This is a genomic window from Halomonas ramblicola, assembly GCF_030409215.1.
Lineage (GTDB): Bacteria > Pseudomonadota > Gammaproteobacteria > Pseudomonadales > Halomonadaceae > Halomonas > Halomonas ramblicola.
In genome coordinates this window covers 1-56,617 of record NZ_JAUFPL010000032.1, presented here as the reverse complement: position 1 = coordinate 56,617, position 56,617 = coordinate 1, and the positions used below count along the sequence as shown (strand labels likewise).

At 69.1% G+C, this 56,617-nt stretch carries 51 protein-coding genes and 2 tRNA genes (1 of these 53 cut by a window edge); 29 read left to right on the top strand and 24 right to left on the bottom strand.

What is annotated here, in order from left to right; all coding sequences use genetic code 11:
• The 3 genes from dnaK to QWY80_RS14310 all read left to right on the top strand — a co-directional run.
• On the top strand, positions 1-43 hold the final stretch of the coding sequence (gene dnaK / locus QWY80_RS14320) for a molecular chaperone DnaK (protein WP_290232780.1). Its footprint begins 1,892 nt before the window's first position; 43 of the gene's 1,935 nt are visible here — the last part of the coding sequence; its start codon lies off the left edge, out of view; it ends in the stop codon at positions 41-43.
• 91 nt (positions 44-134) lie between these two features.
• Complete coding sequence (gene dnaJ / locus QWY80_RS14315) at positions 135-1,280, top strand: molecular chaperone DnaJ (RefSeq protein ID WP_290232776.1); 1,146 nt, start codon at positions 135-137, stop codon at positions 1,278-1,280.
• Positions 1,281-1,627: 347 nt separating this feature from the next.
• Entirely contained in the window at positions 1,628-2,527 is a 900-nt protein-coding gene (locus QWY80_RS14310; RefSeq protein ID WP_290232772.1) for a DMT family transporter, read from the top strand.
• Here the strand turns inward: QWY80_RS14310 and QWY80_RS14305 are convergent.
• The 4 genes from QWY80_RS14305 to corA form a co-directional block, all read right to left on the bottom strand.
• The gene (locus QWY80_RS14305) at positions 2,505-3,254 is read right to left on the bottom strand and encodes an ABC transporter ATP-binding protein (RefSeq protein ID WP_290232768.1); all 750 of its coding nucleotides are present in this window, start codon (positions 3,252-3,254) and stop codon (positions 2,505-2,507) included. The genes QWY80_RS14310 and QWY80_RS14305 overlap by 23 nt on opposite strands.
• Positions 3,248-4,315 carry a FecCD family ABC transporter permease gene (locus QWY80_RS14300; protein ID WP_290232766.1) on the bottom strand — a complete coding sequence of 356 codons (1,068 nt, stop codon included), beginning with the start codon at positions 4,313-4,315 and terminating at the stop codon, positions 3,248-3,250. The genes QWY80_RS14305 and QWY80_RS14300 overlap by 7 nt, the downstream gene beginning before the upstream one ends.
• Positions 4,305-5,432, bottom strand: coding sequence for an ABC transporter substrate-binding protein (locus tag QWY80_RS14295; RefSeq protein WP_290232764.1), 1,128 nt, complete (start codon positions 5,430-5,432; stop codon positions 4,305-4,307). The genes QWY80_RS14300 and QWY80_RS14295 overlap by 11 nt, the downstream gene beginning before the upstream one ends.
• Positions 5,433-5,711: 279 nt before the next feature.
• The gene (corA, locus tag QWY80_RS14290) at positions 5,712-6,677 is read right to left on the bottom strand and encodes a magnesium/cobalt transporter CorA (protein ID WP_290232761.1); all 966 of its coding nucleotides are present in this window, start codon (positions 6,675-6,677) and stop codon (positions 5,712-5,714) included.
• Between the two features lie 185 nt (positions 6,678-6,862).
• On the opposite strand from corA, the gene QWY80_RS14285 reads away from it, so the two are divergent.
• Positions 6,863-7,141 carry a DUF2218 domain-containing protein gene (locus QWY80_RS14285; protein ID WP_290232758.1) on the top strand — a complete coding sequence of 93 codons (279 nt, stop codon included), beginning with the start codon at positions 6,863-6,865 and terminating at the stop codon, positions 7,139-7,141.
• A complete protein-coding gene (locus QWY80_RS14280) occupies positions 7,138-8,058 on the top strand; it encodes an EamA family transporter (protein WP_290232754.1) in 921 nt (306 codons plus the stop codon). The genes QWY80_RS14285 and QWY80_RS14280 overlap by 4 nt, the downstream gene beginning before the upstream one ends.
• Here the strand turns inward: QWY80_RS14280 and QWY80_RS14275 are convergent.
• Positions 8,049-9,992 (bottom strand): Clp1/GlmU family protein, encoded by a 1,944-nt coding sequence (locus QWY80_RS14275; protein ID WP_290232751.1) that lies wholly within the window; start codon positions 9,990-9,992, stop codon positions 8,049-8,051. The two genes, QWY80_RS14280 and QWY80_RS14275, sit on opposite strands and share 10 nt — an antisense overlap.
• A gap of 132 nt (positions 9,993-10,124) precedes the next feature.
• Here QWY80_RS14275 and dapB point away from each other — a divergent pair, with 132 nt between their 5' ends.
• The 4 genes from dapB (at position 10,125) to greA (ending at position 16,068) form a co-directional block, all read left to right on the top strand.
• The gene (gene dapB, locus QWY80_RS14270; RefSeq protein ID WP_290232749.1) at positions 10,125-10,928 is read left to right on the top strand and encodes a 4-hydroxy-tetrahydrodipicolinate reductase; all 804 of its coding nucleotides are present in this window, start codon (positions 10,125-10,127) and stop codon (positions 10,926-10,928) included.
• A gap of 227 nt (positions 10,929-11,155) precedes the next feature.
• Positions 11,156-12,304 carry a glutamine-hydrolyzing carbamoyl-phosphate synthase small subunit gene (carA, locus tag QWY80_RS14265; protein ID WP_290232747.1) on the top strand — a complete coding sequence of 383 codons (1,149 nt, stop codon included), beginning with the start codon at positions 11,156-11,158 and terminating at the stop codon, positions 12,302-12,304.
• 60 nt (positions 12,305-12,364) lie between these two features.
• Positions 12,365-15,595, top strand: coding sequence for a carbamoyl-phosphate synthase large subunit (gene carB / locus QWY80_RS14260; RefSeq protein ID WP_290232745.1), 3,231 nt, complete (start codon positions 12,365-12,367; stop codon positions 15,593-15,595).
• Positions 15,592-16,068, top strand: a complete 477-nt coding sequence (gene greA / locus QWY80_RS14255; protein WP_290232742.1) for a transcription elongation factor GreA — start codon at positions 15,592-15,594, stop codon at positions 16,066-16,068. Before carB ends, greA begins: the two co-directional genes overlap by 4 nt.
• Before the next feature lie 104 nt (positions 16,069-16,172).
• Here greA and yhbY read toward each other — a convergent pair whose 3' ends face one another.
• Positions 16,173-16,499 carry a ribosome assembly RNA-binding protein YhbY gene (gene yhbY, locus QWY80_RS14250; RefSeq protein ID WP_290232740.1) on the bottom strand — a complete coding sequence of 109 codons (327 nt, stop codon included), beginning with the start codon at positions 16,497-16,499 and terminating at the stop codon, positions 16,173-16,175.
• A gap of 111 nt (positions 16,500-16,610) precedes the next feature.
• On the opposite strand from yhbY, the gene rlmE reads away from it, so the two are divergent.
• From rlmE to pnp, 15 genes are all read left to right on the top strand, one after another.
• Entirely contained in the window at positions 16,611-17,282 is a 672-nt protein-coding gene (gene rlmE, locus QWY80_RS14245; protein ID WP_290232736.1) for a 23S rRNA (uridine(2552)-2'-O)-methyltransferase RlmE, read from the top strand.
• Positions 17,283-17,463: 181 nt separating this feature from the next.
• Positions 17,464-19,449 (top strand): ATP-dependent zinc metalloprotease FtsH, encoded by a 1,986-nt coding sequence (gene ftsH, locus QWY80_RS14240; RefSeq protein WP_290232734.1) that lies wholly within the window; start codon positions 17,464-17,466, stop codon positions 19,447-19,449.
• 86 nt (positions 19,450-19,535) lie between these two features.
• Positions 19,536-20,387 (top strand): dihydropteroate synthase, encoded by an 852-nt coding sequence (gene folP / locus QWY80_RS14235; RefSeq protein WP_290232732.1) that lies wholly within the window; start codon positions 19,536-19,538, stop codon positions 20,385-20,387.
• 2 nt (positions 20,388-20,389) lie between these two features.
• Positions 20,390-21,745 carry a phosphoglucosamine mutase gene (glmM, locus tag QWY80_RS14230; RefSeq protein ID WP_290232730.1) on the top strand — a complete coding sequence of 452 codons (1,356 nt, stop codon included), beginning with the start codon at positions 20,390-20,392 and terminating at the stop codon, positions 21,743-21,745.
• 66 nt (positions 21,746-21,811) lie between these two features.
• Entirely contained in the window at positions 21,812-22,561 is a 750-nt protein-coding gene (gene tpiA / locus QWY80_RS14225) for a triose-phosphate isomerase (protein WP_290232728.1), read from the top strand.
• Between the two features lie 4 nt (positions 22,562-22,565).
• The gene (gene secG / locus QWY80_RS14220; protein WP_290232726.1) at positions 22,566-22,934 is read left to right on the top strand and encodes a preprotein translocase subunit SecG; all 369 of its coding nucleotides are present in this window, start codon (positions 22,566-22,568) and stop codon (positions 22,932-22,934) included.
• Positions 22,935-22,963: 29 nt separating this feature from the next.
• Positions 22,964-23,050 (top strand) — tRNA-Leu (locus QWY80_RS14215).
• 123 nt (positions 23,051-23,173) lie between these two features.
• Positions 23,174-23,250 (top strand) — tRNA-Met (locus tag QWY80_RS14210).
• 234 nt (positions 23,251-23,484) lie between these two features.
• Positions 23,485-23,946, top strand: a complete 462-nt coding sequence (gene rimP, locus QWY80_RS14205) for a ribosome maturation factor RimP (protein ID WP_290232724.1) — start codon at positions 23,485-23,487, stop codon at positions 23,944-23,946.
• A gap of 66 nt (positions 23,947-24,012) precedes the next feature.
• Complete coding sequence (nusA, locus tag QWY80_RS14200; protein WP_290232722.1) at positions 24,013-25,503, top strand: transcription termination factor NusA; 1,491 nt, start codon at positions 24,013-24,015, stop codon at positions 25,501-25,503.
• An 87-nt stretch (positions 25,504-25,590) separates the two neighbouring features.
• Positions 25,591-28,134: a translation initiation factor IF-2 gene (gene infB, locus QWY80_RS14195; RefSeq protein WP_290232721.1), complete on the top strand. Its 2,544-nt coding sequence runs from the start codon at positions 25,591-25,593 to the stop codon at positions 28,132-28,134.
• Positions 28,135-28,153: 19 nt separating this feature from the next.
• Entirely contained in the window at positions 28,154-28,576 is a 423-nt protein-coding gene (gene rbfA / locus QWY80_RS14190) for a 30S ribosome-binding factor RbfA (protein ID WP_290232718.1), read from the top strand.
• Positions 28,576-29,493 (top strand): tRNA pseudouridine(55) synthase TruB, encoded by a 918-nt coding sequence (gene truB, locus QWY80_RS14185; protein WP_290232715.1) that lies wholly within the window; start codon positions 28,576-28,578, stop codon positions 29,491-29,493. Before rbfA ends, truB begins: the two co-directional genes overlap by 1 nt.
• A gap of 96 nt (positions 29,494-29,589) precedes the next feature.
• The gene (rpsO, locus tag QWY80_RS14180; RefSeq protein ID WP_290232714.1) at positions 29,590-29,859 is read left to right on the top strand and encodes a 30S ribosomal protein S15; all 270 of its coding nucleotides are present in this window, start codon (positions 29,590-29,592) and stop codon (positions 29,857-29,859) included.
• A 196-nt stretch (positions 29,860-30,055) separates the two neighbouring features.
• Complete coding sequence (pnp, locus tag QWY80_RS14175; protein ID WP_290232712.1) at positions 30,056-32,188, top strand: polyribonucleotide nucleotidyltransferase; 2,133 nt, start codon at positions 30,056-30,058, stop codon at positions 32,186-32,188.
• Between the two features lie 93 nt (positions 32,189-32,281).
• Here pnp and QWY80_RS14170 read toward each other — a convergent pair whose 3' ends face one another.
• The 11 genes from QWY80_RS14170 to dksA form a co-directional block, all read right to left on the bottom strand.
• Positions 32,282-33,463, bottom strand: coding sequence for an acetyl-CoA C-acetyltransferase (locus QWY80_RS14170; protein WP_290232710.1), 1,182 nt, complete (start codon positions 33,461-33,463; stop codon positions 32,282-32,284).
• A gap of 246 nt (positions 33,464-33,709) precedes the next feature.
• Positions 33,710-34,090, bottom strand: coding sequence for an aspartate 1-decarboxylase (gene panD / locus QWY80_RS14165; protein ID WP_290232708.1), 381 nt, complete (start codon positions 34,088-34,090; stop codon positions 33,710-33,712).
• Between the two features lie 31 nt (positions 34,091-34,121).
• Positions 34,122-34,970, bottom strand: coding sequence for a pantoate--beta-alanine ligase (gene panC, locus QWY80_RS14160; RefSeq protein ID WP_290232706.1), 849 nt, complete (start codon positions 34,968-34,970; stop codon positions 34,122-34,124).
• 18 nt (positions 34,971-34,988) lie between these two features.
• Complete coding sequence (panB, locus tag QWY80_RS14155) at positions 34,989-35,780, bottom strand: 3-methyl-2-oxobutanoate hydroxymethyltransferase (protein WP_290232703.1); 792 nt, start codon at positions 35,778-35,780, stop codon at positions 34,989-34,991.
• A gap of 104 nt (positions 35,781-35,884) precedes the next feature.
• A complete protein-coding gene (folK, locus tag QWY80_RS14150) occupies positions 35,885-36,391 on the bottom strand; it encodes a 2-amino-4-hydroxy-6-hydroxymethyldihydropteridine diphosphokinase (protein ID WP_290232700.1) in 507 nt (168 codons plus the stop codon).
• On the bottom strand, positions 36,388-37,788 hold the full coding sequence (gene pcnB / locus QWY80_RS14145; protein ID WP_290232697.1) for a polynucleotide adenylyltransferase PcnB: 1,401 nt from the start codon (positions 37,786-37,788) through the stop codon (positions 36,388-36,390). The genes folK and pcnB overlap by 4 nt, the downstream gene beginning before the upstream one ends.
• 880 nt (positions 37,789-38,668) lie before the next feature.
• On the bottom strand, positions 38,669-40,060 hold the full coding sequence (locus QWY80_RS14140) for a sigma-54-dependent transcriptional regulator (protein WP_290232694.1): 1,392 nt from the start codon (positions 40,058-40,060) through the stop codon (positions 38,669-38,671).
• A complete protein-coding gene (locus QWY80_RS14135; RefSeq protein ID WP_290232691.1) occupies positions 40,057-42,996 on the bottom strand; it encodes an ATP-binding protein in 2,940 nt (979 codons plus the stop codon). Before QWY80_RS14135 ends, QWY80_RS14140 begins: the two co-directional genes overlap by 4 nt.
• Complete coding sequence (locus QWY80_RS14130) at positions 42,986-43,162, bottom strand: hypothetical protein (RefSeq protein WP_290232688.1); 177 nt, start codon at positions 43,160-43,162, stop codon at positions 42,986-42,988. The genes QWY80_RS14135 and QWY80_RS14130 overlap by 11 nt, the downstream gene beginning before the upstream one ends.
• Positions 43,163-43,176: 14 nt before the next feature.
• The gene (gene gluQRS, locus QWY80_RS14125) at positions 43,177-44,064 is read right to left on the bottom strand and encodes a tRNA glutamyl-Q(34) synthetase GluQRS (protein WP_290232684.1); all 888 of its coding nucleotides are present in this window, start codon (positions 44,062-44,064) and stop codon (positions 43,177-43,179) included.
• Positions 44,065-44,155: 91 nt separating this feature from the next.
• Positions 44,156-44,593 carry an RNA polymerase-binding protein DksA gene (gene dksA / locus QWY80_RS14120; protein ID WP_290232681.1) on the bottom strand — a complete coding sequence of 146 codons (438 nt, stop codon included), beginning with the start codon at positions 44,591-44,593 and terminating at the stop codon, positions 44,156-44,158.
• Positions 44,594-44,814: 221 nt separating this feature from the next.
• Between dksA and QWY80_RS14115 the strand changes: the two genes are divergently transcribed.
• Together QWY80_RS14115 and sfsA are read left to right on the top strand one after the other, a co-directional pair.
• Positions 44,815-45,975, top strand: coding sequence for a pyridoxal phosphate-dependent aminotransferase (locus tag QWY80_RS14115; protein WP_290232677.1), 1,161 nt, complete (start codon positions 44,815-44,817; stop codon positions 45,973-45,975).
• Between the two features lie 11 nt (positions 45,976-45,986).
• A complete protein-coding gene (gene sfsA, locus QWY80_RS14110; RefSeq protein ID WP_290232672.1) occupies positions 45,987-46,748 on the top strand; it encodes a DNA/RNA nuclease SfsA in 762 nt (253 codons plus the stop codon).
• 10 nt (positions 46,749-46,758) lie between these two features.
• On the opposite strand, the gene QWY80_RS14105 is transcribed toward sfsA, so the two are convergent.
• The 6 genes from QWY80_RS14105 to QWY80_RS14080 form a co-directional block, all read right to left on the bottom strand.
• Positions 46,759-47,208, bottom strand: a complete 450-nt coding sequence (locus tag QWY80_RS14105) for a DUF4426 domain-containing protein (RefSeq protein ID WP_290232668.1) — start codon at positions 47,206-47,208, stop codon at positions 46,759-46,761.
• 26 nt (positions 47,209-47,234) lie between these two features.
• Positions 47,235-47,828, bottom strand: a complete 594-nt coding sequence (metW, locus tag QWY80_RS14100) for a methionine biosynthesis protein MetW (protein WP_290234152.1) — start codon at positions 47,826-47,828, stop codon at positions 47,235-47,237.
• A complete protein-coding gene (metX, locus tag QWY80_RS14095; RefSeq protein ID WP_290232665.1) occupies positions 47,828-48,985 on the bottom strand; it encodes a homoserine O-succinyltransferase MetX in 1,158 nt (385 codons plus the stop codon). Before metX ends, metW begins: the two co-directional genes overlap by 1 nt.
• 100 nt (positions 48,986-49,085) lie before the next feature.
• Positions 49,086-49,679, bottom strand: coding sequence for a YggT family protein (locus QWY80_RS14090; RefSeq protein WP_290232662.1), 594 nt, complete (start codon positions 49,677-49,679; stop codon positions 49,086-49,088).
• Between the two features lie 47 nt (positions 49,680-49,726).
• Positions 49,727-50,551: a pyrroline-5-carboxylate reductase gene (gene proC, locus QWY80_RS14085; RefSeq protein ID WP_290232659.1), complete on the bottom strand. Its 825-nt coding sequence runs from the start codon at positions 50,549-50,551 to the stop codon at positions 49,727-49,729.
• 72 nt (positions 50,552-50,623) lie between these two features.
• Positions 50,624-51,331 carry a YggS family pyridoxal phosphate-dependent enzyme gene (locus tag QWY80_RS14080; RefSeq protein WP_290232656.1) on the bottom strand — a complete coding sequence of 236 codons (708 nt, stop codon included), beginning with the start codon at positions 51,329-51,331 and terminating at the stop codon, positions 50,624-50,626.
• Between the two features lie 62 nt (positions 51,332-51,393).
• Here QWY80_RS14080 and QWY80_RS14075 point away from each other — a divergent pair, with 62 nt between their 5' ends.
• Positions 51,394-52,422, top strand: coding sequence for a type IV pilus twitching motility protein PilT (locus QWY80_RS14075; protein ID WP_290232653.1), 1,029 nt, complete (start codon positions 51,394-51,396; stop codon positions 52,420-52,422).
• Positions 52,423-52,446: 24 nt separating this feature from the next.
• Complete coding sequence (locus QWY80_RS14070) at positions 52,447-53,589, top strand: PilT/PilU family type 4a pilus ATPase (RefSeq protein ID WP_290232650.1); 1,143 nt, start codon at positions 52,447-52,449, stop codon at positions 53,587-53,589.
• 6 nt (positions 53,590-53,595) lie between these two features.
• Here the strand turns inward: QWY80_RS14070 and QWY80_RS14065 are convergent, their stop codons facing one another.
• Entirely contained in the window at positions 53,596-54,726 is a 1,131-nt protein-coding gene (locus QWY80_RS14065) for an anhydro-N-acetylmuramic acid kinase (protein ID WP_290234149.1), read from the bottom strand.
• Positions 54,727-54,836: 110 nt separating this feature from the next.
• Between QWY80_RS14065 and tyrS the strand changes: the two genes are divergently transcribed.
• Positions 54,837-56,036, top strand: coding sequence for a tyrosine--tRNA ligase (gene tyrS, locus QWY80_RS14060; protein ID WP_290232648.1), 1,200 nt, complete (start codon positions 54,837-54,839; stop codon positions 56,034-56,036).
• Positions 56,037-56,617 lie beyond the last annotated feature (581 nt).

Below are 56,617 nucleotides of genomic sequence, written 5' to 3'. Positions count from 1 at the left end.
CGCCGAGTACGAAGAAGTCAACGACGACCAGAAGAAGCAGTAAACCACGCATCTAAACCACGGATGACGCCAGCGCGGGGGGACGACTCCCGCGTTGGTGTTTCCGCGGTACCGCGACGGAGGCGGACAGATCCATGTCCAAACGTGACTATTACGAGGTGCTGGGCCTGGAGCGCGGGGCCGACCAGAAAGAGGTCAAGAAGGCCTACCGACGCCTCGCCCAGAAGTACCACCCCGACCGCAACCCCGAAGACGACACCGCGGCGGAGCGCTTCCGCGAGATCTCCGAGGCCTACGAGGTGCTCTCCGACAGCGAGAAGCGTGCCGCCTACGACCAGTTCGGTCATGCCGGCGTCGACGGCCAGGCCGGCGGCTTCGGCGGTGGCGGTTTCGGCGGTGCCGGGGCCGGCGGCTTCAGCGACATCTTCGGCGATGTGTTCGGCGACATCTTCGGCGGCGGGGGCGGCCGGCGTCACCCCAATGCCCCGGCCCGCGGCAGCGACCTGCGCTACAACCTCGAGCTCGACCTCGAGGATGCCGTGACCGGCACCACCGTCGACATCCGCGTGCCGCGTCACGTGGAGTGCGAGCGTTGCGACGGCGACGGCGCCGAGCCGGGGTCCAGCAAGGAGACCTGCCCGACCTGTGCCGGCCACGGCCAGGTGCGCATGCAGCAGGGCTTCTTCGCCGTGCAGCAGACCTGCCCCACCTGCCACGGCAGCGGCCAGCACATCAAGGTGCCGTGCCACAAGTGCAACGGCGAGGGCCGGGTGCGCGAGACCCGCACCCTGTCGGTGAAGATCCCCGCCGGCGTCGACACCGGCGACCGCATCCGCCTCAACGGCGAGGGCGAGGCCGGGATCAATGGCGGGCCGCCCGGCGACCTCTACGTGCAGGTGGCCATGAAGCCGCACCCCATCTTCCAGCGCGAGGGTCGCCACCTGCAGTGCGAGGTGCCGATCAACTTCGCCGACGCCGCCCTGGGCGGCGAGCTGGAGGTGCCGACCCTGGACGGCCGGGTCAAGCTCAAGATCCCGCCGGAGACCCAGACCGGCAAGCTGTTCCGCCTGCGCGGCAAGGGCGTCAAGCCGGTGCGCGGCGGCGCCCCGGGCGACCTGCTGTGCAAGGTGGTGGTCGAGACCCCGGTCAAGCTCAACGAGGAGCAGAAGGACCTGCTGCGCCAGCTCCAGGAGAGTCTCGGCGAGGGCAACAGCCACTCGCCGCGCAAGACCAGCTTCTTCGACGGCGTGAAGAAGTTCTTCGAGGACATGAAGCCGTAGCGCGCGACCGCCTCGCACGACGCGGATGGGGCCCCGGTATCGCCAGATGCCGGGGCCCCGGCGTGTCCGGGGTCAGTCCTGCAACTGCCCCATGGGGAACCTTGCCAGGGTGATGGCGATGACTCCGACCCGATCGCTGTCTGGGCATATCCATAGCCATAGGCCGTAGGTTCCAATTTGGAACGTGCTGCGACTGGGCGTATCAGGAAATGTTGATGATCCGGCTGATCGAACACTTCGTGCTGCTGAAATGACCGGCAGTCACCGTTCGGGTCCTGCCGATGGCTTTCGATGCGCGATGGGGTGAGAATGCTCCCTTTTCTCTCGGACCCATAGCGATGGTGTTCATGGACGATTCCACCGATAGGCCGCTGGCCGGCATCACGCTCCGACTGCTGTCGGGCATCCTCTTTACCGCGATGCTGGTGTGCGTCAAGGCGGTGAGCACGGCGGTGCCGCTGGGGCAGACCGTGTTCTTCCGTTCGGCCTTCGCGCTGCTGCCCATCGTGGCGTTCATGGCCTGGCGGCGGGAGTTTCCCCGGGCCCTGGCCACGCGGCGGCCCGCGGGGCACCTGCTGCGCTCGGGCCTCGGCGCGGCGGCGATGTTCGCCTCCTTCGCCGCCGTGGCCCGGCTGCCGGTGGCCGAGGCGACGCTGCTGGCGCAGCTGGCCCCGGTGGCCATGGCGGTGGGCGGCGTGCTGCTGCTGGGGGAACGCTTCACCCTGCATCGGGTTGCGGCCCTGGCCCTGGTGCTGGGCGGCGTGGCGGCCCTGGTGGTGCCCGATCTGGGCGCCGGGCAGCAGGAAGGGCACGCCTCGGGGTATGCGCTGGGCATCCTCGCCGCCGTGCTGACGGCGGGCGCACTGGTGACGGTGAGGCGCATCTCGCGCACCGAGACGCCGGCCTCCATCGCCTTCTACTTCGTGCTGGTCACGACCCTGGCGGGGCTGGCCACCCTGCCCCTGGGCTGGGCGGCCGTGTCGGGGCCGACGCTGGCGCTGCTGATCCTGGCCGGGCTGTTCGGCGGGGCGGCGCATATCTGCATGACCCTGGCGCTGCGCTATGCGGAGGTCTCGCGCCTGGCGCCCTTCGAATACGTGGCGCTGATCTGGCCGGTGCTGGCCGACCTGGCGATCTTCGGGCTGGCGCCCTCCGCTGGCTTCCTGCTGGCCCTGCCCCTGGTGCTGGGGGGCGCGGGCCTGGCGGCGCTCGAGGGCCGGCGGGTCAGATGGCCTCTTCGACGATGAGTTGGGGCCATCCCTTGGAGCAGGCCTCGATGCGCGACTCCACCCGATAGACCCGCCGCAGCAGCTCGGGGGTGACCACCTGGTCCGTGGGGCCGCAGGCGATCAGCCGGCCGCCCTCCAGCACCATCGCCTGGTCGGTGAAGCGCAGGGCGTGGCCCAGGTCATGCAGCGCCACCAGGATCAGCATCTGGCGCTCCCGGGCCAGCCGCCTCAGCACCGTCAGCAGGCCGATCTGGCGGTGGAGGTCCAGCGCCGAGGTGGGCTCGTCGAGCATCAGGATCTCGGGCTCCTGCACCAGCGCCTGGGCGGCGCTCACCAGCTGGCGCTGACCGCCGCTCAGGTCGCCGATATCGCGCTCGCCCAGGGCCGCGATCCCCAGCTCCGCCAGGGCGCTGTCGACCCGGGCCAGGTCCTCGGCGGCGACCTTGAGGGCGCGGCCCTGCATGCGCGCCAGCAGCACCGACTCGTAGACCGTCAGCACCGCCTTGGCGCCGGTCTCCTGGGGCATGTAGGCCACCGGGCGCTCGGCGGTGGCGCCGTCGATCAGGACCTCCCCCTTGCCCTTGAGCAGGCCGAGGATGCGCCGGAAGAGGGTGGACTTGCCCGCGGCATTGGGGCCCAGCAGCGCCACGACCTGGCCGCCCTCGAGGCTCGGGGTGGTGATCTCGGTGAGGATCGGCTGGCGGCCGTAGCGCGCCGAGAGGCGGTCGAGTCGCAGGGTTACCATGAGGCCTTCTTGTGGCTGAGGACGAGGAACAGGAAGAAGGGGATGCCCACCAGGGAGGTGATGATCCCGATGGGGATGATGGTGCCGGGGATGATGACCTTCGACAGCACCGAGCCGACGGAGAGAATCAGGGCCCCGCACAGCGCCGCGCCCGGCAGGAAGAAGCGCTGATCCTCGCCCAGCAGCAGGCGGGCGATATGCGGCCCCACCAGGCCGATGAAGCCGATGGTGCCGACGAAGGCCACGGCGATGGCCGCCAGCAGGGAGACCAGCACCAGCACCTCGAGGCGCAGGGCGCGCGGTTTCACGCCCAGGCTCTCGGCCTTGGCGTCGCCCAGGCGCATGGCGGTGAGGGCCCAGCCGTGGCGCGCCAGCAGCGGCAACACCGCCGCCAGGACGCCCGCCGCGATCCACAGCTTGGGCCAGGTCGCCTTGGTCAGGCTGCCGAGGGTCCAGAACACCACCGCGGCCACCGCCTGCTGGCTGGCGAAGAACTGGATCAGCGCCATCAGTGAGTTGAAGATGAACACCATGGCGATGCCCAGCAGCACGATGGTCTCGATGGTGACCCCGCGCCTCAGGCTCAGCGCGTGGATCAGGAAGGCGGTGACCATGGCCATGGCGAAGGCGTTGATCGGCACCACGTACTCGATGGCGGCGGGGATGATCGCCACCCCGAAGGCCAGCGCCAGGGCGGCGCCGAAGCTCGCCCCGGCGGAGATGCCCAAGGTGAAGGGGCTGGCCAGGGGGTTGCTGAGGATGGTCTGCATCTGGGCGCCGGCCACCGACAGGCTGGCGCCTACCACCAGGGCCATCAGCGCCACCGGCATGCGGATCTCCCAGAGGATCACCCGCACCTGCTGGCTGACGGCGTCGGGGGTGATCAGGCCGGCGATCACCTCGCCCAGGCCGAAGCGGGCGGGGCCCAGGGCGAGGTCGACGCACAGGCTGAGACTCAGCGCCAGCACCAGCGCGGCGAGGATCAACTGCCGCCGGATCACCAGGGCGCGATAGAAATCGCGCCCCTGGGGGGTATCGGCGGCGATCGTCTCAGTGGTCATGCAGCGACACCCAGTAGCCCGGCGCATAGTTCACCGGCAGGAAGCGCTCGTGCAGCTCCTGCATGGTGGCCTCGGGGTCGAGCTCGGCGAACAGTTCCGGATGGAACCACTTGGCCAGCTGCTGCACGGCCACGAAGTAGTAGGGGCTGTTGTAGAACTGGTGCCAGATGGCGTGGAAGTCGCCGCTCTCCACGGCCGCGATGCCGGTCATGGCGGTGCGCTCGGTCAGCGCCTCCAGCTTGGCCCGCGCGGCCGCCGGGTCGGCGCCGGGGCCCACGCCGACCCAGTCGCCGCCGGGCACGTAGGCATCCCAGTTGCCCCCGGTGACCACCACCTGCTCGGGGTCGGCGGCGAGGATCTGCTCCGGGTTCAGCGAGCCGAAGGTGTTGGGGATGATGCCGTCGGCGATGTTGCTGCCGCCGGCCAGCTCGACGTACTCGCCGAAGTTGCCGGGACCGAAGCTCATGCAGCAATCCTCGGAATAGCCGCCGGCGCGGTCGATGAAGACCGCCGGGCGCTCGGGGTCGGCCTCGGCGATGACCTCCGTGACGCGAGCCATCTGGGCCTCGGAGTAGGCGATGAAGGCCTCGGCGTCCGCTTCCTCGCCCAGCAGCCGGCCCATCAGGCGCATGGAGGGCAGGGTGTGCTCGAGCGGGTCCTCGCGGAAGTCCACGTAGACGATGGGGATGCCCAGTTCGGCGAGCTTGTCGTCGTAACCGGCGTCCTCGGTGGCCGTCCTGGCCTCGAGGTTCATCAGCACCACATCCGGTTGGAGCGCGGCGGCCTGCTCCACATCGAAGGTACCGTCCTTGAAGCCGCCGAAGGTGGGGATCTCCTCCAGCTCGGGAAAGCGCTCTGCGTAGACGGCGTAGTTGTCCGGGTCGGCCTGGGAGAAATCCTCCCGCCAGCCCACCACGCCGGCGAAGGGATCCTCGGGCTGCAGGGCGCCGAGCAGGTAGATCTGGCGCCCCTCGCCGAGGATCAGGCGCTCCACGGGGGCATCGACGGTGACCTGGCGGCCGGCGATGTCGGTCACGGTGATCTCGTCGGCCTGGGCGGTCATGCCGGCGAGGGCGATGGCGGTGCCAAAGGCGGCGTTCAGCAGTGGCTTGTGCATGTTCGGGGCTTCGTCACTCGTTGAGGGCTGTCGTGGGGCTCGATCATGCAGCGGTGCGTCATGGCGAACGCCGTGTTTGCTTCCTGGGCGGGATCGAGCTTCGCTAGTCTTGGTACATAATTCTCATTCGCGGAGGACGGCTAGTATGATCGAATCCAGGACCGTCGTCGAGACGGTTTCCGGGGCGCGCCTGATCCGGCGGCTGGTGGTGCCGGAGGGCGAGGCAGTGCCCGGCCTCCCTGTGGCGGCCGGGGCAGTCTCGTATTCCGGGGGTGGAGGCTAGAGCCAACCGGCGCGGCGGAAGCGTTGGTAAAGCAGGCCGCAGGTACCGCCCATCACCAGCAGGGCCAGGGGGTAGCCGAGTCGCCAGTCCAGCTCCGGCATGTGGGCGAAGTTCATGCCCCAGATGCCAGCCAGGATCGTGGCTACTGCGAAGAGGGCCGCCCAGGCCGCCAGTCGCTTGTGGACTTCGCCCTCGTCGATGGCCACCATCGAGAGGTTGACCTGGATCGCGGTGATGATCATCTCGCGGATGGTGTCCACCGCCGACTCGATGCGGTGCAGGTGGTCGTAGACGTCACGGAAGTATTCCCGTGTCTTGCGGCACAGCGCCGGTACTCGGCCGCCGAACAGGTGCGCTGTGGCCTCGCCCAGGGGCATGGCGGCATGCTTGAGCTGCATGGTCTGGCGCTTGAGCTTGTAGAGGCGCTCCAGGCTCCGACGGGCCGAGCCCCTGACGAAGATCTCGTCCTCGATGCTCTCGAGTTCTGCCTGCAGCGCCTCGATGACCGGGAAGTAGCGGTCGACGATGGTGTCCATCAGGGCATAGAGCACGAAGGCCGGCCCATGCCGCAGCAGCTTCGGCTCGTGCTCGCAGCGCTGGCGGACTTCGGCGAAGCCCCGGCCCGGGTGGAGGCGCACCGACAGCACATAGCCCGGGCCCGCGAAGACGGCCACCTGGCCGGCCTCCAGCTGGTCGTCGCGTATCGTGATCATATGCATGATCATGAACAGCGCTTCGTCGTACTCCTCGACCTTGGGGCGCTGGTGCCCGTTCAGGGCGTCCTCCACGGCCAGTTCATGCAGGTCGAACACCGTCTGGAAGGCAGCCATCTCCTCCTCGTCCGGGTTGTGCAGCGCCACCCACACGAAGCAGTTCGGCATCCCCAGGTAGTCGCCGATCTCGTGGGTCTGGATGTCCCGCAAGCGGTGTCCCTTCTCGTAGGCCACGCAGTTGACGATCATTGCCGTGTCCTCTTGCTGGGTGATAGAGCCGTGTGGAAGAGCATAGACCCTGAGGGTGCTCGCCTGCGGCCCCCTTCTGACGGTGCGGCATGCGGTGTGAGGGGGCGAAGTGCGGGCGGGGCTGGCGCCGGGAGCCCATGCCATCTTAGGCTGTGGCTTTCACCTCGATCGCGAAGGAGACTGCCATGCCCATTTCACGAGCCGAGATTCCCGCCGAGGACGCGGCGGCGCTGGTCGAGCAGCTGTGCAAGCGCTGGTCCGCCAAGCGGGCGGTGGAGCGCGACGGCAACGAGGCCAGGATCGGCTTCGGCGAGGGTAGCTGCCACCTCCGGGCGGAACCCGACCGGCTGGTCGTCGCCGTGGAGGCCCTGGACGACGAGAGCCACGACCAGCTGGAAGGGGAGGTGAACGCTGCCCTGGAGGCCCTCAAGGGGGTGTCGCTGGACATCGTCTGGGAGACGTGAGCGCCGCCGTCTCCTCCCGCGCCGCCCACCTGGGCATGCTGTTGTGGGCGCTGCTGGTGGGGTTCTCCTTTCCCGCCGTGGGGTTGATGGGCGAGCTGCCGCCGCTCTCGCTCACCGCCCTGCGCTTCGCCATCGCCTGCGCCGGCCTCTACTGGCTGGCGCGGCGCTCGCCGGACTTCGTGCCCCCGCGCCCCGCCCTGCCGCTCTATGCGCTGATGGGACTCTGCCTGGCAGGCTTCTTCGCCGCCATGTTCTGGGCCGCGCACCACGCCACGGCGCTCTCCATGGCCACCCTCTACGTCACGGTGCCGCTGCTGGCCTTCCTGCTGGGGCTGGGCTTCCGGGTGGAGCGCCCCGGCTGGCGGCTGCCGGCGATCCTCGCCCTCGGTGCGCTGGGCGCCCTGGGGCTGGCGCTGGCCGAGGCCTGGCAGGTGGGCGGCCGGCTGCGCTTCGGCGTCGGCGAGGCGGTGTTCTTCCTGGGCTGCCTGTCCACGGCGCTCTACCCGGTGCTGAGCAAGTGGGGCCTGGCCACGGGGCGCCTGCCGGCCTCGGCGGCGGTGCGCACCTTCTGGAGCCTGGGGCTCGGCGGGGTGCTGATCGGCCTGGCCGGCCTGGTGATCGAGCCCGTGGGGCGGCTGGCGAGCATGCGCGCCAGCGACCTGCTGCTGCTGGTCTACCTGGGGCTCTTCTCCAGCGCCCTGACCTTCTGGTTGATGCAGCGCGCCACCTCGGCGCTGACGCCGGGGGCGGTCACCGCCTACGGCTACCTGGTGCCCTTCGTCTCCATGCTGCTGCTGTTCGTGCAGGCGCCGGCGCGTCTCGGCTGGGTGTGGCTGCCGGGCAGTGTCCTGGTGGTGCTGGCCATCGGCCTGCTGATCCGCCACGACCGGCCCGCCGTGGTGGAGGTTCAGGGCTGATCCGGTTCGCCGCCCAGCGGCCCGGCGAAGCGGGTGCGGATCTCGGCGTAGAGGGGCTCGGCGTCGCGGTGGTGGCGCCGCGAGAAGTGGAAGGGGATCAGCCGCTCGACCCCCGCCGCGGCGGCGATCTCGCCACAGGCGCGGGCGGTGAGGTGGCCGGTGCGGCTGGCCTGCTCGGCCTCGCCCACGAGGAAGGGCGCCTCGCAGTACAGCACCCGGGCGCCCCGGGCCAGCCCCACCAGGCGCCGTCGGTTCTCGGCGCTGTCGGCCAGGTCGGTGGCGTAGACCAGGCGCAGCCCCGGCTCGGCGAGCAGCAGGGTCTCGGCCAGGCTGGCCACCGGCCGGCGGTCGCCGTTGGGTAACGCGATCTCGGCGTCGGTCTCGCCGGCCAGGGCGCGGTACTTGAGCTCGCCGAGCCAGGGGCCGGGCGGCCAGCCGTGGGCGGTCAACCGCTCCTTGCGCACCTTCAGCTGGGCCGTGGGCTCGAAGGCGAAGGCCAGCACCGGGGTGCCGTGGTCGAGGCGCGCCGCGCGCACCCGGAAGCCGGGCTCCGCCAGCAGCACGCCGTCGGGGACCGGGTGGTCGGGCAGCGGCTGGGGCCCGTCCTCGTCGGCCACCAGTCGGAAGCGCCGCAGCGTGTCGCCGTGCAGTTCGCGGACCTCGAAGCGTGGCGCCTTGTCGCCGACCCGGTCCCAGAGCACGCCGCGCACCAGGCCGGCGAGATGTCCGGCCAGGCCGGGCGGGCCATGCAGCCGACAGGGGGGATAGTCGCCGATCCGCGAGCGCAGCAGCCACAGGAAGCCGCCGATGTGGTCGAAGTGGGCATGGCTGATGAAGACGTCGCTGACCCGGTGGGCCAGGCGGGCCGGCAGGCGGCCGGCGTCGCCCAGGTCGAACAGCAGGCTGCGCCGCTGGTGGTGCAGTTGCAGCTGCAGCAGCGGGTCGCCGAAGGGGCCGTTGATCAGGGTGGCGGTGGCCGTGCCGAGGCGCACCGATGGCCGCGGGCCGTCGCGGGGGGCGAGGCGTTCGGGCGCCCGCGAGGCGGCACCGCCGCTCGGGCGATGGGGCGGTGCCGTGCCCAGCTGGCCGTCGGGGCGGCGTCGGGCGTCGCGGATCAGCAGGGCGGCGGGGGCGCCGTGGCAGGGTGGCGCCCGCAGGCGCAGGCGATCGCCCGCCAGGGCGAGGATCTCGCCGAGCGCCAGGGTGTGGCCCCGGGCGTCGAGCAGGCCCACCTGGCGCCCGCTCCAGGCCGCGGGCGCGTCGCGGGGCGGCGGCGTGCCGGTCACCGCCAGGTCGGGTAGCGCCAGGTCGTGCTCGATGGCGCCTGCCAGGTAGCTGTCCCAGGCCTCGCTGCGCAGGCGAGTACGGGTCTGGCGGCCGGGGTAGCGGGCCTCCGGTGCCGGCGACAGATGCAGCGTCTCCAGGCCCAGGGCCCGGCACTCCGCGGCCAGCGGCGGCATGCTGCCGGGCGGTGCCAGCATCACCAGGGCGCTGGCCCCGGCTGCCTCGGCCAGGGCCGGCAGCAGCTCGGCGCCGGCCACGCCGCGCACCACGCCGGGGGCGTCGACGAGCAGCGGCGCGGCGTCGTCGGGCGGAGCCAGGCGGCGCACCGCCTCCGTCAGCGGCAGGCGGAAGCGGGCCGAGTCGAGGGTGGCCAGCGCCGCCAGGGCCTCGAGGCACCACTCTCCCTGCGTCGGCCCGGTGGCCTGCCAGCGGCCCAGGCACGCCGCCCCGGGTGGACCGAAGCCGGGCAGCCCCGGGTCGGCGTTCAGGCAGCGGCAGGCCAGGCCCTCGGCGGCCAGCCGGGCCGCGGCGATGCCGGCCAGGGTGGTCTTGCCGCTGCCCGGGGCGCCGGTCAGCAGCACGCGACGATGGCGGCGCAGCAGCGCCACCAGGGGATGGTCGTCCGAACCTCGGTCGCTGTGCGGTGGCATGGGGCCCCCGTCTTGTGGCCTATGGCTCAGTGTGGGCGATGCGCCGGCGACTGCCCAAGGGGGCCGCCGACCAGGCCGGGGCTCTGGTATACTGCCCGCCGAGTCAATGCCATCGAATCCGCAGGAGTCCACATGACCCGTATCGCCATCGTCGGTGTCGCCGGCCGCATGGGCCGCACCCTGGTCAACGCCGTCCAGCAGGATGAGGCCGCCAGCCTGGCGGGCGGCATCGTCGAGCCGGGCAGTTCGCTGGCCGGCGTGGATATCGGCGAGCTGGCCGGGCTCGGCAGGCTGGGCGTGGCCGCGGTGGATTCCCTGGAGGCCATCGTCGACGACTTCGACGTGCTGATCGACTTCACCGCCCCGCGGGTGACCCTGGCCAACCTGGCGTTCTGCGCCGCGCACGGCAAGCGCATCGTCATCGGCACCACCGGGCTCTCCGATGAGGAGCTGGCCGAGCTGGACGGCTACCGCGACCGGCTGCCCATGGTCTTCGCGCCCAATATGAGCGTGGGGGTGAACCTGACGCTCAAGCTGCTCGAGACCGCCGCCAGGGCGCTGGGCGACGAGGGCTACGACATCGAAGTGATCGAGGCCCACCACCGCCACAAGGTGGACGCGCCCTCCGGCACCGCGCTGAAGATGGGCGAGGTGGTGGCCGAGAGCCTGGGCCGCAGCCTCAAGGAGCATGGCGTCTTCGAGCGGGTCGGCCAGTGCGGGCCCCGCGACCCCAGGGAGATCGGCTTCGCCACGGTGCGCGCCGGGGACATCGTCGGCGAGCACACCGTGATGTTCGCCACCGAGGGCGAGCGCATCGAGATCACCCACAAGGCGAGCAGCCGCATGACCTTCGCCAAGGGCGCGGTGCGCGCGGCGCGCTGGGTGGCCGGCCAGGGCAACGGCCGCTACGCCATGCAGGATGTGCTGGGGCTTTGATCCCCCCAGGGGTAGTCGCCGGGCGCCATTTCCTGTAATATCCCCAAAATTTTGGCCGGGCGCATGGGCGAGAGCCCCCTTCGCTGCGCTTGTTGCTTCGGCCCAGGCATTCCGAGCGAATGACAACAAGCGGGATGAAACCGGTCTCACCATCGGGTTTCGTCCCGCTTTTTTGCGGCCCGGCCCCGGCGAGCAGTATTCCTTGACGAGCATGGGAGGACGTTGCATTGAACAGACCCGCGATACTGGCCCTGGAAGACGGCAGTGTGTTTCATGGCACGGCCATCGGTGCCGATGGGCAAACCAGCGGTGAGGTGGTGTTCAATACGGCCATGACCGGCTATCAGGAGATCCTGACCGATCCTTCCTATACCCGACAGATCGTCACCCTGACCTACCCCCACATCGGCAATACCGGCATCAATGCCGAGGACGTGGAGTCCGGCGCCATCGCCGCGGCCGGCCTGGTGATCCGTGACCTGCCGCTGCTGGCCAGCAGCTTCCGCTCCGAGCAATCGCTCTCCGACTACCTGCGCGGCCAGAACGTGCTGGGCATCGCCGACATCGACACCCGCCGCCTGACCCGCATCCTGCGCGACAAGGGGTCACAGAACGGCGCCATCCTGGCCGGCCCGGCGGCCGAGGGCGAGGACGCCGAGGAGCGCGCCCTGGCCGCGGCCCGCGACTTCCCGGGCCTCAAGGGCATGGACCTGGCCAAGGTGGTGTCCTGCCAGTCGCCCTACGAGTGGGGCGAGGGCGAGTGGGCCCTGGGCGAGGGCTACGCCGATGCCTCCCGCGGCGAACGGCCCTTCCACGTGGTCGCCTACGACTACGGCGTGAAGCGCAATATCCTGCGCATGCTCGCCTCCCGCGGCTGTCGCCTCACGGTGGTGCCGGCCCAGACGCCCGCCGACGAGGCGCTGGCCCTGAACCCGGACGGCATCTTCCTCTCCAACGGCCCCGGCGACCCCGAGCCCTGCGACTACGCCATCGAGGCGATCCGCACCTTCCTGGAGACCGAGGTCCCGGTGTTCGGCATCTGCCTGGGGCACCAGTTGCTGGCGCTGGCTTCCGGGGCGACCTCGGTGAAGATGAACCACGGCCACCACGGGGCCAACCACCCGGTGCAGGACCTCGACAGCGGCCGGGTGATGATCACCAGCCAGAACCACGGCTTCGCCGCCGACGAGGCGAGCCTGCCGGCCAACCTGCGGGCCACCCACCGTTCGCTGTTCGACGGCACCCTGCAGGGCATCGAGCGCACCGACCGCCCGGCGTTCGGCTTCCAGGGCCACCCCGAGGCGAGTCCCGGGCCGCGGGACGTGGCGCCGCTGTTCGACCGTTTCGTCGAGATGATGAAGGCCCGACAGGCCTGAGCCTGGGGTAAGAGCTAGAGACACGTCGCCATTCGTCACCCTTATTCTGCGGGAAGCACCATGCCCAAGCGTACCGACATCCAGAGCATCCTGATCATTGGCGCCGGCCCCATCGTCATCGGCCAGGCGTGCGAATTCGACTACTCCGGCGCCCAGGCCTGCAAGGCCCTGCGCGAGGAGGGCTACCGGGTCATCCTGGTCAACTCCAACCCGGCCACCATCATGACCGACCCGGTGATGGCCGACGCCACCTACATCGAGCCGATCACCTGGCAGGCCGTGGCCAAGATCATCGAGGCCGAGCGCCCCGACGCCATCCTGCCCACCATGGGCGGCCAGACCGCGCTCAACTGCGCCCTGGACCTGGACAAGCATGGCGTGCTCGAACGGTTCGGCGTGGAGATGATCGGTGCCAACGCCGATGCCATCAACAAGGCCGAGGATCGCGACCTCTTCGACAAGGCGATGCGCAACATCGGCCTGGAGTGCCCCAAGGCCAAGGTGGCCCACACCATGGCCGAGGCCTGGGAGATCCAGGCCGAGCTGGGCTTCCCGGTGATCATCCGCCCCTCCTACACCATGGGCGGTTCCGGCGGCGGCGTGGCCTACAACAAGGAGGAGTTCGGGGAGATCTGCACCCGCGGCTTCGATCTCTCCAACAACCATGAGCTGCTGATCGACGAGTCGCTGTTGGGCTGGAAGGAGTACGAGATGGAGGTCGTTCGCGACAGGAACGACAACTGCATCATCGTCTGTGCCATCGAGAACTTCGACCCCATGGGCGTGCACACCGGCGACTCCATCACCGTGGCGCCGGCCCAGACGCTGACCGACAAGGAATACCAGATCATGCGCGACGCCTCGCTGGCGGTGCTGCGCGAGATCGGCGTCGAGACCGGCGGCTCCAACGTGCAGTTCGGCGTGGATCCCGACACCGGTCGCGTGGTGGTCATCGAGATGAATCCGCGGGTGTCGCGCTCCTCGGCGCTGGCCTCCAAGGCCACCGGCTTCCCCATCGCCAAGATCGCCGCCAAGCTGGCCGTCGGCTACACCCTGGACGAGCTGCAGAACGACATCACCGGCGGGCGCACTCCGGCCTCCTTCGAGCCGTCCATCGACTACGTGGTCACCAAGATCCCGCGCTTCACCTTCGAGAAGTTCCCCCAGGCCAACGACCGCCTGACCACCCAGATGAAGTCGGTGGGCGAGGTGATGGCCATCGGGCGCACCTTCCAGGAGTCGCTGCAGAAGGCGCTGCGCGGCATGGAGACCGGCAACGATGGCCTCGACCCCAAGGTGACCGAGTTCACCGAGGAGGCCATGGCCCACGTCAAGGGCGAGCTGCAGGCCGCCGGCGCCGACCGCATCTTCTACGTGGCCGATGCGCTGCGCGCCGGCATGAGCCGCGAGGAGGTCTTCGCGCTGACCAATATCGACCCCTGGTTCCTGGTCCAGCTCGAGGACCTGGTGGCCACCGAGCAGGAGGTGGCCAGGCGCTCGCTCTCCGAGCTCACGCCCCGGGAGCTGCTGCGCCTCAAGCGCAAGGGCTTCTCCGACGCCCGCCTGGCGAGCCTGCTCGGCGTCTCCGAGAAGGAGTTCCGCAAGACCCGCCAGAAGGCCGGCATCCGCCCGGTCTACAAGCGGGTGGATACCTGTGCGGCCGAGTTCGCCTCGGACACCGCCTACATGTACTCCACCTACGAGGAGGAGTGCGAGGCCGAGGTCTCCGGCCGCCAGAAGATCATGGTGCTGGGTGGCGGACCCAACCGCATCGGCCAGGGCATCGAGTTCGACTACTGCTGCGTCCACGCCGCGCTGGCCATGCGCGACGACGGTTACGAGACCATCATGGTCAACTGCAACCCGGAGACGGTCTCCACCGACTACGACACCTCGGATCGCCTCTACTTCGAGCCGGTGACCCTCGAGGACGTGCTGGAGATCGCCGACAAGGAGCAGCCGGTCGGGGTGATCGTGCAGTTCGGCGGCCAGACCCCGCTGAAGCTGGCGCGTGAGCTGGAGGCCGCCGGCGTGCCGATCATCGGCACCACGCCGGATGCCATCGACCGCGCCGAGGATCGCGAGCGCTTCCAGCAGATGATCGACAAGCTGGGCCTCAAGCAGCCGCCCAACGCCACCGCACGCAGCTTCGAGGAAGCCTTCGCCAAGGCCGAGGCGATCGGCTACCCGCTGGTGGTGCGCCCCAGCTACGTGCTCGGCGGTCGCGCCATGGAGATCGTCTACGACGCTTCGGAGCTGGAGAACTACATGACCCATGCGGTCAAGGTCTCCAACGACTCGCCGGTGCTGCTCGACCACTTCCTCAACGCTGCCATCGAGATCGACATCGATGCTGTCTCCGACGGCCGGGACGTGGTGATCGGCGGCATCATGCAGCATATCGAGCAGGCGGGCGTGCACTCGGGGGATTCGGCGTGTGCGCTGCCGCCCTACTCGCTGCCCGCCGACGTCCAGGACGAGATGCGCGCCCAGGTCAAGCGCATGGCCGTGGAGCTGGGCGTCAAGGGCCTGATGAACGTGCAGCTGGCCTGGCAGGGCGGCGAGATCTACGTCATCGAGGTCAACCCGCGGGCCTCGCGCACCGTGCCCTTCGTCTCCAAGTGCATCGGCACCTCGCTGGCCCAGGTGGCGGCGCGCTGCATGGCTGGCAAGACCCTGGAGGAGCAGGGCTTCACCCGGGAGATCGTGCCGCACTTCTACAGCGTCAAGGAGGCGGTCTTCCCGTTCAACAAGTTCCCGGGCGTCGACCCGATCCTGTCGCCGGAAATGAAGTCCACCGGCGAGGTGATGGGCTCGGGTGACACCTTCGCCGAGGCCTTCTACAAGGCGCAGCTGGGCGCCGGCGAGGCGATCCCGGCCCTCGATGGCGACCGCAAGGCGTTCCTCTCGGTGCGCGAGCCGGACAAGGCGGGTGTTATCGAAGTGGCCCGTTCTCTGGTAACATTGGGCTTCACATTGTGTGCGACCCGCGGCACCGCCGCCGCCCTCGAGGCCGCCGGTCTCGACGTCGAGGTCGTCAACAAGGTCTATGAAGGCCGCCCGCATATCGTCGATCTGCTCAAGAACGACGAGATCGCCTATATCGTCAACACCACCGAGGGTCGCCAGGCGATCAACGACTCCTCGGTGATCCGCCGCACCGCGCTCGCCCGCAAGGTCCCCTACGCCACCACCCTGGCGGGGGCGAGTGCCGTTTGTCTGGCGCTGGAGTATGGCAATGCCATCACGGTGCGGCGGCTTCAGGAACTGCATGCAGGAGCTGCACAATGAACAAGGTCCCGATGACCGTTGCCGGGGAGGCGCGCCTGCGCAAGGAGCTCGAGGAGCTCAAGAGCGAGGCACGTCCGAAGGTGATCGCTGCCATCGCCGAGGCCCGTGAGCACGGCGATCTCAAGGAGAACGCCGAGTACCATGCCGCCCGCGAGCAGCAGGGCTTCATCGAGGGGCGTATCCAGGAGATCGAGGGCAAGCTCTCCAACGCCCAGGTGATCGACGTCACCAAGCTGCCCCGGACCGGCAAGGTGATCTTCGGCGTCACCGTGGAGCTGATCAACCTCGATACCGACGAGGAGGTGGCCTACCGCATCGTCGGCGAGGACGAGGCCAATATCAAGGCGGGCCTGATCTCCGTCACCTCGCCCATCGCCCGTGCCCTGATCGGCAAGGAAGAGGGCGACAGCGTGCTGGTCAGGACTCCCGGCGGCGACGTCGAGTACGAGATCGCCGGGGTCGAGCACCTCTGACCCAAGCTGGAAGCTTGGAAAAAAACACCCCGCGACCATGGCCGCGGGGTGTTTGGTATCTGGAGGTGCTACATCATGCTGGCTTCCAGCTCGCGCGAAGCGCGTCAATGCCGCCCATGATGCTCCTCGAAGCGCTTGATGTTGGAGAGCTTCGGGTTGGCCTGGGGGTTGTGGCGGTAGAGCAGCGCCATCTTGCCGATCTTCTGCACCAGCTCGGCACCGCTCTCGGCGACGAGCTCGTCGAGCATTGCGGCGCGGTCGTCGCGTTCCGGCAGGGCGAGCTTGACCTTGATCAGCTCGTGGTCGGCCAGCGCACGGTCGAGCTCGGCGAGCACGCCCTCGGAGATACCGTTCTCGGAGACCGTGACCACCGGGTTCAGATGGTGGCCGATGCTGCGGAATGCTTTCTTTTGTGCCTGTGACAAGCTCATGGTATCTTGCGTCTTCCCGGTTGCGCGCAGCCGCCCATGGTACGGCCAAACGCCGCTTCCCACAATCCGCTCGACCGCCTGTCGTCCGTCCCGTTTCCTACAGGTGATGCCGTGGCAACGCCCCCTTCATCCCGCAAGTCTCCCGGCCGTCGCGCCGCTGGCAGGAGTGCCAGCAAGACCAGCAAGGGCTGGTTGAAGGAGCACTTCGACGATCAGTACGTGCAGCGCTCCTGGCAGGAGGGCTACCGCTCGCGGGCCAGCTACAAGCTGCTCGAGCTCGACGACAAGGACCGCCTCTTCCGGCCCGGCATGACGGTGATCGACCTGGGTGCGGCGCCCGGCGGCTGGAGCCAGGTGGCCGCCGAGAAGGTGGGCGGCGAGGGCGTGGTGATCGCTTCCGATATCCTCGAGATGGATGCCCTGGCCGGCGTCGACTTCATCCAGGGCGACTTCACCGAGGAGGCCGTACTCGAGACGATCCTCGCCACCCTCGGCGAGCGTCCGGTGGACCTGGTGATGTCCGACATGGCCCCCAACATGAGCGGCATGGCCGCCATCGACCAGCCCCAGGCGATGTACCTGGTGGAGCTGGCGCTGGACCTGGCCGGCCAGACCCTGCGCCCGGGCGGCAGCTTCCTGGCCAAGGTGTTCCAGGGCGAGGGCTTCGACGAATACCTGAAGGCGCTGCGCGGCGCCTTCACGCGAGTGGTGACCCGCAAGCCGGGCGCCTCGCGGACGCGCTCGCGGGAGGTCTACCTGCTGGCGCATGGCTTCCGCGGCTGAGCGGCGGCCCGGGCCGATAGCCCCTGACTAAGGCGGCGATTGCCGGACAGCGCGGCACGACTGTGTCACAGTGGAGCCTGAGGCGAACCGTCCCGGCGGTGGCCGAACGTGATCGGCTCCTGTAGTGTCGAACATGCCAGGCTCCTAAGGCCGACAGATTTCTGATATTGAGGGTAGTCCCTTGAACGACATGGCGAAGAACCTGATTCTGTGGTTGGTCATCGCGGCGGTGCTGCTGACGGTGTTCAACAACTTCAGCGTCGACAGCGCACCCCAGACGATGAACTACTCGCAGTTCGTCCAGCAGGTGCAGAACCAGCAGGTGCGCAGCGTCACCATCGACGGTTACACCATCAACGGCGAGCGCACCGACGGCTCCCAGTTCCAGACCATCCGCCCGGCGGCGGACGATCCCAAGCTGATGGATGACCTGCTCGCCAATAACGTCACCGTGGTGGGCAAGGAGCCCGAGCAGCAGAGCCTGTGGACGCGGCTGCTGATCGCCAGCTTCCCGATCCTGCTGATCCTGGCCATCTTCATGTTCTTCATGCGCCAGATGCAGGGCGGCGGGGCCGGCAAGGGCGGCCCCATGAGTTTCGGCAAGTCCAAGGCCAAGCTGCTCTCCCAGGACCAGATCAAGACCACCTTCTCCGACGTGGCGGGCTGTGACGAGGCCAAGGAGGAGGTCGAGGAGCTGGTCGACTTCCTGCGCGATCCCACCAAGTTCCAGCGCCTGGGCGGGACCATCCCCCGCGGCGTGCTGATGGTGGGGCCGCCCGGCACCGGCAAGACGCTGCTGGCCAAGTCCATCGCCGGCGAGGCCAAGGTGCCCTTCTTCTCGATCTCCGGTTCCGACTTCGTCGAGATGTTCGTCGGCGTGGGCGCCTCCCGCGTGCGCGACATGTTCGAGCAGGCCAAGAAGCAGGCGCCGTGCATCATCTTCATCGACGAGATCGACGCCGTGGGGCGTTCGCGTGGCGTCGGCATGGGCGGCGGCAACGACGAGCGCGAGCAGACCCTCAACCAGCTGCTGGTGGAGATGGACGGCTTCGAGGCGAACGAGGGCATCATCGTCATCGCCGCCACCAACCGCCCCGACGTGCTCGACCCGGCGCTGCTGCGGCCGGGCCGCTTCGACCGCCAGGTGGTGGTGCCGCTGCCCGATATCCGTGGTCGCGAGCATATCCTCAACGTGCACCTGCGCAAGGTGCCGCTGGCCGACGACGTCAAGCCGACGCTGATCGCCCGCGGGACCCCGGGCTTCTCCGGCGCCGACCTGGCCAACCTGGTCAACGAGGCGGCGCTGTTCGCCGCGCGGCGCAACAAGCGCCTGGTGGGCATGGACGAGCTGGAGATGGCCAAGGACAAGATCATGATGGGCGCCGAGCGCCGCTCCATGGTCATGACCGAGAAGGAGAAGCTCAACACCGCCTATCACGAGTCGGGTCACGCCATCATCGGCCTGGTGATGCCGGAGCACGACCCGGTCTACAAGGTGACCATCATCCCTCGCGGCCGGGCACTCGGCGTGACCATGTTCCTACCCGAGCAGGATCGCTACAGCCTGTCCCGCCAGCAGATCATCAGCCAGATCTGCTCGCTGTTCGGCGGGCGCATCGCCGAGGAGATGACCCTGGGGCCCAACGGCGTCACCACGGGGGCATCGAACGACATCAAGCGTGCCACCGAGCTGGCCCACAACATGGTCGCCAAGTGGGGCCTCTCCGAGGAGATGGGGCCGGTGATGTACGACGAGGACGAGTCCCACCAGTTCTTCGGCGGCCCGGGCCAGGGCGGCAAGCTCAAGTCCGGCGAGACCATCTCCAAGCTCGACAAGGAGGTGCGCAAGGTCATCGACGGATGCTACGCCCAGGCCAAGCAGATCCTCGAGGAGAACCGCGACAAGCTGGATGCCATGGCCGAAGCGCTGGTGAAATACGAGACCATCGATGCCGAGCAGCTCAAGGACATCATGGACGGGCGCACGCCGCGGCCGCCCAAGGACTGGGAGGACGGTGACTCCTCCGGCCCCGGCGCGCCGGTGACCGGGGAGCCCCAGGCCGAGGCGGCGCCCGATGCCGGCGACGAGGCGAACGGCGACGGCGAGGACGACGACGAGCCGCGGCGTCGACCCTCCGACCCGCTGGGAGGCCCGGCCGGCTCCTGACGCCGCGTCGCTTCCGGAAAAGGCGCCCCTTGCGGGCGCCTTTGCATTCCGGCCGCGTTTCCCATTCCTCGATACGACCCGCGAACATGACGACGACACCCATGACCCTGACCTGTGGCCGCCATCGGCTGGACCTTTCCTATCCCCGGGTGATGGGGATCCTCAACGTCACCCCCGACTCCTTCTCCGACGGCGGGCACCACCTGGTGCCCGACGATGCCCTGCGCCACGCCGAACGCATGCTGGCCGAGGGAGCGGCGATCATCGACGTGGGTGGCGAATCCACCCGCCCCGGCGCCGACCCGGTGAGTCCCCAGGAGGAGCTCGACCGGGTGGCGCCGGTGGTGGAGGCGCTGGTGCGCGAGCTCGACGCCTTGGTGTCGGTGGACACCAGCTGTCCGGAGGTGATGCGCGAGGCGGCCTCCCTGGGGGCCGGCATGCTCAACGACGTGCGTGCCCTGGAGCGTGAGGGGGCGCTCTCCGCCGCCATCGGCAGCGGCTTGCCGGTCTGCCTGATGCACCGCCAGGGCGAGCCCCACGACATGCAGCAGGCACCCCGCTATGATGGACCCATCGAGGAGGCGGTCGCCGACTACCTCGCCGGGCGGGTCGCCACCTGCGAGGCCGCCGGCCTGCGCCGCGAGCGGTTGCTGGTCGACCCGGGCTTCGGCTTCGGCAAGACCGTGGAGCACAACCTGCGCCTGCTTCATCGCATGGAGCGCCTCGCCGAGCTCGAGCTGCCGTTGCTGGTGGGCATGTCGCGCAAGAGCATGATCGGCAAGGTGCTGGCGCGTCCGGTAGAGGAGCGGCTGCCCGGTGGGCTGGCGCTGACGGCCCTGGCGGTGGAGCGCGGCGCGCGCATCCTGCGCGTCCACGACGTGGGTCCCAACGTGGACGCGGTGAACATGACCTGGGCCGTACTCAAGGAAGGCTGTTAATCATGACCAGACGCTACTTCGGCACCGATGGCATCCGTGGCACCGTGGGCGAGCCGCCCATCACCGCCGACTTCATGCTCAAGCTGGGCTGGGCCACCGGTCGGGTGCTGGCCGCCCGCAACCACAAGCGCCGCCACCGGGTGCTGATCGGCAAGGACACCCGCATCTCCGGCTACATGTTCGAGTCGGCGCTGGAGGCCGGGCTCTCCGCGGCGGGGGTGGACGTGGCCCTGCTCGGCCCCATGCCGACTCCGGGCATCGCCTACCTGACCCGCACCTTCCGGGCCGACGCCGGCATCGTCATCTCGGCATCCCACAATCCCTTCGCCGACAACGGCATCAAGTTCTTCTCCACCGAGGGCACCAAGCTCGACGACGACCTCGAGGGGGAGATCGAGGCGATGCTCGACGAGCCGCTGACCACGGTGGCCGCGGATCGGCTGGGCAAGGCGATGCGCATCGACGACGCCGCCGGCCGCTACATCGAGTTCTGCAAGTCCACCATTCCCGATCGGGTCAGCCTGCGCGGCCTCAGGGTGGTGCTGGACTGCGCCCACGGCGCGACCTACCACATCGCCCCCAACGTCTTCCGCGAGCTGGGCGCCGAGGTGAGCCTGGTGGGCGCCAATCCCGACGGTCTCAACATCAACCAGGAGGTGGGGTCGACCCATCCGGCGGCGCTGCGCGCCGCGGTGATCCAGCAGGGCGCCGACCTGGGCGTGGCCTTCGACGGCGACGGCGACCGGGTGCTGCTGGTGGACGCCGACGGTCGCGAGATCGATGGCGACGACATCCTCTACCTGATCGCCCGCGACCGCCAGTCCCGCGGCGAGCTGGGCGGTGGCGTGGTGGGCACCCTGATGTCCAACTTCGGCCTGGCCGCGGCCCTGGAGGAGCTGGGGGTGCCCTTCGAGCGCGCCAGGGTGGGCGACCGCTACGTGATGGAGCGGCTGGCCGCCCACGGCTGGCAACTGGGTGGCGAGTCCTCGGGGCATATCGTGTGCGGCCACGTCCAGACCACCGGCGACGGCATCGTCTCGGCGCTGCAGGTGCTGGCGATCATGGTGCGCGAGGAGACGTCGCTGCAGCGCCTGCTGGCGGGGCTGGAGAAGGCGCCCCAGGTGCTGGTCAACGTGCGCCTCACCCCCGGCAGCGACGCCAAGGCGGTGATGGCGATGCCGGCCCTGCAGGAGGCCGTGGCCGAAATCGAGAGGGAGCTCGGCGACCTGGGGCGGGTGCTGCTGCGCCCCTCGGGTACCGAACCGCTGATCCGGGTGATGGTGGAGGGGCGCCCCCATCTGGACGTGGATGGCCTGGCCCGCCGCCTGGCCGAACAAGTCGAGGGGCTGCTGGCCTGAGGCGGCCGGTTGTCTTGACAGGGCCGCTCCTATACCATTTCGCTCCACCTTGGAAGAGGACATCCCATGCGTACCCCGCTGATCGCCGGCAACTGGAAGATGAATGGTTCCCTGGCGCTGGTCGAGGCCTTTGCCGAGGCCTTCGCCGAGGCGCGGCTGCCGGCCGACGTCGAGGTCGCGCTGATGCTGCCCTTTCCCTATCTCGGCGCCGGCGGCGCGGCCTTCCGGGGCGGCCCGCTGGCGCTGGGCGCGCAGACCCTGAGCGACCAGCCCTCCGGCGCCTTCACCGGCGAGGTGAGCGGCGCCATGCTGGCCGACCTCGGCGCGCGCTACGTGCTGGTGGGCCACTCCGAGCGCCGCACCCTGTTCGGCGAGGACGACGCCGCGGTGCGGGCGCGGGTCGAGGCGGCCCTCGAGCACGGTCTCGCCCCGGTGCTGTGCCTGGGCGAGACCCTCGAGGAGCGCGAGGCCGAGCGTACCGAGGCGGTGGTGCTCGGCCAGCTCGCGGCGGTGTTCGACGCCCTCCCGCCCGAGCAGCGCCAGCGCCTGGCGATCGCCTACGAACCGGTGTGGGCCATCGGCACCGGGCGTACCGCCAGCCCCGAGCAGGCCCAGGCGGTGCATGCGGCGATCCGCGCCCGTCTGGCCGACTATGACGCCGGCCTGGCCGAGGGCATGCGCCTGCTCTACGGCGGCAGCATGAAGGCGGACAACGCCGCCGAGCTGCTCGCCCAGTCCGATATCGACGGCGGCCTGGTGGGCGGTGCCTCGCTCAAGGTCGACGATTTCCTAGCCATCTGTCAGTCAGCAGGTTGATTCCATGCAAGTTGCCATCCTCATGATCCATGTGGCGATCGCCATCGCCCTGGTCGTCCTTATCCTGCTGCAGCAGGGCAAGGGCGCCGAAGCCGGTGCTGCCTTCGGTGGCGGCGCCTCCCAGACCGTGTTCGGCTCCCGCGGCAGCGGCGGCTTCCTCTCCAAGTTCACCGCGGTGCTGGCGGCCGGTTTCTTCGCCACCTCCCTGACCCTGGCCTACTTCGCCTCCCAGTCGGGGCAGGCCCCCGAGACCGGGATCCCCGACTCGCGCGTGATCGAGCAGCAGGAGCAGCAGAACGGCGTGCCGACCCTTGACGACGAGGGCGAGGATGTGGATAATACTGCGCCAGTGCTGGAGGGCAGCGAGGAGTAAGACGCTCGCGATTTCCAGTCTCCCCTGATGCCGAAGTGGTGGAATTGGTAGACACGCTATCTTGAGGGGGTAGTGGCCTGATGGCCGTGCGGGTTCAAGTCCCGCCTTCGGCACCATCTGATTTACCGCGACGCCGTGCATTGTTTGGCGTCGCAGGTCCTTCAGAAGCAGGATTGGCCAAGCGGTGATGCCCCTTGACGAACGCATGGGGCGAGCATACAATCACCGACCTAGATTGATGCGGGGTGGAGCAGTCTGGTAGCTCGTCGGGCTCATAACCCGAAGGTCGTCGGTTCAAATCCGGCCCCCGCTACCATCTTCTGGAGTGGCGCCTTTCGAGAGACGATGCTCGATTGGAGGGGCAGCCGAACCTCTGAAGTGGTTTACAGGTTTCTTGTGAAAGCCCCTTCCTGTGAAGGGGCTTTTTATTAGCAGCTTGCCCAGGGCGCCCGGCGCCGGGGCACTGTTCCGGGCAACGCCAATCAGCCACCTGACTTCCCTGTTCACTCCCGGCCAGGTGCCTGATGCAACGGCTGTAGGAGTCTATTCCGTGGCTACCAAGGATGCTGCACTGCACGCGCTGATCGAACCCGTGGTGACCGCCATGGGCTTCGAACTGTGGGGCATCGACTATCTCTCCCAGGGCAAGCACTCGCGCCTGGTGATCTACATTGATCGCGAGACGGGGGTCAACGTCGAGGACTGCGCGGACATCAGCCGCCAGGTGAGCGCGCTGCTCGACGTGGAGGATCCGATCCGCGGCGAGTATCGCCTCGAGGTCTCCTCCCCGGGAATGGATCGGCCGCTGTTCACCCTCGATCAATTCGACCGCTACCGTGGCCACGAGGTGGCCCTGAAGCTGCGGGCGCCCTTCGAGGGGCGGCGCAAGTTCCAGGGGCTGCTGGCCGGTGTCGAGGGTGACGAGGTGCTGCTGCAGCTGGACGGCGAGGAGTACTGCTTTCCCATCGATGGCATCGACACGGCGCGTGTGGTGCCGCGGTTCGAGGACTAGGCCGCCGGTCGGGATGGCGGAATTGAGCATGAGGCTCGAGGACAGGTTTTCTGGCGAGGCAATGGCATGAGTAAAGAGATTCTGGCGGTCGTCGATGCGATCTCCAACGAGAAGGGAGTCCCCCGCGAGGTGATCTTCGAGGCCGTCGAGGCGGCCCTGGCCAGCGCGTCACGCAAGCGCTTCGAGGACGAGGAGGCCAGCGTGCGGGTGCGCATCGATCGGAGCACCGGCGATTACGAGACCTTCCGGCGCTGGGAGGTGGTCGAGGACGACGACTTCGATGGCCCCGATGCCCAGATCAAGCTCTCCTTCGCCGAGCGTCGCGACCCGCCCCTGGGGCTGGGCGACGTGGTGGAAGAGAAGATCGAGAATGCCGACTTCGGTCGCATCGCCGCCCAGACCGCCAAGCAGGTCATCGTGCAGAAGGTGCGCGAGGCCGAACGCGCCGAGGTGGTGCGCCTCTACGCCGAGCGCGAGGGCGAGCTGGTCGCCGGCATCGTCAAGAAGACCACCCGCGATGGCTTGATCATCGACCTGGGCGACAACGCCGAGGCGTTCCTGCCGCGCAGCGAGATGATCCCCGGCGAGCGTTATCGCATGAACGAGCGGGTCCGCGCCCTGCTGATCAAGGTCGACCCCGAGGCGCGCGGCGCCCAGCTGATCCTCTCGCGGACCTGTCCGGAGCTGATCATCGAGCTGTTCAGCATCGAGGTCCCGGAGATCGCCGAGCAGCTCATCGAGATCAAGGGCGCCGCCCGCGATCCGGGCTCGCGGGCCAAGATCGCCGTCAAGACCAACGACCGCCGCATCGACCCGGTGGGGGCCTGCGTGGGCATGCGCGGCTCGCGGGTCCAGGCGGTCTCCTCGGAGCTGCAGAACGAGCGCGTGGACATCGTGCTGTGGGACGACAACCCGGCCCAGCTGGTGATCAACGCCATGGCGCCGGCGGATGTCGCCTCCATCCTCGTCGACGAGGACGCCCATGCCATGGACGTGGCGGTCGCCGAGGACAACCTGGCCCAGGCCATCGGCCGCAGCGGCCAGAACGTGCGCCTGGCCTCCGAGCTCACCGGCTGGCGGCTCAACGTCATGACCGAGGACGAGGCCGAGACCAAGCGCGACCAGGAGATCGACAGCCTCGTCGAGCACTTCGTCCAGCACCTTGACATCGACGACGATGTCGCCCGCCTGCTGGTGGAGGAGGGCTTCACCACCCTGGAAGAGATCGCCTATGTGCCGGTCGAGGAGATGCTCGAGATCGAGGAGTTCGAGGAGGAGCTCATCGAGGAGCTGCGCGCCCGCGCCAAGGACGAGTTGCTCAACCTGGCCATCGCCTCCGAGGAGGAGCTGGATGGCGCCCAGCCGGCCGACGATCTGCTGGCGATGGAGGGCATGGAGCGCCACCTGGCCTTCATCCTGGCCAGCCGCGGGATCGTCACCATGGAGGATCTCGCCGAGCAGTCGGTCGATGACCTGCTGGACATCGAGGAGATGGACGAGGAGCGCGCCGCGGCACTGATCATGACTGCTCGTGCGCCCTGGTTCGAAGGCGAATAGCGCGCCGGCAAAGGCCCGGCGCCATGCGCCGGGCAGGCAGTATGCGAAAGCGAACAGAATTGGGGTCACGGGCTCAGGAGGGTCGTAATGTCAGAAATGACCGTTAAGGATTTTGCAGCGAAGGTGGGGCGCGACGTGCCCCGTCTGCTGGAGCAGATGAAAGAGGCCGGCCTTGGTCAAAAGTCCGAGGGTGACGCCGTGTCCGAGGAGGACAAGCGCCAACTGCTCGACTACCTCACCAAGAGCCATGGTGGCGGCGGCAGCGCCGCGCCGCGGAACCGCATCACCCTGACGCGCAAGACGCGCAGCCGCATCAAGACCGGCGAGCGCGGCAAGACCATCGAGGTCCAGGTGCGCAAGAAGCGCACCTACGTGAAGCGCGAGGAAGCCAAGGAGGAGCAGCCGGAGCCGGCGGAAGACACCGGGCCGCGCCAGCTGGTGGGCGACATGGCGGAGGCCGAGGCCAAGCGCGAGGCGCGCGAGGCCGAGGAGGCCAAGGCACGTGCCGCCGAGGAAGCGGCCAAGGAGGCCGCCGCCAAGCTGGAGGCCGAGAAGGCCGCGCCCGAGCCGGAGGCCGAGAAGGCCGCGCCCGAGCCGGAGATCCCGGTGCCCGAGTTGGAGACGCCGGCCCCGGCCGACCAGCCGCCGGCGCCGCCCAAGGAAGGGCGCACCGATCGCCGTACCGCGCCGCCCAAGAAGAGCGGCAAGAAGGGCCGTCACGAGCGCGATGACGACGATCGTGGTGACCGCGAGGAGCGGCGCCGCGGCGGCAAGAAGGCCAAGCGCGCCGAGCGTCGCGGCGGCCGCCGCGGCGGTGCCCAGGGCGGCGGCAAGCACGGCTTCCAGAAGCCCACCCAGCCGATCGTCCGCGAGGTCTCGATCCCCGAGTCGATCAGCGTCGCCGACCTGGCCGACAAGATGTCGATCAAGGCCAACGAGGTCATCAAGACCATGTTCACCATGGGCGCGGCGGTGACCATCAACCAGACCATCGACCAGGACACCGCGGCCATCGTGGTCGAGGAGATGGGCCACAAGCCCAGGCTGGTCAAGGACGATGCGCTGGAGACCGAGGTCCTCGAGGCCATCTCCTACGAGGGCGACGAGGTCACCCGCGACCCGGTGGTCACGGTGATGGGCCACGTCGACCACGGCAAGACCTCGCTGCTCGACTACATCCGCCAGGCCAAGGTGGCCACCGGTGAGGCCGGCGGCATTACCCAGCACATCGGCGCCTACCACGTGGAAGGCGACAAGGTGAAGGGCGACCACGGTGGGGTGACCTTCCTGGATACCCCCGGCCACGCCGCCTTCACCGCCATGCGGGCGCGCGGTGCCAAGGCCACCGACGTGGTCATCCTGGTGGTGGCCGCCGACGACGGCGTCATGCCCCAGACCATCGAGGCGATCGAGCACTCCAAGGCCGCCGAAGTGCCCCTGGTGGTGGCCGTCAACAAGATGGACAAGCAGGGCGCCGACCCCGACCGGGTCAAGAACGAGCTGTCCCAGCACGGTGTGATCTCCGAGGAGTGGGGCGGCGATACCCAGTTCGTCCACGTTTCGGCGCATACCGGCGAGGGCATCGACGAACTGCTCGAGGCGGTGCTGTTGGTCTCCGAGGTGCTCGAGCTCAAGGCCGTGCCGGATGCCCCGGGCAAGGGCGTGGTGGTCGAGTCGCGCCTGGACAAGGGCCGCGGCCCGGTGGCCACCGTGCTGGTCCAGAACGGTACCTTGAAGAAGGGCGACATCGTGCTCGCCGGCCTGCACTACGGCCGCGTGCGCGCCCTGACCAACGAGCTGGGCCAGCAGGTCGACGAGGCCGGTCCGTCCATGCCGGTGGAGATCCAGGGCCTCGACGGTACCCCCGAGGCGGGTGACGACTTCATGGTGGTGGCCGACGAGAGGAAGGCCCGCGAGGTCGCCAACTTCCGTCAGGGCAAGTACCGCGAGGTGCGCCTGGCGCGCCAGCAGAAGGCCAAGCTGGAGAACATGTTCAGCCAGATGGGCCAGGAAGAGGCGGCCAAGCTCAACATCGTCCTCAAGGCCGACGTCCAGGGGTCCCTGGAGGCCATCAAGGGCGCGCTCGAGGAGCTCTCCACCGACGAGGTGCAGGTCTCCGTGGTCTCTTCCGGCGTGGGCGGCATCACCGGCACCGACGCCAACCTGGCGCTGGCCTCCGAGGCCATCGTCATCGGCTTCAACGTGCGCGCCGACGCCGCGGCCCGCGAGATCATCGAGCGCGAGGGCCTGGAGCTGCGCTACTACAGCGTCATCTACCAGCTCATCGACGAGGTCAAGCAGGCCATGAGCGGCATGCTCGAGCCGGAGTGGAAGGAAGAGATCGTCGGCGTGGCCGAGGTCCGCGACGTCTTCCGCGCGCCCAAGATCGGTGCCGTGGCCGGCTGCATGGTGGTCGAGGGCACCGTCTACCGCCACAAGAAGATCCGCGTGTTGCGCGAGAACGTGGTGATCTACGAGGGCGATCTCGAGTCGCTGCGTCGCTACAAGGACGACGTCCCGGAAGTGCGCAACGGCATGGAGTGCGGCATCGGCGTGAAGAACTACAACGACGTCCAGGTCGGCGACAAGATCGAGGTCTTCGACCAGGTCAAGGTCGAGCGGACGCTCTGATCGAGCGAGGAAGCGAGCCATGCGCGAGTTCAAGCGTACCGACCGGGTGGCCGACCAGCTGCAGAAGGAGCTGGCGGTGCTCATCCAGCGCGAGGTCAAGGATCCGCGCCTGGGCATGGTCACGGTGAGCGGCGTCGAGGTCAGTCGCGACCTCGGCTACGCCGACGTCCACGTGACCCTGCTCGGCGAGGACGGCCCGGAGCGCATCCGGGAGAACCTCAAGGTGCTGCGCCAGGCCGCCGGTTTCCTGCGCGGGCAGATCGCCCGGCGGGTCAAGCTGCGTCACGTGCCGGAGCTGCGCTTCCACTACGACGAGAGCGTGGTGCGCGGCCAGCGGCTCTCCTCGCTGATCGACGAGGCGGTGGAGAGCGATCGCGCCCGTCATGCCGAGGAGGAGCCGGGCGACGCCTCGCCGGGCAGCGACGAGGGCGAGCGCGACTGATGGCGCGTCGACGCCGCGGCCTGCCGGTCAACGGGGTGCTGCTGCTGGACAAGCCCAAGGGCCTGTCCAGCAACCATGCCCTGCAGCGCGCCCGACGCCTGCTGCAGGCGCAGAAGGCCGGCCACACCGGCACCCTAGATCCCATGGCCACCGGGCTCTTGCCGCTGTGCTTCGGCGAGGCGACCAAGTTCTCCGCCCATCTGCTGGAGGCCGACAAGGCCTACCGCACTCGGGTGGAACTGGGCATGGTCACCGACACCGGCGACGCCGAGGGCGAGGTGATCGAGCGTCGCGAGGTGCCGCGGCTCTCCGAGGCCGATATCGAGGGGGTGCTCGCGCGCTTCCGCGGCGAGATCGAGCAGGTGCCGCCGATGCACTCGGCGCTCAAGCACCAGGGGCGCAAGCTCTACGAGCTGGCCCGCGAGGGCAGGACGATCGAGCGTGCAGCGCGGCGCGTGACGGTGTATGATGCCCGCCTTCTGGCTCTCGAGGTCGACGCCCTCGAACTGGAGGTGCGGGTCAGCAAGGGCACCTATATCCGTACCCTGGCCGAGGACATCGGCCGGGCGCTGGGCTGCGGGGCGCACATCAGCGCCTTGCGGCGGCTCAAGACCGGGCCTTTCGCGGCGTCGGACGGCATGCTGACCCTCGAGGCCCTGGAGGCGCTGCCCGACCAGGCGGCTCGGGAGGCGGCGCTGCTGCCCCTCGACGTGCTGGTGGCGCACCTGCCGCGCCTGGAGGTGGACGCCGCGGCGGCGCAACGGCTGACCCACGGCCAGCCGGCCCGGGTGACCCACGGCCTGGCCGCGGGCGAGACACCGAGACTCTACCGCGACGGGGCCTTCCTGGGCCTCGGCACGGTGACGACGCCACAGGAGGTGGCGCCGAAGCGGCTGCTGAGCAGCGCAGTCGCCTAGGAAGCCGCGGGCTTCCCAGGGAGCGACGCCGAGACTGCAAATATGCGTGGTCTCATCCAATTCATCATTCAGGCATATTGCTTACTGGAGACACAGATGGCACTGACAGCCGAACAGAAGGCCGAGATCGTCAAGGAATTCGGCCGTGGCGACAACGACACCGGTTCCCCCGAGGTGCAGGTGGCCCTGCTGAGCGCCAACATCGATGGCCTGCAGGATCACTTCAAGACCAACAAGCAGGATCACCACTCCCGTCGTGGGCTGATCCGCATGGTCAACCAGCGCCGCAAGCTGCTGGACTACCTGAAGCGCAAGGACTTCGAGCGCTATCAGTCGCTGATCCAGCGTCTGGGCCTGCGTCGCTAAGCGACGTACCCCAAGCGGTAGCGAAACGGGCAGCCCGAGGGCTGCCCGTTTCTCGTTGGGGCAAAGGGTTGGGCCAGGCCAGCAGCGATTGCCGTGCGGAAATGTCGCTACCCGGTGGCCCTGGCGGCCGTCAACCCCTAAAATGGTCGCCGAGTCGAAACGACCCAAACATCGAAAAGTTGAAGGAAGAGTCGCCGTGAATCCGGTCAAGAAAACGTTTCAGTACGGTCGCAGCACCGTCACCCTGGAAACCGGGCGCATCGCCCGCCAGGCCACCGGTGCCGTGATGGTCACCATGGACGACACCGTGGTGCTGTGCACCGTGGTGGCGCGGAAGGAAGCCAACCCCAACCAGCCGTTCTTCCCGCTCTCCGTCCACTACCAGGAGAAGACCTACGCGGTCGGCAAGATCCCCGGCGGCTTCTTCAAGCGCGAGGGGCGTCCCACCGAGAAGGAGACCCTCACCTCGCGGTTGATCGATCGCCCGATCCGTCCGCTGTTCCCCAAGGGCTTCATGAACGAGGTGCAGGTGATCTGCACCGTGCTCTCCACCGACCGCAACCATGACCCGGACATCGCCGCCATGCTCGGCACCTCCGCGGCCCTGGCGGTCTCCGGCGTGCCCTTCAATGGCCCCATCGGCGGCGCCCGGGTGGGCTTCGACGAGGACAAGGGCTACTTCCTCAACCCCACCGTCGAGGAGCTCGCCAGCTCCGAGCTGGACATGGTGGTGGCCGGCACCGAGAAGGCGGTGCTGATGGTGGAGTCCGAGGCCGACGAGCTGCTCGAGGACGAGATGCTCGGCGCCGTGCTCTACGGCCACCAGGAGATGCAGGTCGCCATCGCCGCCATCAAGGAGCTGGCCGCCGAGGCCGGCAAGCCGAAGTGGGACTGGCAGCCGCCGGCCGAGAACGCCCCGCTGAAGGCCGCCGTGGCCGAGGCCTTCGAGGCCAGGGTCGGCGAGGCCTACCGCATCACCGACAAGATGGCCCGCCAGGACGCGCTCTCCGCCCTCAAGGCCGAGGCGGTCGAGCAGTTGGCCGGCGAGGAGGAAGGCCGGTTCGACGCCGACGAGGTGAAGGGGGCCATCGAGGGCCTGGAGAAGCGTGTGGTGCGCGCTCGCGTCATCAAGGGCGAGCCGCGCATCGACGGCCGCGACAACCGCACCGTGCGCCCGCTGGCCATCGAGGTGGGTAGCCTGCCCAAGACCCACGGCTCGGCGATCTTCACTCGCGGCGAGACCCAGGCGATCGTCATCGCCACCCTGGGCACCCTGCGCGACGCCCAGTTGATCGAGTCGCTGGAGGGCGAGCGCAAGGACCGCTTCCTGCTGCACTACAACTTCCCCCCCTACAGCGTGGGCGAGGCCGGCTTCATGGGCGGTCCCAAGCGTCGCGAGATCGGCCACGGCCGCCTGGCGCGCCGCGGCGTGCAGGCCATGCTGCCCGACGAGGCGGACTTCCCCTACACCATCCGCGTGGTCTCCGAGATCACCGAGTCCAACGGCTCCAGCTCCATGGCCTCGGTGTGCGGCTCCTCCCTGGCGCTGATGGACGCCGGCGTGCCGATGAAGGCGCCGGTGGCGGGCATCGCCATGGGCCTGGTCAAGGACGCCGACGGCTTCGCCGTGCTGACCGACATCCTGGGTGACGAGGACCACCTGGGCGACATGGACTTCAAGGTGGCCGGCTCCGCCGACGGCGTCACCGCCCTGCAGATGGACATCAAGATCGAGGGCATCAACGAGGAGATCATGGAGCAGGCGCTGCAGCAGGCCAACGAGGCCCGCCTGCACATCCTCGAGCAGATGAACGCGGTGATCGGCCAGAGCCGCGCCGAGGTCTCCGAGAACGCGCCCTCCATGGCCACCATCAAGATCGACCCGGAGAAGATCCGCGACGTCATCGGCAAGGGCGGCGCCACCATCCGCAAGATCTGCGAGGACACCGGCGCCTCCATCGACCTGGACGACGACGGCACCGTGCGCATCTACGCCGAGGACAAGGTGGCGGCCAAGGCGGCCATCGACACCGTGCTGGCGATCACCGCCGAGCCGGAGATCGGCAAGCTGTACCGCGGCAAGGTGGTGCGCATCGCCGACTTCGGCGCCTTCGTCAACATCATGCCCGGCACCGACGGCCTGGTGCACATCTCCCAGATCGTGCCCGAGCGGGTCAACGACGTGCGCGACTACCTCAACGAGGGCGACGAGCCGATCGTCAAGGTGCTCGACATCGACAACCGCAACCGGGTGAAGCTCACCATCAAGGAGATCACCCCGGAAGAGAAGGCCGCCTTCGAGGCCGAAGCGGCCGACGTCGAGCTGTAAGCCTCCGGCAAGCTGAAAGCCGGAAGCGTGAAGCTGGAAGAAAAACCGCCCCCGCAGCCAGGCTGCGGGGGCGGTTCTTTATATGGGGTTTCCTCAGCGTTCGATGGCCAGGGCAACCCCTTGCCCACCACCGATGCACAGGGTCGCCAGGCCCTTCTTGGCGTCGCGGGCGATCATCTCGTGCACCAGGGTCACCAGGATGCGGCAGCCGGAGGCACCGATGGGGTGGCCCAGGGCGATGGCGCCGCCGTTGACGTTGATCTTGTCGGCGTCCCAGCCGAGTTCCTTGTTGACCGACAGCGCCTGGGCGGCGAAGGCCTCGTTGGCCTCGACCAGGTCCAGGTCGTCCAGGCTCCAGCCGGCCTTCTCGAGGCAGCGGCGGGTGGCCGGGGCCGGACCGATGCCCATGATGGAGGGGTCGACGCCGGCATTGCTGTAGGCCTTGATGCGGGCCAGGGGCTCGAGCCCCAGGGCCTTGGCCTTCTCGGCGGAGCAGAGCATCACCACGGCGGCGCCATCGTTGAGGGAGGAGGCGTTGCCGGCGGTGATGGTGCCGTCCTTCTTGAAGGCCGGACGCATGGTGCCGAGCTTCTCGGCGGTCACGTCACGCGGGCCCTCGTCGGTATCGAAGACCACCGGGTCGCCCTTGCGCTGGGGGATCTCCACCGGGACGATCTGGCCCTTGAACTTGCCTTCCCTGATGGCCGCGGCGGCCTTCTGCTGGGAGCCGGCGGCGAACTCGTCCATCTGCTCGCGGGTGATGCCGTATTTCTCCGCCAGGTTCTCGGCCGTGATGCCCATGTGGTAGTTGTTGAAGGCATCCCAGAGGCCGTCGTGGACCATGGTGTCGATGGCCTTCCAGTCGCCCATGCGCTGGCCGGTGCGCGAGTTGGGCAGCACGTGGGGCGAGGCGGACATGTTCTCCTGGCCGCCGGCGATGATCAGTTCGGCGTCGCCGCAGCGGATCGCCTGGGTGGCGAGGTGCAGGGCCTTGAGCCCGGAGCCGCACACCTTGTTGATGGTCATGGCCGGCACGGCATCCGGGAGGCCGGCCTTGATGGAAGCCTGGCGGGCCGGGTTCTGGCCGACCCCGGCGGTCAACACCTGGCCCAGCAGCACCTCCTCGACCTGATCGGCGGCGACGCCGGTGGAAGAGAGGATGTCCTTGATCACCAGGGCACCCAGGTCGCTGGCGGGAATGCCGGCCAGGGAGCCGCCGAAGGTGCCGACGGCAGTACGGCGGGCGGCAACGATTACCACGTCTTGGTCTTGCATGGGCTGAGCCTCCTGAGCGTGTTATAGGGCATCGCGGTCGTGTCGGAAAACGGCCGGCGTCGGGCCGGTTTTCCACCAGGGCCGGAGTCCCAGCATAGGGGAAGCTTGTGCACTGCGGCAATGCCTGGCGGTCCTATAAGGATGTGCCGATCCAGTGCAGCGCCGATCTCCTGGTGAAACGCCGGCCGCCTGACGAGGTCGGACCGGCGTGGTGCCGGGAGACGGCGCACTATCCTGACCGGGCGTTCAGGCCATCTGGACGGGGATGGCGTGGCTGGTGTGGCTGATGGCGTTGCCTTCCTGGAGGTAGACCAGGGCCGGCTGGTGATTCTCCAGCTCCGCCTCGCTGTAGTGAGCGTAGCTGCAGATGATCACCCGCTCGCCGACGCCGGCCAGGTGGGCGGCGGCACCGTTCACCGAGATCACCCGGGAGCCCTCCTCGGCACGGATCGCATAGGTGGTGAAGCGTTGGCCGTTCTCGACGTTGTAGATCTGGACCTGCTCGTTCTCGCGGATGCCGGACATGTCGAGCAGCTCGCCGTCGATGGCGCAGGAGCCCTCGTAGTTGAGTACGGCATGGGTGACGCGGGCCATGTGCAGCTTGGCCTTGAGCATGATGGTGAACATGGAAAGCGGTTCCTCCGGATGGGCCGTCGCCTCAGCGCGGCAGGGTCAGGGTCAGGTTGTCGATCAGTCGGGTCGGGCCCAGCCGCGCTGCGACGAGCAGCACGGCCTCGCGGGTCGTCGCCGTGACCGGGCCCAGGTCGGCGGCGCGAAGTTCCAGATAGTCGGGGTCGAAGCCGGCCTCGTCGAGTCGGTCGAGTCCGGCCTTCAGGCTGGCCTCGATCTCGGCGCCTGCCTCCAGGCTGGCGCGCAGCTCGCATAGCGTCGCGTGGAGGCGCGGGGCTGCGTCGCGCTGTGCGTCACTGAGATAACCGTTGCGGGAGGAGAGCGCCAGGCCGTCCTCGGCGCGCACGATGGGCACGCCGACGATCTCGATGGGGAAGTGCAGGTCGGCCACCAGGCGGCGAATCACCGCCAGCTGCTGGTAGTCCTTCTCGCCGAAGCAGGCCAGGTCGGGCTGCACCAGGTTGAAGAGCATGGCGACGATGGTGGCGACGCCGTCGAAGTGACCGGGGCGGGAGCCGCCGCACAGCCCTTCGCTCACCTCGGGCACGCTGATCCGCGTCTGGGCCTCGAGGCCCCGGGGATAGACGGTGGCCGCCTCCGGGGCGAACAGCAGGTCGCAGCCGGCGGCCTCGAGCTTCGCTTGGTCCTCGGCCAGGGTGCGCGGATAGGCGTCGAGGTCCTCGTTCGGCCCGAACTGCATGGGATTGACGAAGATGCTGGCGACCACCACCTCGGCCCGCTCACGGGCCGCCGCCACCAGGGCCAGGTGGCCGGCGTGGAGGTTGCCCATGGTGGGTACCAGGGCGATCCGCTGGCCTCGGCGGCGTGCCTCGGTCAGCGTCTGGCGCAGGGCGGGGATCTCTCTCAGGATGCGCATCGCTGTGGGCCTCCGGGGCTAGAAGCAGTGTTCCGCGGCGGGGAAGCGGCGGGCCTTGACGTCCTCGTGGTAGCGGCGGAAGGCACCCTGGATATCGTCGGCCTCGGCCATGAAGTTCTTGACGAAGCGCGGCTTGCGCCCGGCGGTGATGTCCAGCATGTCGTGCATCACCAGGATCTGGCCGTCGGTGTCGGGGCCGGCGCCGATGCCGATGACCGGCACGTCCAGGGCCTCGGTGATGGCGCGGCCGAGGCTGGCCGGCACGCACTCCAGCAGGATCACCGAGGCGCCGGCCTCCACCAGGGTGCGGGCGTCCTCGAGGATCTGGTCGGCGCGCTCGGTCTCGCGGCCCTGCACCTTGTAGCCGCCCAGCTGGTAGACCGTCTGCGGCGTCAGGCCCAGGTGGGCGCACACAGGTACCCCGCGGCGGGTCAGCTCGCGGATGCCGTCAGCCATCCACGCCTCGCCCTCCACCTTGACCAGCTCGGCACCGGCACGCATCAGTTCGCCGGCGTTCTCCAGCAGGCGTTCCTGGCTGGCGTTGCCCATGAAGGGCAGGTCGACCATCAGCAGGCTCGCTCCCTTGCCACGGGCCACGCAGCGGGTGTGGTAGCAGATCTCCTCCTGGGTGACCGGCAGGGTGCTGGCGTGACCCTGCAGCACCATCCCCAGGGAGTCGCCCACCAGCAGCACCTCGATGCCGGCGTCGCTGGCGGCCCGGGCGAAGGTGGCATCGTAGGCGGTCAGGCAGCTGAAGGTCTCACCGGCGCGCTTGAAGGCCTGCAGCGAGCTCAGAGTGACGGTTTTCATGGCGTGCTCTCTTGGTTGTGGCGTCGGGAGCGGCGCGCGGCGCCGGCCCGGGTGTAACCCGAGATTGTTACCCGAACCGCCATGCTGTGTCGACAGGTAACACTTTACCGGTCGCCTCCTTCGGGCGGTAACACTTCCCGCAGGTCGGCGTCGGGCAGCGCGGCGACCAGGTCGACCAGCCGGCGACCGTCGGGCAGCCGCAGGTCCGGTACCAGTGACAGCAAGGGCACCAGCACGAAGGCTCGTCGGGCCATTTCCGGGTGGGGCACCCTCAGGCGCGGCAGCGCCAGGACGTCGTCATCGAAGAGTAACAGATCCAGATCCAGGGTACGGGGCCCCCAGCGGCGGGCGCGCACCCGGCGGTGGCGCTGCTCCAGGGCCTGCAGCTGGTCGAGCAGGGCCAGCGGCGAGAGGCGCGTCTCGAGGCATGCCACGGCATTGATGAAATCGGGCTGGTCCTGGGGGCCCTGCGGACGGCTGGCATAGCGCGAGGAGGCGGCGATGCGCCGCGTCAGCGGCAGCCGGTCGAGCTCATCCAGGGCGCGGGCGACCCGCGCGAGCGGGTCGTCGAGGTTGCTGCCCAACCCGATCCAGGCCCGATGGAGGCTCATGCGTCGCCGTTGCCGCCGCGGGGCTTGCGACGCCGTCGGCGGCGCTTGCGCTTGGGGGTGCCGCTACCGGCGGGATGGGCGCCGACCTTGTCCAGCAGGCGCGCCTGCTCGTGCTCGTCGGCGTCCTGGAAGACGGTCCACCAGTCGCCGAGGCCGGGCTCGAGCTCGCCGGCCCCCTCGCGCAGCAGCAGCATGTCGTAGGCGGCGCGGAAGCGCGGATGCTCGCGGGTCTGGAAGACCCGGCGACCGCGGCGCAGCGGCAGGCGCTGTTGCAGGTCCCAGATGTCGCGCATCGGCAGGCTGAAGCGCTTGGGGATCGAGACGTGCTGCAGCTGGCGTGACACGACCTGCTGGGAGGCGGCCTGCAGGGCCGGGATCGCGGGCAGGCCCCTGGCCTCCTGCTCGGCCTGGCGCTGCACCACCGGGCCCCACAGGATGGCGGCGAACAGGAAGGCCGGGGTCACCGGGCGCTCCTCATGGATGCGCCGGTCGGTGCTCTCCAGGGCCAGCTCGACCAGGCGCTCGGCCCAGGGCAGCTCGGCCATGGCTTCCCCGGCCTCGGGGAAGAGCATATCGAACAGGCCGTAGTGGCGCAGCAGCTGGAAGGTGGCGACGCCGTGGCCGGCCATGAACAGCTTGAGGACCTCGTCGAACAGCCGCGCCGGGGGGATCTGCAGCAGCAGCGGGGCGAACTCGTGGATCGGGGCCTCGGTGGCCGGGGCGAGGTGGAAGTCGAGCTTGGCGGCGAAGCGCACGGCCCGCAGCATGCGCACCGGGTCCTCGCGGTAGCGGGTGTCGGGGTCGCCGATCAGGCGCAGGGTCCTGGCCTCGATGTCGCGCACGCCGTCGGCGAAGTCGTGAATCGAGAAGTCGGCGATGCTGTAGTAGAGGGCATTGATGGTGAAGTCGCGGCGCAGGGCGTCTTCCTGGATGTCGCCCCAGACGTTGTCGCGCAGCAATAGGCCGTCGTCGGACTGCTGGGCGATGTGGTCGGCGTGGTCGTCGCCCGGCTTGCCGCGGAAGGTGGTGACCTCGATCACCTCGCGACCGAAGCGCACATGGACGATGCGGAAGCGCCGGCCGATGATGCGCGAGTTGCGGAACAGCGCCTTGACCTCTTCCGGCGTGGCGTCGGTGGCCACGTCGAAGTCCTTGGGCATGCGGCCCAGCAGGGCGTCGCGGATGCAGCCGCCCACCAGATAGGCCTCGTGGCCGGCGTTGTGCAGGCGGTAGAGCACCTTGAGGGCGGCATCGCTGAAGTGCTGGCGCGAGACCGGGTGGTCCTCGCGGGGGATGACGCGGACCTCCGGCGTGCCGGCGGCGGCGCCCTCGGTGCCGAACAGCGACTTCAGGCTCTCGCCGGGACTCTGCAGGAAGCGGGTAAATCCTTTGAACATGCGGCGATATCGACTCGCAGGGCGAAGATATGAGTGCGAAAAGGCCTGAGTGTAGCCGACCCCCGTGACCTTGCATAGCCCGTGCCAGGCCCGGGAGGGAAGGAGTGGCGAGCGGACGCCGGCCAGGAACGTAGAAAGGGGAGGCCTGTCGGCCTCCCCCTCAAGCAGCGACGCAGCATCCATGCTGCTGTTTCTTCTTCGTGATGGCACATCGCCTTGAATACGCACCACAGTCACCAAGGAGAATCACAGGCAAGCAGTGTTGTTGTCCTTGTTGGCGCTCCCGGTGGCGACCGCCTCGTATTCAAAACAATAATCCAACCACGACGGCAGCTGATCTGCCTCCCCCCGGCGTGTTGCTGTTGTTTCCGGGGGTGCGCCTCGACGACCCTTGTTCTTGTTGGCGGTCGTGGCGGGCGCGTCGCGTCCTGAGTTTCCGGTACCTCGTGTCTCTTGTTGTTGTGCTTGGCCGAGGGGCCAGGCGCCCGAGTCCTGCTGTTGTTGTTCGGTGCTCGTGGCGCTGCATCATGGGCCCGCGGCTCTTGTTGTTGTTGCGGGGCGGGCCCTCGTCACGTCTGGCTGCGGTGTTGTTGTTGTCGGCAGCCGGTGACGCCGGAACTTGTTCTTCTTGCCCGTATAGATAGCAGGCGGCGTGCCATTACAATTTTGTTCCTTTTTTTTCAGTGAGTTAAAAAAATGGCAAGGAGGCGGGTCGCTGCCGGGTCGGTGAAGTGTTACCGCATTGGCACCGTCGTGGGGCCCGGGCTGTGTGGGACGGTAACAAATGGTGCGGGGTGAGGGCGGAAAGGGGAACGCGGCGGTGCCGGGGAGGCCGCCGGAGCCTCTTGCACCATGGTCGCATGGACAGGCCGGGGCGGCGTCACTCGGTCTTGCGGCGGGGGCTCTTCTTGCGCGGAATGCCGAGGCGCTGGCGCCGCTCCCACAGGGACTTGCGGCTGATGCCGAGCTTCTGGGCCAGCTCGGTCTCGCTCATGTGGTCCTGGTGCTCCAGCACGAAGTGCTGGAAGTAGTCCTCCAGCGAGAGGTCCTCGTCGGTGACCCCGGCATCCGCATCGGCGGCGTTGCGCGTCGCGGCGGGGGCGTCGCCCCGGGGCCCGGCCAGCGGCACGGGAGCCGAGAGTCCCAGGTCGTCGGGATGGATGAGGTGGCCCTCGGCGAGGATGACGCCACGCTCCAGGGCGTTCTCCAGTTCACGCACGTTGCCCGGCCAGGGGTAGTCGTGGATCTCGCGGCGTGCCGCGCGGGAGAGGCGCAACCCTTCGCGGTCGTGGCGCCGGCACGCCTTCTCCAGCAGGATATCGGCGATCAGCAGCACGTCGTCCTCGCGCTCGCGCAGCGGCGGCAGGTCGATCTGCATGACGTTGAGGCGGTAGTAGAGGTCGAGACGGAACTCGCCGCTCTTCGACAGGGAGCGCAGGTCGCGATGGGTGGCGGCGATCAGGCGCACGTCCACGTGGCGGGTCTCCACCGAGCCGATCTTGCGGATCTCGCCCTCCTGGAGCACCCGCAGCAGGCGGGCCTGGGCGTCCAGCGGCAGCTCGCCGATCTCGTCGAGGAACAGGGTGCCGCCGTCGGCGGCCTCCACCAGGCCGGTGCGGGCGGCGCTGGCACCGGTGAAGGCGCCCTTCTCATGGCCGAACAGCTCGGACTCGATCAGCGTCTCGGGGATCGCCGCGCAGTTGACGCAGATCAGCGGCGCCTGGGCGCGCTTGCTCTGCTGGTGCAGGGCGCGGGCCACCAGCTCCTTGCCGGTGCCGGACTCACCCTGAATCAGTACGGTGACATCGGCCGGGGCGGTCTTGCGGATCCGCGAGTAGACCAGCTGCATGGCCGGACAGTTGCCGATCATTGGCTGGGCCCGGCCGTCGGGTTCGGCGACGTCGGGCGGTTCGGCATGGCGGGCGGCCTGCTGATGGAACACCCGGGCCACGGTCTCGAGCAGCTCGTCGTGGTCGAAGGGCTTGGCGACGTAGTCCACCGCCCCCTGCTTCAGGGCATCCACCGCCGAACGCATGCTGGCGTAGCTGGTCATGATCAGCACCGGCACCGGGGCGGCGCGGGCGATCAGCTCGGTGCCGGGTTCGCCGGGCAGGCGCAGGTCGCTGATCACCAGGTCGAAGCGCTGGGGATCCAGGGCCATCGCCTCGTCCAGTGAGCCGGCCTCGTCGACCCGGTAGTCGTGACGCTCGAGCAGCCGGCGCAGGGCGCTGCGGATGATGGCTTCGTCTTCTACGATCAGGATCCGGCTCATCGGGGTGCTTCACCCTCCTTCTGGTGGCGGGGCAGCCAGAGGCTGATCCGGGTGCCCCGTTCGCGGTCGGGCGGCGGCGAGACGAGGTCGATCTGGCCATGGTGCTCGGCGACGATGCTGTAGACCAGCGGCAGGCCCAGCCCGGTGCCCTCACCGGGCGGCTTGGTGGTGGTGAAGGGCTCGAAGAGGTGGTCGCGCACGCTCTCGTCGATACCCTGGCCCTCGTCGGTGACGGTGAGTCGCAGCCCTTCTCCCTCGGGGGTCGCCTCGATGATTACCCGGTCGCCGGGGCCGCTGGCGTCGCGGGCATTGCCCAGCAGGTTGACCATCACCTGGAGCAGGCGCTGGGCATCTCCCTCGACGCTCTCCGCTGCGGGGCAACGGTTGTCGAAACGCACATCGTCCCCCGAGCGGGCGAGGTGGATCAAGTGGATGGCCTCGTCCACCACCTCGGCGACGCTCACCGGGGCGAGGTCGCGGCCGGCCAGGTGGCGGCCGCCGTGGGCGAAGCCCACCAGCGAGGAGACGATCCGCGAGACCCGGTCGGTGAGCTGCTGGATCTGCTCGGCGGTGGCCAGCACCTCCGGGTCGTCGGTGTCGTAGCGCAGGTTCTGGGCCAGCGAGGAGATGCCGGTGATGGGGTTGCCGATCTCGTGGGCCACGCCGGCGGCCAGCTGGCCGATGGAGGCCAGGCGGGCGGCATGCACCAGCTCGTCCTCGAGCCACTTCATCTCGCTGTGATCCTCCACCAGGATCACCATGCCGCCGGGCTCGCTGTCGTCCCCCTCCAGTTCGGCCTTGTGCAGGCTCAGGAAACGGGTGCCATCGGCCAGCGGCACCGGCTGCTTGTAGAGGTGGCGGCCGGGCTCGGCGAGGATGCGCCCGAGCAGTTCCCCCCAGGGGGCGGGCAGGCTGTCGCGTCGGGCGCCGACCACGCTGTCGCCGTCGATGCCGGAGAGCTCGGCCAGGGCGTCGTTCCACATCAGCAGCTCGCCGTCCTCGCCGAAGGCGCACAGGCCCACCGGCAGCCGTGTCAGGGTGCGGCGGTGGTAGCGACGCAGGCCGTCGAGCTCGCGCGCCAGGCCGGTGAGTCGCGAGCGGTAGGCCTCCAGCCGGCTCTCCACGAAGTGGATGTCCTCGGTGGCGCCGGGACCGTCGTGGCGGTAGGGCAGGTAGCGGTCGACGATGTCCTGGGCCACCGAGGGGCCCATCAGCCCCGAGAGATTGGCCTGCAGGCGGTCGCGCAGCCGGCGCAGGGCATAGGGGCGGCCGTCGAGCGGCGACAGGCCCAGGTCGTCCAGGGCGCGGTCCACCTCGCGGGCGGCCACCGCCGCGCCCAGGGCGCGGGCCAGGTGGGCCTTGAACTCCTCGCCGTTGGCGGCCTCCAGGGGCAGGCGCTTGGGGCGGATCACGGCGTCCACCGAGCAGGCCTCGGCGGCGGCACGCTCGCCCTCGGAGGTGGGCGTGGCCAGGGAGACGACGATGAACACCAGGGCGTTGGTGGCCAGCGACACCAGGGTGACGATGTACCACACCGGCTCGCCGGAGAGCACCTCGAGGCCCGGCGGGATCACCACCAGCGAGGGCAGGCCGGTGAGTAGCGGCCCCCACAGGCCCAGTAGCCACACCAAGATGCCGGCGACCAGTCCCGAGACCATGCCCTTGCGGTTGGCCCCCGGCCAGTAGAGCAGCGCCAGCAGGCCGGGCAGGCACTGGGCCATGCCCACGAAGGCGGTCAGGCCCAGGCTGGTCAGGTCATGGTGCACGCCGACGATGCGATAGAAGAGCCAGCCGCCGAGCACCACGGCGGCGACCAGGGCGCGGCGCAGCCACTGCAGCCAGCGATAGAGGTCGTGCTGGGCCTCGGGGGGATGGGCCACCAGCAGCACGTGGTTGAGCACCATGCCCGACAGCGCCAGCGCGATCATCACCGTGGTGGCGCTGGTGGCGGCGAGGCCCGCCAGGAAGGCCAGCGCCTGGGTCCATCCCGACTCCGACAGGCCGAAGGCCAGATAGGCGGCGCTCAGCGTCTCCTGGCTGCCCAGGCGCTGCCCGGCCCACAGGATCAGCGGCACCGGCAGGGCCATCAGCAGCAGGAACAGCGGCAGCGACCAGCTGGCTTGCAGCAGGGTATGCCGCGAGCGGGTCTCGGTGAAGACGATATGGAAGATGTGCGGCATCAGCAGGGCCGCGGCGAAGAACAGCAGCAGCAGCGAGCGCCAGTGGGCCGGGTCGGTCTGCACCACCCCGGCCTGGAAGGCCTGGCCGGGGCCGTCGAGCCAGGCCTGGAGGTCGGCGGGGCCGTCGAAGACGCCGAACAGCGCGAAGGCCCCGAGCCCGAGCATGGCCAGCAGCTTGACCAGCGAGGAGAGGGCGATGGCCGCCAGCAGGCTGTCGTGCTGGCCGTCGATGCGCCGGCGGCGGCCCACGAAGAGCATGGCGAACAGCGCGATCAGGGCACAGAAGGCCAGCGCCAGCGGCGCCGGCGAGGCGGCGCCGGTCATCAGGTAGATGGCGTCGCCCATGGTCTGTACCTGCAGGGCCAGCAGCGGCAACACCGCCAGCAGGCTGACCAGGGTGACCAGGCTGCCGACCCAGCGTGAACGGTAGCGGAAGGCGAAGAGGTCGGCCAGGGAGGCCAGCTGGTAGGTGCGGGTCATGCGCTGGATGGGCACCAGCAGCACCGGCGCCAGCAGGAAGGCGCCGGCCACGCCCAGGTAGTAGGCCAGGTAGCCGTAGCCCGAGGTGGAGGCAAGCTCCAGGCTGCCGTAGATCGCCCAGGCACTGGCGTAGACCCCCAGCGCCAGGGTGTAGACCGCCGGGTGGCGGGTCAGGCGGGTGGGGATGAGGCCGCGCTCCACGGCCAGGGCACAGAGGAAGAGCGCCAGCAGGAAGCCGGTGCCCAGCGCCAGCATCCCGGCCAGGCTAGCGTTCATCGAGCTTCCTCTTCTGCTCCAGCCACAGGGTGAGGGCGATCAGCACGCCCCAGATGACGAAGGGACGATACCAGGCGACCCCGGGGCTGGCCCAGCCGGTCATCATCAGCGGCGAGAGCAGGTAGCCACCGAGTACCAGGAACAGCATCAGGCGATAGACGTACATGGGGCCTCCGTCTCTCAATCGGTCGCCCGGGGCCGCTCGGCGACGGGGCGGATGCGGGCCGGCGACCAGGCGTCGATGGCCCAGGCCAGCTGCTCGCCCACCGGAGCGGTGGAAAGCGCCTCGGGCGGGGCCTGGTCCAGGGCCGCCAGGGCGGCGTGCAGCAGGGGGCGCACCGCGGCGTCCTCGGTGGGCAGGGGCGGCGCCAGGTTCTGCTTGGAGAGCTTCTGGCCACCCCCGTCCATGATCAGCGGCAGGTGCAGGTAGCGCGGCTCGGGATGGCCCAGGGCGTGCTGCAGCTGGCGCTGCCAGGGGGTGTTGTCGAGCAGGTCGTGGCCACGCACCACCTCGCTGATGCCCTGATCGGCGTCGTCCACCACCACGGCGAGCTGGTAGGCCCAGAGGCCGTCCTTGCGCTCGAGCACCACGTCACCGAGCTCGGCGGGGTCGAAGCGCTGCGTGCCGAACAGCCGGTCCTGCCAGGTCACCGGGCGCAGCCCCAGGTCGCTGCGCAGCCGCCAGGCCACCGGTTTGCCGGACGCACGCACCCCATCCCGGCACCAGCCGGGGTAGGTGGGGTAGCCGCGCCACTGCTTGCGCGAGCAGCTGCAGGGGTAGGCCAGGCCCCGGGCCGCAAGGCTGTCCAGGGCGGTTCGATAGGCGTCATCGCGCGCGTGCTGCCAGTGCACCGGACCGTCCCAGTGCAGGCCGAAGGCCTCGAGCTGGCGCAGGATCGTATCGGCGGCGCCGGGCGGGCAGCGCGGCGGGTCGATGTCCTCGATGCGCAGCAGCCAGTCACCGTCCGCCTGGCGGGCATCCAGGTAGCTGGCCAGCGCGGCCACCAGCGAGCCGAAGTGCAGCGGGCCCGAGGGGGTCGGGGCGAAGCGGCCGCGGTAGCGATTCATGGGCACCTCCTGCCGGGCGGGGCGTCAGACATGCAAACGGGCACCCCGGGGTGCCCGTCGCGATGCTTCGCCTGGCGGGTCGGCATGCCGATCAACCGCCCAGCTGCTTTTCCTTGAGCTCGGCCAGCGTCTTGCAGTCGACGCACAGGGTGGCCGTGGGACGCGCCTCGAGGCGGCGGATGCCGATCTCGACGCCGCAGGCCTCGCAGAAGCCGTAGTCGTCCTCGTCGATCTTCTCGAGGGTCTCGTTGATCTTCCTGAGCAGCTTGCGCTCGCGGTCGCGCGTGCGCAGCTCCAGACTGAAGCCTTCCTCCTGGGTGGCGCGGTCGGCGGGGTCGGCGTAGTTGTTCGCCTCCTCCTGCAGGTGACGCACGGTGCGGTCCACCTCTTCCATGAGCTCCTGCTTCCAACCCAGCAGGATCTGGCGGAAGTGCTCCAGCTGCTGCTCGTTCATGTACTCTTCACCCGCCGCCGGCTCGTAGGGGGTGAATTTCTTGGGCGCTTCCACTTTCTTGTCGGCTACTGGCATGGGACTGCCTCGTTACTTGAGTGACTACTGATCAATACCCGCCGCGATGCAAGGTATCTCACGCCAAAGGGATGCTTGTTTAGCGGAAAAACCGACACATTGCAACCTCCCGCTGCCCGCCTCCCGCGGAGGCGCCGGTAAAGTCGCTGCACAGTGTCGCTTTGACCCCCCGGGTGGCGGTAAGCTCCGCCGGACCTGCCGTTTCTGCCGAGGAGCCCAGCATGTCATGGAGTGCGCGCATCGACCGGGTCGCCCCCTTCCGGGTGATGAGCCTACTGGAGACCGCCCAGGCCCGCGAGGCCGCCGGGCATGACGTCATCCACCTGGAGGTCGGCGAGCCCGACTTCCCCACTCCCGAGCCGGTGATGGCCGCGGGGCAGGCGGCGCTGGCCGCCGGCCATACCCGCTATACGCCGGCGGCCGGCCTGCCGGCGCTGCGCGAGGCGATCGCCGGCCACTATGCCGCGCACTTCGGCGCCGAGGTGGACCCGCGGCGCATCCTGGTCACCCCCGGCGCCTCCGGGGCCCTGCTGCTGGCCAGCCAGCTGTTGGCGGGGCCGGGTGACCGGGTCCTGATGGCCGATCCCAACTACCCCTGCAATCGCCACTTCATGGCCCTGGCGGGGGCCGAGGTGGATGCCGTGCCGGTGGGCCCGGCGAGCGGCTGGCAGCTCGATGCCGGCCTGGTCGAGGCCCACTGGCATGACGCCACCCGCCTGGCGATGCTGGCCACGCCATCCAATCCCACCGGCCATATGCTCGATCGCGCCCAACTCGCCGCGGTCGCGGAGAGCGTAGCGGTGCGCGGCGGTCATCTGCTGGTGGACGAGATCTACCAGGGGCTCTGCTACGATCTGGAGCCGCTCTCGGTGGCCTCCGTTGCCCCGGACGCCTTCGTGGTCAACAGCTTCTCCAAGTACTTCGGCATGACCGGCTGGCGCCTGGGCTGGCTGTTGGCACCGGAGGCGGCGGTGGAGCCGCTGACCCGGCTGGCCCAGAACGTCTTCCTGGCCGCCTCCACTCCGGCCCAGCATGCCGCCCTGGCCGCCTTCACCCCCGGGTGCCGGGAGATCCTCGAGGTCCGGCGGCGCGAGCTGGGCCGGCGTCGCGACGCCCTGCTGGCGGGCCTGTCGCGACTGGGCCTGGCGCCCTCGCTGGCGCCCCAGGGGGCCTTCTACCTGTGGCTCGACATCGCCCGCTACAGCGCCGACAGCCAGGCCTTCTGCCGGCGCCTGCTGGAGGAGGAGAACGTGGCGATCACCCCGGGCATCGACTTCGCCCTGCAGGGCGGCGAGCGCCACGTGCGCATCGCCTTCACCACCGACGTCGCCCGGCTCGAGGAGGCGGTGAGCCGCCTCGAGCGCTTCCTGGCGCGCCAGTAGGGGGAGCGGGCATGGACTACCCCGAGCTGGTGCCCGGCGTGCTGCTGCGCCGCTACAAGCGCTTCCTGGCCGACGTGCGCCTCGCCGACGGCCGCGAAGTCACCGCCCACTGCCCCAATACCGGCTCCATGCGCGCGGTGAACGTGTCGGGCTGCCGGGTGTGGCTGGCGCCCAGCGACGACCCGAAGCGCAAGCTGGCCTGGACCTGGGAGCTGATCGAGCTGCCCCGGCCCGACGGCGGCGTGGCCGCGGCCTCGGTGCATACCGGGCGGGCCAACCGCATCGTCGAGGAGGCGCTGCGCGCCGGCAGGGTGGCCGGGCTCGACGGCTACGCCGAGCTCAAGCGCGAGGCGAGGGTGGCGCTGGACGGCGAGAAGGCCGCGCGCCTCGACTTCCGGCTCGACGATCCGCTGCGCGGCACCGCCTTCGTGGAGGTCAAGCAGGTGACCCTCAGGGAGAGCGACGGCCACGGCTACTTCCCCGACGCGGTGAGCGAGCGGGGCCGCAGGCATCTCGAGACCCTGGCGGCGCTGGCGGCGGGGGGGCAGCGCGCCGTGCTGCTGTTCTGCGTGGCCCATGAGGGCATCGCCGACGTGGCGCCGGCGGCCCACCTCGACCCCGCCTACGCCGCGACCCTGCGCCGGGTCGCGGGATGCGGGGTCGAGGTGCTGGCGCGGCGCTGCGAGGTCGTCCGCCGCGACGGGGTGCCGGTGGCGATTCGCCTGGGAGCGGCGCTGCCGGTGGACCTCGAGCGAAGCTTCATCAGCTGCTGAGGTGCCCCCTCTACCGCTCGATATAGAAGCGCTGGATGAAGCTGACCCGTGCCGGGTCGGCGTTGCGGTCGTGGCGTACCTCCAGGTCGAAGCGCATGGCCTCGTCGTCATCGATGCGGAACACCGCGACCTGGGAGGGGGTGTCGCCGCTGCGCAGGGTGCGGAAGCTGAGCGGGGTGCCGTCATCGTCGCCCAGGGCGCCGACGCGGCCGTTGACCGTGGCCGGCACGGCGCGGGTGGTGCCGTCCTCCTGCTCCTCGAGCACGCTGACGTTGAGCAGCGCCATGGCCGGACTGCGCCGGATGCCGTGTTCGCGGGCCACCGCCTCGGGCAGGAAGCTGGTGTTCACCGCGCTGTAATGGATCTGGTAGGCACCCACCTGCTCGTACTGCTGGGCGGCCAGCGGGCCGGCCAGCAGCAGCATGCCCATCGCCAGGCCGTTCAGGAAACCTCGCCTCATCGTCATCCCTCTCGCCGGTGGCCGGGTCAGCGGCGGGCGACCCGGAAGATCGCGATCTCGCCGAACAGGTTGGGCCACAGCCGCGAGGTCCAGTGGCCCTCGTGGTCGCCGATGCCCACCGCCCGGTCGACGATGATCAGACCCTTGTCGCGACAGAGTTGTTCAAAGTCGTTGAAGGTCGACAGGTGGATGTTGGGGGTGTCGTACCAGGCGTGGGGCAGCGACTTGGAGACCGGCATGTAGCCCTTGAAGCCCAGGTAGGCGCGGTGCCGCCAGTAGGCGAAGTTGGGGAAGGTGAGGATGCCTTCCCCGGCCACCCGCAGCATCTCGTCGAGCATACGGTCGGGGCGGCGCAGCGCCTGCAGGGCCTGGGTCATTACCACCAGGTCGCAGGCGTCGTCGTCGAAGTTGGCCAGGCCCTCGTCGAGGTTCTGCTCGATGACGTTGACTCCCTTGGCGATGCAGGCGGTGATGCCCTCGGGGTCGATCTCCAGGCCGTAGCCGGTGACGCCCTTGTCGCGGGCCAGGGCGGCGAGCAGGGTGCCGTCGCCGCAGGCCAGGTCGAGGATGTGGGCACCCTTGGGCACCCAGTCGTGGATCAGCTTGAGGTCGGGACGCATCATGACCGCTCCTCCAGGCCCAGGTCCCGGCCCACGCGCGACATGAAGGCGGCGAACACCGCCTGATAGCGGGGCTCGGGCATCAGGAAGGCGTCGTGGCCGTGGGGCGAGTCGATGTTGGCGAAACTCACCGGCTTGCCGGCGCGGATCAGGGCGTCGACCAGTTCGCGGGAGCGCGACGGCGGGAAGCGCCAGTCGGTGGTGAAGCTGACCACCAGGAAGGGGCACTCGGCCGGGGCCAGGGCACTGGCCAGGTCGCCGCCGTGGATGGCGGCCGGGTCGAAGTAGTCCAGTGCCTTGGTCATCAGCAGGTAGGTGTTGGCGTCGAAGGAGGTGGAGAAGGTGTCGCCCTGGTAGCGCAGGTAGGATTCCACCTGGAACTCCACGTCGTAGCCGAAGTTGAAGTCGTTGGTGCGCAGGTCGCGGCCGAACTTGCTGCCCATGGCGTCTTCGGAGAGATAGGTGATGTGGCCGACCATGCGCGCCAGCTTGAGCCCGCGGCGCGGCACCTTGTCGTGCTCGGCATACCAGCCGTCGTGGAAGTCGGGGTCGGAGCGGATGGCCTGGCGGGCCACCTCGTTGAAGGCGATGTTCTGGGCCGAGAGCTTGGGCGTGGCGGCGATCACCGCGGCGTTGGCGATCCGTTCGGGATAGCTGAGCGTCCACTGCAGGACCTGCATGCCGCCCAGGCTGCCACCGATCACCGCGGCGAAGCGTTCGATGCCCAGGCGGTCGGCCAGCCGCGCCTGGCTGTGCACCCAGTCGGTCACCGTGACCATCGGGAAGTCGGGGCCCCAGAGGCGGCCGGTCGCCGGGTTCTCGGCGTTGGGGCCGGTGCTGCCGTGGCAGCCGCCCAGGTTGTTGAGCGAGACCACGAAGAAACGCTCGGTGTCGATGGACTTGCCGGGGCCGATATGGGCGTCCCACCAGCCCGGCTTGCGGTCCTCGGCGCCGTGGTAGCCGGCGGCATGGTGGTGCCCGGAGAGGGCGTGGCAGATCAGCACGGCATTGGAGCGTTCGGCATTGAGGGTGCCGTAGGTCTCGTAGACCAGGTCATAGGCCGGCAGCGTCCTGCCGCAGGCCAGTGCCAGGGGATCGTCGAAGTGCACCGTCTGCGGCGTCACCAGGCCGACCGAGTCGGGGGGTAGCTCGGGCATGGGGATGTCGGTGTCCAGTCGTCTCGTTGTCCAGCCGTCGCGGGGCCGTCGCACCGGCCGCCGCCTGTCAGGGCCATCTCGTGCCGCAGGCCCGCTCCTGTCAGAGGCCCACCAGGGCGCCGGAAATGCCGGCGGCGCGGGTCAACGAACCCACCACGATACCATCGATGATGCTGATGGCGATGAAGACGAAGATGGGCGACAGGTCGATCATGCCCAGCGGCGGGATCACCTTGCGCACCGGGGCCATGATCGGCTCCACCAGCTGCATCACCAGCAGCGCGCCGGGGTGACTGGCGTTGGGGGCCACCCAGCTGAGGATGATCATCACGATCAGCGCGAAGAAGTAGATCTTGAGGATGGCGTTGGCCAGCGCCGCCACCGTGCCGATGGCCACGCCGCCCAGGGGCGGCATGCCGAAGCCGGCGACCTGCAGGATGATCACGATACTGACCGCCTTGATCACGAGGCCGGTGGCCAGGGTGGCCAGGTCGAAGCGTTCCATCACCGGGCCGAGGAAGCCCTGGAAGGGGCGGACCGCCGGCTGGGTGATCTTCACCACGGACTGGCTGATGGGGTTGTAGTAGTCGGCCCGCGATGCCTGCAGCAGGAAGCGCAGCATCAGCAGGAAGAGATAGATGTTGATCAGGGTGTTGACCAGTAGCAGGCCGGCGCTGCCCAGTTGGCTGCCCATATGGGCTCCTCCTCAGGATCGGTTGAGAGTCGCTTGGTGTGTGCCGCTCAGCCCTTGCCGAGCTCGTCGGCCATCTCCCGGGCACGGGCCGCGCAGGCATCCATGGCCTCGGCCATGAGGCGGCGCAGGCCGGCCTGCTCCAGGTGTTCGATGGCGCGCTCGGTGGTGCCGCCGGGGGACATGACGTTGCGCTTGAGCTCCGCCGGCGGCGTGTCGCTGGCCAGGGCCATCTTGGCCGCGCCGAAGGCGGTCTGCATGGCCAGGCGCCGGGCGGTGTCGGCGGGCAGGCCCAGGCGGGTGCCGGCCTCCTCCATGGCCTCGAACATCAGGAAGAAGTAAGCGGGGGCGCTGCCGGAGACGGCGGTGACGGCCTCCAGCAGGGCCTCGTCCTCGACCCATTCCACCAGGCCCACCGCCTCCATCAGCTCGGTGGCCAGGCGGCGCTGTGCCTCGCTGACCCTCGGGTTGGCGAACAGGCCGGCGGCACCGGCACCCACCAGGGAGGGGGTGTTGGGCATGCAGCGCACCACCGGCAGGTCGCCGCCCAGCCACTGCTCGAGGGTATCGGCCGGCAGGCCGGCGGCCACCGAGACGATCAGCGGGCGGCGCGCCTGGACGGCGTCGCGCAGGCCCTCGCACACCTGGCGCATGATCTGGGGCTTGACCGCCAGCACCACCACGTCGGCCGCGGCGACGGCGGTGGCGTTGTCGGTGCTGGTGTGGATGCCGAGCCGCTCGCGGACCGGGGCCAGCATCTCGTCGCTGGGTGAGGTGGCGGTGACGTCATCGGCGGCGAAGCCGCTCTCGAGCATTCCGCCGATGATGGCGCTGGCCATGTTGCCGGCGCCGATGAAGGTGACTCTGGTAGCCATGCGATGTGGTCCTGTGTCGGTCGACTTGAACGGGGCCGGTGCCGGTCCCGGTGGCTGTCCTGGTTCCGGTGCTCAGTGCTTGGCGGTGCGCTCCCCGAAGATGGCGGTACCCAGGCGGACCAGGGTGGCGCCCTCCAGCACGGCGGCCTCCAGGTCGGCGGTCATGCCCATGGAGAGGGTGTCCAGCGGCGCTTCCGGGAAGCGCTCGCGCAGTCCCTCCAGGGCCCGGCGCAGCCGGGCGAAGGGGGCGCGCTGGGCGGCGAGCCCCTCGGCCGGGGCGGGGATCGCCATCAGGCCGCGCAGGCGCAGCTGCGGCATGTCCAGCACCGCCTCGGCCAGGGTCGGCAGGTCGTCGAGGCTCACCCCCGACTTCGAACTCTCGGCGCTGATGTTGACCTGCAGGCAGACGTCGAGTGGGCCGAGCGCCGCGGGGCGTTGATCGTTGAGACGCCGGGCGATCTTCTCGCGGTCTACGCTGTGTACCCAGGCGAAGTGCTCGGCCACGTCGCGGGTCTTGTTGGATTGCAGCGGGCCGATGAAATGCCAGGCGATGCCCGCCAGGTCGGCCAGGTCGGCCTGCTTGTCCAGGGCCTCCTGGACGTAGTTCTCGCCGAAGTCGCGCTGGCCCAGGTGCCAGGCCTCGCGGATCAGTGCCGCCGGCTTGGTCTTGCTGACCGCCAGCAGGCGCGCCTCGCCGGCCGGGCGCCCGGCGGCGGCCAGGGCCGCGTCCAGCCGGCGGCGTGCGGCGACCAGGGAGTCGAAAAGTACCAGGGTCGTCATGTCGCAAGGTCTGTCATACTGGTCATCACAACGCGTACCACCACCGGGAGCAGGGAAATCGCATGGATATTACCGAACTGCTGGCGTTCTCGGCAAAACAGAAAGCCTCCGACCTCCACCTCTCGGCGGGGCTGCCGCCGATGATCCGCGTCGATGGCGACATCCGTCGCCTCAACGTGCCGTCCATGGAGGACCGCGAGGTCCGCAAGCTGATCTACGACATCATGGCCGACCGGCAGCGCCGGGACTACGAGGAGTTCTTCGAGACCGACTTCTCCTTCGAGGTACCGGGGATCTCGCGCTTCCGCGTCAACGCCTTCAACCATGCCCGCGGCGCCGGCGCGGTATTCCGCACCATTCCCTCCGAGGTGCTGGCCCTCGAGGACCTGGGTCTGGGGCAGGTGTTCCGCCAGCTCTCCATGCTGCCGCGCGGCCTGGTGCTGGTTACCGGCCCCACCGGCTCGGGCAAGAGCACCACGCTCGCGGCGATGATCGACTACATCAACGACAATCGCTACGAGCACATCCTGACCATCGAGGATCCGGTGGAGTTCGTCCACCGCAGCAAGCGCTGCCTGATCAACCAGCGCGAGGTGCATCGCGATACCCATGGCTTCGCGCCGGCGCTGCGCAGTGCCCTGCGCGAGGACCCGGACGTCATCCTGGTCGGCGAGCTGCGCGACCTCGAGACCATCCGCCTGGCGCTCACCGCCGCCGAGACCGGCCACCTGGTGTTCGGTACCCTGCACACCACCTCCGCGGCCAAGACCATCGACCGGATCATCGACGTCTTCCCCGGGGAGGAGAAGGCGATGGTGCGCTCGATGCTTTCCGAGTCGCTGCAGGCGGTGATCTCCCAGACGCTGCTCAAGCGCATGGGCGGCGGGCGCGTGGCGGCCCACGAGATCCTCATCGCCACCGCGGCGGTGCGCAACCTGATCCGCGAGGACAAGGTGGCGCAGATCTACTCGGCGATCCAAACCGGCGGCAACCTGGGCATGCAGACCCTCGACGCCTCGCTGGCCAAGCTGGTGGCCGACAACGCGGTGGCCCGCGACGAGGCACAGGCCAAGGCCAAGGGCGCGATCTAAGAGAACCGTGACAGGAGCAGGGACATGACGGCACAAGAGTGGCTCAATCAATTGCTGGACATCATGGTGCAGAAGGACGCCTCGGATCTGCTGATCTCGGTGGGTGCCCCCCCGAGCCTGAAGATGGCCGGCCGGCTGACGCCGATGGGCGACCAGGGGCTCAACGAGGCGCAGGTCGGCGAGCTGGTCAATGCCGCCATCCCCGAGGCGGTGATGGCGCGCTTCCAGGCCGAGAGCGAGGCCAACTTCGCGCTCAGCCTCAAGGGCAAGGGGCGCTTCCGCGTCAGCGCCTTCCAGCAGCGCAACCAGAAGGCCATGGTGATCCGGCGGATCGCCTTCGAGATCCCCCACCTGGAGGAACTCTCCCTGCCCCCGGTGCTGGGCGAGCTGGCCAACATCAAGCGCGGCCTGGTGTTCGTGGTGGGCGGTACCGGTACCGGCAAGTCGACCACCCTGGCGTCGATGATCCAGCAGCGCAACGAGACCCTGGGCGGGCACATCATCAGCGTCGAGGATCCCATCGAGTACGTGCATCCGCACAAGAAGGCAATCGTCAACCAGCGCGAAGTGGGCATCGACACCGAGTCCTTCGAGGTGGCGCTGAAGAACACCCTGCGCCAGGCGCCGGACGTGATCCTGATCGGCGAGATCCGCACCCGCGAGACCATGGAGCACGCCCTGACCTTCGCCGAGACCGGCCACCTCTGCCTGGCGACCCTGCACGCCAACAACGCCAACCAGGCGCTGGATCGCATCATCAACTTCTTTCCCATGGAGCGGCATGCCCAGGTATGGCTCGACCTGTCGCTCAACCTGCGCGCCATCGTCGCCCAGCAGCTGCTGCCCACGGTGGATGGCGGGCGCTGCCCGGCCATCGAGATCATGCTCAAGTCGCCGCTGATCGGCGACCTGGTGCGCAAGGGCGAGGTCAGCGAGATCAAGAATGTCATGACGCGTTCGCGGGATCAGGGCATGCAGACCTTCGACCAGGCACTCTACGACCTCTTCAGGGCGGGCCGGATCACCGAGGAGGTGGCGCTGGTACACGCCGACTCGGCCAACGACCTGCGTATGATGATCAAGTACGGTGGTGGCGACGGCGAGGGGGTGTCCCAGGCCCATCACGCGGCGACCCAGTTCTCGCTGAAGCGCGACGACGACTTCTGAACCCCCTCAGGGGGCGTAGACGCCCCCCAGCACCCGCGGGCCGGCGGCGCCGGTCACCGCGGGCAGGTTGCCCGGCAGGTCGGCCAGGCGGCGCCGGGCCAGCCAGGCGAAGGCGCCGGCCTCCAGCCAGTCGGCCGGCCAGCCCTGTTCCGCGCTGTCGATGAGTGTCGCCTCCGGCTGGCGCCGGGCCAGTCGCGCCAGCAGGTCGCGGTTGTGGGCGCCGCCGCCGCAGGGCAGCAGCCGCTCCGGCGGTGGCGCCTGCAGGCGCTCGCGGGCCATCTCCACCGCCAGGGTGATGCTCGTCGCGGTCAGCTCCGCCAGGGTGGCCTGGACGTCCTCCGCCCGTTCCCTTCCCGTCAGCTGCCGCTCCAGCCAGCCGAGATGGAAGTGCTCGCGGCCGGTGCTGCGCGGCGGCGGCCGGTGGAAGAAGGGGTCGGCCAGCATCCGCTCGAGCAGCGCCTCGTCGACCCGCCCCGAGGCCGCCCAGGCGCCGTCGGCGTCGAAGGGACCGCCCCGGTGCCGGGCGTGCCAGGCATCCAGCAGGGCGTTGGCCGGGCCGGCATCGAACCCCAGCGGCTCGCGGGCATCCCCGGTGGGCGGCAGCAGGGTGAGGTTGGCGAAGCCGCCCAGGTTGAGCACCAGGCGCCATTCGCCCGGGGTGCGGAACAGTGCCTGGTGGAAGACCGGCGCCAGGGGGGCGGCCTGGCCCCCCGCCGCCAGGTCGCGGCGGCGGAAGTCAGCGACCACGGTGATGCCGGTGAGTTCGGCCAGCAGGCTGGGGTTGTCGAGCTGCAGGGTATAGGGGGGGCCGCCGGCGTGGCCCAGCGGGGCATGCTCGACGGTCTGGCCATGGCTGCCGATGGCGATGACCGAGCTGCGCGACGTTTCGCTGCCGGCCAGCAACGCCTCCACGGCCGCGGCCTGCAGGCGGCAGAAGGCGTCCTCGGCGTCGGCCAGCTCGGCGAAGGCGACCCGGTCGGCATGGCAGAGGTGCCATAGCGTCTCGCGCAGGGGCGCCGGCATGGGTTCGGCATGGGTGGCGACCAGGCGTGGCGTGGCGTCGTCGTCGATTTCCACCAGGGCGGCGTCGACGCCATCCAGGCTGGTGCCGGACATCAGGCCGATGAACAGGGACATGTCGCTCTCCGGATAGTGGGGCATCACCGCCCGCGGTCGAGTCATGCTACCATCCTGCCCCATTCGATGGGCGTGTGGCCCGGGCAAGCGTATTGATGGAGTAGGAGACGATGAGCGATGTGGCGAGCGCGCTGGCGCTGCTGAAGCGGGGCACCTACGAGATCCTGCTGGAGGATGAGCTGGTCGAGAAGCTGGAGTCCGGACGCCGGCTGCGTATCAAGGCGGGTTTCGATCCCACGGCGCCCGACCTGCATCTGGGCCACAGCGTGCTGTTGACCAAGATGCGCCAGTTCCAGGACCTCGGCCACGAGGTGATCTTCCTGATCGGCGACTTCACCGGGCGTATCGGCGACCCTACCGGCAAGAACGTCACCCGCAAGCCGCTCACCGAGGAGGAGGTGCGCGCCAACGCCGAGACCTACAAGGCGCAGGTGTTCAAGATCCTCGATCCCGAGAAGACCGAGGTGCGCTTCAACTCCGAGTGGTTCGGCGAGCTCTCCGCCGCCCGCATGATCGAGCTGGCCGCCCAGAGTACCGTGGCGCGCATGCTCGAGCGCGACGACTTCGAGAAGCGCTACGAGGCCGGGCAGTCGATCTCCATCCACGAGTTTCTCTACCCCCTGGTGCAGGGCTACGACTCCGTGGCCCTCGACGCCGACATCGAATTGGGCGGTACCGACCAGAAGTTCAACTTGCTGATGGGGCGCGAGGTCCAGAAGCACTATGGCCAGGCCCCCCAGGTGGTGATCACCATGCCCCTGCTGGAGGGGCTCGACGGCGTGCAGAAGATGTCCAAGTCGCTGGGCAACTACGTCGGCGTGGATGAGACCCCGGGCACCATGTTCAACAAGCTGGTCTCCATGCCCGACAGCCTGATGTGGCGCTACTTCGAGCTGCTCTCGCTGAAGCCCAACGAGGAGATCGAGGCCCTCAAGCGTGATGTCGAGGCCGGCGCCAATCCTCGCGATATCAAGATGGTCCTGGCCCGCGAGCTGATCGCCCGCTACCACGGCGAGGAAGCCGCCGCCAACGCCCACAAGTCCGCCGGCAATCAGCTGGCCGAGGGCGAGTTGCCGGAGGACCTGCCCGAGGTGGAGGTCGACTTCGAGGGCAGTGCCCAGGCACCCATCGCCGCCGTGCTCAACCGCTCCGGCCTCACCAAGAACAGCGCCCAGGCCAAGGACATGCTCGGCAATGGTCGGGTCAAGGTCGATGGCGAGGTGGTCCAGCGCGACCATATGCTGGCAACCGGCGATAGCTATGTCATCCAGGCCGGCAAGAAGCGCTATGCCCGGGTGACCCTGTGCTGACGTCGACCGACCGATGACGAGTCAGTTGCTCCACCAACGCCCGCCTCGTGCGGGCGTTGTCGTCTGCAGTGGATGGGGCGATTCATCCACAACCGTGCTTTGCCGAGCGGTTGTGGATAGGCTGGCGGGCGTCCTGGAGTCTCGCCGTCGCCATCGCTCCGAGACTTTTTCCCGAAAGGGCTTGCGAGGCCCCGGGGAAATCCGTAAAGTACGCATCCGCTGCCGGCGACGGGCCACGTTGCCAGCGGTGGAGAGTGGCAGAAGTGCTTGTTCTGTCTGAGGTTTTTCGGAGCGTGTCGAAAGGGCTCGGTTGACAGGCGCGGCGGATTCGGTAGAATGCGCTCCACTCGCTACAGAGACCCGCTGAGGGCTCTATCGGCGGTCGCTGAGGCGGCGAGTCGGGTCAACGGCAAGGGTCTTTCGAGACGCGTCGCCACGCGGAAAGAACGCGGTTGACAGTCGGCGCCGATCACGTAAAATACGCCTTCCTCGCAGGGCGCCGGCGAGGTCGCTTCGGCGGCACGACGGCCAGCGAGACGCTCTTTAACAATCGATCAGGTAATTCATGTGGGCGCTTGTCG

Coding starts and splice junctions, on each gene's coding strand:
- dnaJ (WP_290232776.1), top strand. CDS start 135: ATGTCCAAACGTGACTATTACGAGGTGCTGGGCCTGGAGCGCGGGGCC.
- QWY80_RS14310 (WP_290232772.1), top strand. CDS start 1,628: ATGGACGATTCCACCGATAGGCCGCTGGCCGGCATCACGCTCCGACTG.
- QWY80_RS14305 (WP_290232768.1), bottom strand. CDS start 3,254: ATGGTAACCCTGCGACTCGACCGCCTCTCGGCGCGCTACGGCCGCCAG.
- QWY80_RS14300 (WP_290232766.1), bottom strand. CDS start 4,315: ATGACCACTGAGACGATCGCCGCCGATACCCCCCAGGGGCGCGATTTC.
- QWY80_RS14295 (WP_290232764.1), bottom strand. CDS start 5,432: ATGCACAAGCCACTGCTGAACGCCGCCTTTGGCACCGCCATCGCCCTC.
- corA (WP_290232761.1), bottom strand. CDS start 6,677: ATGATCGTCAACTGCGTGGCCTACGAGAAGGGACACCGCTTGCGGGAC.
- QWY80_RS14285 (WP_290232758.1), top strand. CDS start 6,863: ATGCCCATTTCACGAGCCGAGATTCCCGCCGAGGACGCGGCGGCGCTG.
- QWY80_RS14275 (WP_290232751.1), bottom strand. CDS start 9,992: ATGCCACCGCACAGCGACCGAGGTTCGGACGACCATCCCCTGGTGGCG.
- dapB (WP_290232749.1), top strand. CDS start 10,125: ATGACCCGTATCGCCATCGTCGGTGTCGCCGGCCGCATGGGCCGCACC.
- carB (WP_290232745.1), top strand. CDS start 12,365: ATGCCCAAGCGTACCGACATCCAGAGCATCCTGATCATTGGCGCCGGC.
- greA (WP_290232742.1), top strand. CDS start 15,592: ATGAACAAGGTCCCGATGACCGTTGCCGGGGAGGCGCGCCTGCGCAAG.
- yhbY (WP_290232740.1), bottom strand. CDS start 16,499: ATGAGCTTGTCACAGGCACAAAAGAAAGCATTCCGCAGCATCGGCCAC.
- folP (WP_290232732.1), top strand. CDS start 19,536: ATGACGACGACACCCATGACCCTGACCTGTGGCCGCCATCGGCTGGAC.
- glmM (WP_290232730.1), top strand. CDS start 20,390: ATGACCAGACGCTACTTCGGCACCGATGGCATCCGTGGCACCGTGGGC.
- tpiA (WP_290232728.1), top strand. CDS start 21,812: ATGCGTACCCCGCTGATCGCCGGCAACTGGAAGATGAATGGTTCCCTG.
- secG (WP_290232726.1), top strand. CDS start 22,566: ATGCAAGTTGCCATCCTCATGATCCATGTGGCGATCGCCATCGCCCTG.
- nusA (WP_290232722.1), top strand. CDS start 24,013: ATGAGTAAAGAGATTCTGGCGGTCGTCGATGCGATCTCCAACGAGAAG.
- infB (WP_290232721.1), top strand. CDS start 25,591: ATGTCAGAAATGACCGTTAAGGATTTTGCAGCGAAGGTGGGGCGCGAC.
- rbfA (WP_290232718.1), top strand. CDS start 28,154: ATGCGCGAGTTCAAGCGTACCGACCGGGTGGCCGACCAGCTGCAGAAG.
- truB (WP_290232715.1), top strand. CDS start 28,576: ATGGCGCGTCGACGCCGCGGCCTGCCGGTCAACGGGGTGCTGCTGCTG.
- rpsO (WP_290232714.1), top strand. CDS start 29,590: ATGGCACTGACAGCCGAACAGAAGGCCGAGATCGTCAAGGAATTCGGC.
- QWY80_RS14170 (WP_290232710.1), bottom strand. CDS start 33,463: ATGCAAGACCAAGACGTGGTAATCGTTGCCGCCCGCCGTACTGCCGTC.
- panD (WP_290232708.1), bottom strand. CDS start 34,090: ATGTTCACCATCATGCTCAAGGCCAAGCTGCACATGGCCCGCGTCACC.
- panC (WP_290232706.1), bottom strand. CDS start 34,970: ATGCGCATCCTGAGAGAGATCCCCGCCCTGCGCCAGACGCTGACCGAG.
- panB (WP_290232703.1), bottom strand. CDS start 35,780: ATGAAAACCGTCACTCTGAGCTCGCTGCAGGCCTTCAAGCGCGCCGGT.
- folK (WP_290232700.1), bottom strand. CDS start 36,391: ATGAGCCTCCATCGGGCCTGGATCGGGTTGGGCAGCAACCTCGACGAC.
- pcnB (WP_290232697.1), bottom strand. CDS start 37,788: ATGTTCAAAGGATTTACCCGCTTCCTGCAGAGTCCCGGCGAGAGCCTG.
- QWY80_RS14140 (WP_290232694.1), bottom strand. CDS start 40,060: ATGAGCCGGATCCTGATCGTAGAAGACGAAGCCATCATCCGCAGCGCC.
- QWY80_RS14135 (WP_290232691.1), bottom strand. CDS start 42,996: ATGAACGCTAGCCTGGCCGGGATGCTGGCGCTGGGCACCGGCTTCCTG.
- QWY80_RS14130 (WP_290232688.1), bottom strand. CDS start 43,162: ATGTACGTCTATCGCCTGATGCTGTTCCTGGTACTCGGTGGCTACCTG.
- gluQRS (WP_290232684.1), bottom strand. CDS start 44,064: ATGAATCGCTACCGCGGCCGCTTCGCCCCGACCCCCTCGGGCCCGCTG.
- dksA (WP_290232681.1), bottom strand. CDS start 44,593: ATGCCAGTAGCCGACAAGAAAGTGGAAGCGCCCAAGAAATTCACCCCC.
- QWY80_RS14115 (WP_290232677.1), top strand. CDS start 44,815: ATGTCATGGAGTGCGCGCATCGACCGGGTCGCCCCCTTCCGGGTGATG.
- sfsA (WP_290232672.1), top strand. CDS start 45,987: ATGGACTACCCCGAGCTGGTGCCCGGCGTGCTGCTGCGCCGCTACAAG.
- QWY80_RS14105 (WP_290232668.1), bottom strand. CDS start 47,208: ATGAGGCGAGGTTTCCTGAACGGCCTGGCGATGGGCATGCTGCTGCTG.
- metW (WP_290234152.1), bottom strand. CDS start 47,828: ATGCGTCCCGACCTCAAGCTGATCCACGACTGGGTGCCCAAGGGTGCC.
- metX (WP_290232665.1), bottom strand. CDS start 48,985: ATGCCCGAGCTACCCCCCGACTCGGTCGGCCTGGTGACGCCGCAGACG.
- QWY80_RS14090 (WP_290232662.1), bottom strand. CDS start 49,679: ATGGGCAGCCAACTGGGCAGCGCCGGCCTGCTACTGGTCAACACCCTG.
- proC (WP_290232659.1), bottom strand. CDS start 50,551: ATGGCTACCAGAGTCACCTTCATCGGCGCCGGCAACATGGCCAGCGCC.
- QWY80_RS14080 (WP_290232656.1), bottom strand. CDS start 51,331: ATGACGACCCTGGTACTTTTCGACTCCCTGGTCGCCGCACGCCGCCGG.
- QWY80_RS14075 (WP_290232653.1), top strand. CDS start 51,394: ATGGATATTACCGAACTGCTGGCGTTCTCGGCAAAACAGAAAGCCTCC.
- QWY80_RS14070 (WP_290232650.1), top strand. CDS start 52,447: ATGACGGCACAAGAGTGGCTCAATCAATTGCTGGACATCATGGTGCAG.
- QWY80_RS14065 (WP_290234149.1), bottom strand. CDS start 54,726: ATGTCCCTGTTCATCGGCCTGATGTCCGGCACCAGCCTGGATGGCGTC.
- tyrS (WP_290232648.1), top strand. CDS start 54,837: ATGAGCGATGTGGCGAGCGCGCTGGCGCTGCTGAAGCGGGGCACCTAC.